Origin of the sequence: Streptomyces sp. NPDC008313 (genome assembly GCF_042956125.1) — a bacterium.
In the GTDB taxonomy this organism is placed as follows: domain Bacteria; phylum Actinomycetota; class Actinomycetes; order Streptomycetales; family Streptomycetaceae; genus Streptomyces.
In genome coordinates this window covers 56,505-114,175 of record NZ_JBIBFR010000007.1, presented here as the reverse complement: position 1 = coordinate 114,175, position 57,671 = coordinate 56,505, and the positions used below count along the sequence as shown (strand labels likewise).

Annotated in this window: 39 protein-coding genes, 1 tRNA gene and 1 pseudogene (2 of these 41 cut by a window edge); 24 read left to right on the top strand and 17 right to left on the bottom strand. The window is 70.4% G+C overall.

Annotated features, from left to right (window positions below; all coding sequences use genetic code 11):
* Nucleotides 1-185, bottom strand: the beginning of a protein-coding gene (locus ACFY93_RS11710) for a DUF4276 family protein (protein ID WP_391356455.1). The gene continues 481 nt to the left of window position 1, outside the view; only the first 185 of its 666 coding nucleotides appear in the window; the start codon lies at nucleotides 183-185; its stop codon lies beyond the left edge, outside the window.
* Nucleotides 182-1,306 carry an AAA family ATPase gene (locus tag ACFY93_RS11705; protein WP_391356453.1) on the bottom strand — a complete coding sequence of 375 codons (1,125 nt, stop codon included), beginning with the start codon at nucleotides 1,304-1,306 and terminating at the stop codon, nucleotides 182-184. The genes ACFY93_RS11710 and ACFY93_RS11705 overlap by 4 nt, the downstream gene beginning before the upstream one ends.
* Nucleotides 1,307-1,506: 200 nt before the next feature.
* Here ACFY93_RS11705 and pglW point away from each other — a divergent pair, with 200 nt between their 5' ends.
* Nucleotides 1,507-6,129, top strand: a complete 4,623-nt coding sequence (gene pglW / locus ACFY93_RS11700; protein ID WP_391356449.1) for a BREX system serine/threonine kinase PglW — start codon at nucleotides 1,507-1,509, stop codon at nucleotides 6,127-6,129.
* A 50-nt stretch (nucleotides 6,130-6,179) separates the two neighbouring features.
* On the opposite strand, the gene ACFY93_RS11695 is transcribed toward pglW, so the two are convergent.
* Both ACFY93_RS11695 and ACFY93_RS11690 read right to left on the bottom strand, forming a co-directional pair.
* A complete protein-coding gene (locus ACFY93_RS11695; protein WP_391356446.1) occupies nucleotides 6,180-6,467 on the bottom strand; it encodes a hypothetical protein in 288 nt (95 codons plus the stop codon).
* A complete protein-coding gene (locus tag ACFY93_RS11690) occupies nucleotides 6,464-6,811 on the bottom strand; it encodes a hypothetical protein (protein ID WP_391356443.1) in 348 nt (115 codons plus the stop codon). The genes ACFY93_RS11695 and ACFY93_RS11690 overlap by 4 nt, the downstream gene beginning before the upstream one ends.
* Before the next feature lie 134 nt (nucleotides 6,812-6,945).
* Between ACFY93_RS11690 and ACFY93_RS11685 the strand changes: the two genes are divergently transcribed.
* The 7 genes from ACFY93_RS11685 to ACFY93_RS11655 all read left to right on the top strand — a co-directional run bounded on the left by ACFY93_RS11685 (nucleotide 6,946) and on the right by ACFY93_RS11655 (nucleotide 22,430).
* Nucleotides 6,946-7,788, top strand: coding sequence for a Scr1 family TA system antitoxin-like transcriptional regulator (locus ACFY93_RS11685; protein WP_391356440.1), 843 nt, complete (start codon nucleotides 6,946-6,948; stop codon nucleotides 7,786-7,788).
* A complete protein-coding gene (locus tag ACFY93_RS11680; protein WP_391356437.1) occupies nucleotides 7,785-8,000 on the top strand; it encodes a DUF397 domain-containing protein in 216 nt (71 codons plus the stop codon). Before ACFY93_RS11685 ends, ACFY93_RS11680 begins: the two co-directional genes overlap by 4 nt.
* Nucleotides 8,001-8,119: 119 nt before the next feature.
* Nucleotides 8,120-11,791, top strand: coding sequence for a BREX-2 system adenine-specific DNA-methyltransferase PglX (pglX, locus tag ACFY93_RS11675; protein WP_391356435.1), 3,672 nt, complete (start codon nucleotides 8,120-8,122; stop codon nucleotides 11,789-11,791).
* Nucleotides 11,792-12,090: 299 nt separating this feature from the next.
* A complete protein-coding gene (locus ACFY93_RS11670; RefSeq protein WP_391356433.1) occupies nucleotides 12,091-16,002 on the top strand; it encodes a DUF6079 family protein in 3,912 nt (1,303 codons plus the stop codon).
* Nucleotides 15,999-18,968, top strand: coding sequence for a BREX-2 system phosphatase PglZ (gene pglZ / locus ACFY93_RS11665; RefSeq protein WP_391356431.1), 2,970 nt, complete (start codon nucleotides 15,999-16,001; stop codon nucleotides 18,966-18,968). Before ACFY93_RS11670 ends, pglZ begins: the two co-directional genes overlap by 4 nt.
* The gene (brxD, locus tag ACFY93_RS11660) at nucleotides 18,965-20,284 is read left to right on the top strand and encodes a BREX system ATP-binding protein BrxD (RefSeq protein WP_391356429.1); all 1,320 of its coding nucleotides are present in this window, start codon (nucleotides 18,965-18,967) and stop codon (nucleotides 20,282-20,284) included. Before pglZ ends, brxD begins: the two co-directional genes overlap by 4 nt.
* Before the next feature lie 7 nt (nucleotides 20,285-20,291).
* The gene (locus ACFY93_RS11655; RefSeq protein ID WP_391356427.1) at nucleotides 20,292-22,430 is read left to right on the top strand and encodes a DEAD/DEAH box helicase; all 2,139 of its coding nucleotides are present in this window, start codon (nucleotides 20,292-20,294) and stop codon (nucleotides 22,428-22,430) included.
* 27 nt (nucleotides 22,431-22,457) lie between these two features.
* Here the strand turns inward: ACFY93_RS11655 and pth are convergent, their stop codons facing one another.
* The 6 genes from pth to ACFY93_RS11625 form a co-directional block, all read right to left on the bottom strand.
* Nucleotides 22,458-23,060, bottom strand: coding sequence for an aminoacyl-tRNA hydrolase (gene pth / locus ACFY93_RS11650; RefSeq protein WP_391356817.1), 603 nt, complete (start codon nucleotides 23,058-23,060; stop codon nucleotides 22,458-22,460).
* A gap of 107 nt (nucleotides 23,061-23,167) precedes the next feature.
* Nucleotides 23,168-23,758 carry a 50S ribosomal protein L25/general stress protein Ctc gene (locus ACFY93_RS11645; protein WP_391356425.1) on the bottom strand — a complete coding sequence of 197 codons (591 nt, stop codon included), beginning with the start codon at nucleotides 23,756-23,758 and terminating at the stop codon, nucleotides 23,168-23,170.
* Between the two features lie 199 nt (nucleotides 23,759-23,957).
* Nucleotides 23,958-24,932, bottom strand: coding sequence for a ribose-phosphate diphosphokinase (locus tag ACFY93_RS11640; RefSeq protein WP_391356423.1), 975 nt, complete (start codon nucleotides 24,930-24,932; stop codon nucleotides 23,958-23,960).
* Nucleotides 24,933-25,042: 110 nt separating this feature from the next.
* Nucleotides 25,043-26,491 carry a bifunctional UDP-N-acetylglucosamine diphosphorylase/glucosamine-1-phosphate N-acetyltransferase GlmU gene (gene glmU / locus ACFY93_RS11635; RefSeq protein WP_391356421.1) on the bottom strand — a complete coding sequence of 483 codons (1,449 nt, stop codon included), beginning with the start codon at nucleotides 26,489-26,491 and terminating at the stop codon, nucleotides 25,043-25,045.
* A gap of 111 nt (nucleotides 26,492-26,602) precedes the next feature.
* Nucleotides 26,603-26,674: transfer RNA gene (locus ACFY93_RS11630), tRNA-Gln, on the bottom strand.
* 8 nt (nucleotides 26,675-26,682) lie between these two features.
* A complete protein-coding gene (locus tag ACFY93_RS11625) occupies nucleotides 26,683-27,564 on the bottom strand; it encodes a hypothetical protein (protein ID WP_391356418.1) in 882 nt (293 codons plus the stop codon).
* Between the two features lie 166 nt (nucleotides 27,565-27,730).
* Between ACFY93_RS11625 and ACFY93_RS11620 the strand changes: the two genes are divergently transcribed.
* Nucleotides 27,731-29,038 carry a histidine kinase gene (locus ACFY93_RS11620; RefSeq protein ID WP_391356416.1) on the top strand — a complete coding sequence of 436 codons (1,308 nt, stop codon included), beginning with the start codon at nucleotides 27,731-27,733 and terminating at the stop codon, nucleotides 29,036-29,038.
* A 40-nt stretch (nucleotides 29,039-29,078) separates the two neighbouring features.
* On the opposite strand, the gene ACFY93_RS11615 is transcribed toward ACFY93_RS11620, so the two are convergent.
* Both ACFY93_RS11615 and ACFY93_RS11610 read right to left on the bottom strand, forming a co-directional pair.
* Nucleotides 29,079-29,570 carry an SUKH-3 domain-containing protein gene (locus ACFY93_RS11615; protein ID WP_391356414.1) on the bottom strand — a complete coding sequence of 164 codons (492 nt, stop codon included), beginning with the start codon at nucleotides 29,568-29,570 and terminating at the stop codon, nucleotides 29,079-29,081.
* A 104-nt stretch (nucleotides 29,571-29,674) separates the two neighbouring features.
* Nucleotides 29,675-30,181 carry a YwqJ-related putative deaminase gene (locus ACFY93_RS11610; RefSeq protein ID WP_391356411.1) on the bottom strand — a complete coding sequence of 169 codons (507 nt, stop codon included), beginning with the start codon at nucleotides 30,179-30,181 and terminating at the stop codon, nucleotides 29,675-29,677.
* Between the two features lie 258 nt (nucleotides 30,182-30,439).
* Here ACFY93_RS11610 and ACFY93_RS11605 point away from each other — a divergent pair, with 258 nt between their 5' ends.
* The 9 genes from ACFY93_RS11605 (at nucleotide 30,440) to ACFY93_RS11565 (ending at nucleotide 45,485) form a co-directional block, all read left to right on the top strand.
* The gene (locus tag ACFY93_RS11605; RefSeq protein ID WP_391356409.1) at nucleotides 30,440-31,426 is read left to right on the top strand and encodes an HNH endonuclease; all 987 of its coding nucleotides are present in this window, start codon (nucleotides 30,440-30,442) and stop codon (nucleotides 31,424-31,426) included.
* Nucleotides 31,427-31,433: 7 nt separating this feature from the next.
* The gene (locus ACFY93_RS11600; RefSeq protein ID WP_391356406.1) at nucleotides 31,434-34,103 is read left to right on the top strand and encodes an SUKH-4 family immunity protein; all 2,670 of its coding nucleotides are present in this window, start codon (nucleotides 31,434-31,436) and stop codon (nucleotides 34,101-34,103) included.
* 249 nt (nucleotides 34,104-34,352) lie between these two features.
* Complete coding sequence (locus tag ACFY93_RS11595) at nucleotides 34,353-35,237, top strand: cellulose-binding protein (RefSeq protein WP_391356403.1); 885 nt, start codon at nucleotides 34,353-34,355, stop codon at nucleotides 35,235-35,237.
* Between the two features lie 499 nt (nucleotides 35,238-35,736).
* Nucleotides 35,737-36,525 carry an ATP-binding cassette domain-containing protein gene (locus ACFY93_RS11590; RefSeq protein ID WP_391356400.1) on the top strand — a complete coding sequence of 263 codons (789 nt, stop codon included), beginning with the start codon at nucleotides 35,737-35,739 and terminating at the stop codon, nucleotides 36,523-36,525.
* A complete protein-coding gene (locus ACFY93_RS11585; protein ID WP_391356397.1) occupies nucleotides 36,522-39,089 on the top strand; it encodes an FtsX-like permease family protein in 2,568 nt (855 codons plus the stop codon). Before ACFY93_RS11590 ends, ACFY93_RS11585 begins: the two co-directional genes overlap by 4 nt.
* A gap of 430 nt (nucleotides 39,090-39,519) precedes the next feature.
* Nucleotides 39,520-43,053, top strand: a complete 3,534-nt coding sequence (gene mfd, locus ACFY93_RS11580; protein ID WP_391356395.1) for a transcription-repair coupling factor — start codon at nucleotides 39,520-39,522, stop codon at nucleotides 43,051-43,053.
* 130 nt (nucleotides 43,054-43,183) lie between these two features.
* Nucleotides 43,184-43,507, top strand: a complete 324-nt coding sequence (locus ACFY93_RS11575) for a hypothetical protein (protein WP_391356393.1) — start codon at nucleotides 43,184-43,186, stop codon at nucleotides 43,505-43,507.
* Between the two features lie 10 nt (nucleotides 43,508-43,517).
* Nucleotides 43,518-44,288 carry a DUF1524 domain-containing protein gene (locus tag ACFY93_RS11570; RefSeq protein WP_391356390.1) on the top strand — a complete coding sequence of 257 codons (771 nt, stop codon included), beginning with the start codon at nucleotides 43,518-43,520 and terminating at the stop codon, nucleotides 44,286-44,288.
* Nucleotides 44,289-44,354: 66 nt separating this feature from the next.
* A complete protein-coding gene (locus tag ACFY93_RS11565) occupies nucleotides 44,355-45,485 on the top strand; it encodes a DUF6183 family protein (RefSeq protein WP_391356388.1) in 1,131 nt (376 codons plus the stop codon).
* A gap of 114 nt (nucleotides 45,486-45,599) precedes the next feature.
* Here ACFY93_RS11565 and ACFY93_RS11560 read toward each other — a convergent pair whose 3' ends face one another.
* The 3 genes from ACFY93_RS11560 to ACFY93_RS11550 all read right to left on the bottom strand — a co-directional run bounded on the left by ACFY93_RS11560 (nucleotide 45,600) and on the right by ACFY93_RS11550 (nucleotide 49,287).
* Nucleotides 45,600-46,199, bottom strand: a complete 600-nt coding sequence (locus tag ACFY93_RS11560) for a DUF6262 family protein (RefSeq protein WP_391356385.1) — start codon at nucleotides 46,197-46,199, stop codon at nucleotides 45,600-45,602.
* On the bottom strand, nucleotides 46,196-47,839 hold the full coding sequence (locus ACFY93_RS11555) for a hypothetical protein (protein ID WP_391356383.1): 1,644 nt from the start codon (nucleotides 47,837-47,839) through the stop codon (nucleotides 46,196-46,198). The genes ACFY93_RS11560 and ACFY93_RS11555 overlap by 4 nt, the downstream gene beginning before the upstream one ends.
* Nucleotides 47,840-48,165: 326 nt before the next feature.
* Nucleotides 48,166-49,287: a tyrosine-type recombinase/integrase gene (locus ACFY93_RS11550; RefSeq protein WP_391356381.1), complete on the bottom strand. Its 1,122-nt coding sequence runs from the start codon at nucleotides 49,285-49,287 to the stop codon at nucleotides 48,166-48,168.
* Between the two features lie 123 nt (nucleotides 49,288-49,410).
* Between ACFY93_RS11550 and ACFY93_RS11545 the strand changes: the two are divergent.
* A pseudogene (locus ACFY93_RS11545) lies at nucleotides 49,411-49,896 on the top strand (HNH endonuclease family protein); the annotation flags it as partial.
* Nucleotides 49,897-49,942: 46 nt separating this feature from the next.
* Here the strand turns inward: ACFY93_RS11545 and ACFY93_RS11540 are convergent.
* Both ACFY93_RS11540 and ACFY93_RS11535 read right to left on the bottom strand, forming a co-directional pair.
* A complete protein-coding gene (locus tag ACFY93_RS11540; protein WP_391356378.1) occupies nucleotides 49,943-50,725 on the bottom strand; it encodes a hypothetical protein in 783 nt (260 codons plus the stop codon).
* A 199-nt stretch (nucleotides 50,726-50,924) separates the two neighbouring features.
* The gene (locus ACFY93_RS11535; RefSeq protein WP_391356376.1) at nucleotides 50,925-51,407 is read right to left on the bottom strand and encodes a hypothetical protein; all 483 of its coding nucleotides are present in this window, start codon (nucleotides 51,405-51,407) and stop codon (nucleotides 50,925-50,927) included.
* 209 nt (nucleotides 51,408-51,616) lie between these two features.
* On the opposite strand from ACFY93_RS11535, the gene ACFY93_RS11530 reads away from it, so the two are divergent.
* From ACFY93_RS11530 to ACFY93_RS11510, 5 genes are all read left to right on the top strand, one after another.
* Nucleotides 51,617-53,647 (top strand): N-6 DNA methylase, encoded by a 2,031-nt coding sequence (locus ACFY93_RS11530; RefSeq protein ID WP_391356375.1) that lies wholly within the window; start codon nucleotides 51,617-51,619, stop codon nucleotides 53,645-53,647.
* A gap of 244 nt (nucleotides 53,648-53,891) precedes the next feature.
* The gene (locus ACFY93_RS11525) at nucleotides 53,892-54,533 is read left to right on the top strand and encodes a hypothetical protein (RefSeq protein WP_391356373.1); all 642 of its coding nucleotides are present in this window, start codon (nucleotides 53,892-53,894) and stop codon (nucleotides 54,531-54,533) included.
* A 38-nt stretch (nucleotides 54,534-54,571) separates the two neighbouring features.
* Nucleotides 54,572-56,056 (top strand): protein kinase, encoded by a 1,485-nt coding sequence (locus tag ACFY93_RS11520; RefSeq protein ID WP_391356813.1) that lies wholly within the window; start codon nucleotides 54,572-54,574, stop codon nucleotides 56,054-56,056.
* Nucleotides 56,057-56,216: 160 nt separating this feature from the next.
* On the top strand, nucleotides 56,217-57,056 hold the full coding sequence (locus ACFY93_RS11515; protein WP_391356371.1) for a glycoside hydrolase domain-containing protein: 840 nt from the start codon (nucleotides 56,217-56,219) through the stop codon (nucleotides 57,054-57,056).
* A gap of 199 nt (nucleotides 57,057-57,255) precedes the next feature.
* Nucleotides 57,256-57,671: the 5' portion of a SurA N-terminal domain-containing protein gene (locus tag ACFY93_RS11510; protein ID WP_391356369.1), read on the top strand. Its footprint extends 247 nt past the window's final position; the window shows 416 of its 663 coding nt (coding positions 1-416); the start codon lies at nucleotides 57,256-57,258; its stop codon lies off the right edge, out of view.

Sequence of the window (57,671 nt, the reverse complement as noted above, 5' to 3'; positions counted from 1 at the left end):
AGGTCCCTCTCGATCTTCGCCCACTTGCTGACGCCTCCCTTCCCCGCGGGGCCACCCGCCGGCATCCGGGTCATCAGAATGGTCGGCACCAGGCAGATGCCGTACTCCGCCAGTTCGGGTGCGAGGAAGTCGTTGACCATGTTCTCCTCGGTCTGCCCCTCGCACAGCACCCCCACCATGATCATTCCGGGCGGCTCCGCAACGGCAGTTCCGGCGAGGGCCTGCCACCCAGCACGTTCTTCTCCCACAGCTCCCCGAGGGAGTAGTCCTCCAGCCACCCCTGCAGCTCCTCGGGAGCCGGACGTCTCAGTTCCGTCGACCCCTCCTCGCGCTCCACCACCACGATGTCGTCGAGCGAGAACTGGTTCAGCAGCGTCACGGACTGCGAGGCGATCACGATCTGGCTGCTCACGGCGGCCGACCGCAGCATGTCCGACAACTGGACGATCGCGTAGGGGTGCAGCCCGAGTTCCGGCTCGTCGAGGGTGAAAAGGGCAGGCGGGTCGGGCTGGAGGAGCAGGACGCAGAGGCAGATGTACCGCAAGGTGCCGTCCGAGAGCGCCTCTGCGGGGAACACCGCATCCACTCCCTCCTGCATCCAGCGCAGGCGGATCCTCCCGCCCGGTTCCTCCTTGAGCAGGAAGTCGCGGAAGAACGGCGCCACGGACTTGATCGCCCGCACGATGCGCCGGTAGGACTTCGGCTCGCCCTCGCGCAGCCGCAGCAGGAACGCCGCGAGGTTCGCCGCATCAGGCCGCAGCGCCTCGTTGTCCGCCGCATACCCGAACTGCTTGACCGGCGCCTCACGGCTGGTGTCCTGGAAATGGAAGACCCGGCAGCCCGCCAGAATGTGCCGCACCGGACCCGCAAGGCGGGAGAGCTGCTCCTCCTCCTTCTGCCGCAGCAGTGACTCGCGGTGTCCGCGACCGAAGCTCTCCTCCATCGGCAGGCCGGGACCCGGCTCGTGGAAGTGCCCCTTCTCCTCGGCGAAGACGAAGCCGTCGTTCGCCGCAGGAACGAGGTGCGCCTCATACCGGTACGGGGGAGCACAGACCTTGAGGCGGATGCCTTTCTCGGTGCCGCGCCCAGCGAACTGCAGCGCTTGGGCGCCCCCATGGATGCCCACCTGTAGTGCCAGGTCGCCGTCCGCCATCCACCCCAGCAGTTCGAGCGCGCCGACCACGTTGCTCTTGCCCGCCCCGTTGGCACCCACCAGCACGGTCACGCCGTCGCCCAGCGTCAGGGTGCCGGCCCGGATGGAGGCATACCCCTCGACGGTCACCTCTGAGAGCTTGTACGACAGCATGGCCTCAACCCTAGGTCAGGTCCCCGAGCCCGTCAGGGCCGGAGCGCCAACAGATGATCTGTTGCGACCGTCTGTCCACAGGATGCCGGTGCACGCTTCTGGCCCGTGGTCCGGGGTCGATAGGCTGGACCACCTGCTGTGATCCAGCCACCGGCAGGAAACAGGCGGGACGACGAGATACGGAAAGGGGCGTCGCGGTCATGCGAGACGGCAGGTGGACCACTGTCACCGAGTCGCAGTTCCAGCACGAACGCAGCGGACTGCTGTATCTCAAGGAGCGGCTCCCGGACATCGAGCCCTACCGCGCCTGGTCGAACTTCACCTTCACCGCGCACAGCGGCCACGTCCGCGAGGTGGACCTGCTGGTCGCCGCTCCGGCCGGCCTCTTCCTGGTGGAACTGAAGAACTGGCAGGGCACGGTCACCTCCTCGGGAGCGAGCTGGGTGCAGACCCTCCCCGGCGACCGCACCCGCGTCCACCGCAACCCCCGCCACCTCGCCAACCAGAAGGCGAAGGAACTCAAGGGCCTGCTCAAGGACGCCCTGCGGAAGACCGATCCCCGACGCCACGTCCCGTACATCCAGGAACTGATCTTCTTCACCGACCCCGGCCTGCGCGTCCGCCTCGCACCCAACGACCTGGCGGGCGTCTTCGGCAAGGCCGGGCACAGCGGGCTCGACGACATCCTCGACGAGCTCCAGCGCCCCGCGCGCGACGTCACCTCGGGCGTCGACCGCGGGTTCTCCCGCGGGCTGGGCAAGCTCCTGGCCGAGGTCGGCACCGGCCGTTCCGACGCCGAGTTCCACGTCGGCACCTACCGCCTGGACCGCACCCCCTTCGACACCGGGCCGAACTGGGCCGACTACCTCGGCCGCCACGACTCCCTGAGCAAGACCCGCCGCGTACGCATCTACCTGCGCGAACGTGGAGCGGACCGGCAGGCCCGCGAGTCCATCAGCCACACCGCCGAGCGCGAGGCACGCGCGCTGGAGGGCCTCCGGCACCCGGGCCTGGTCGACCTGGAGAACTTCGACGAGAACGGCCACAGCGCCGGCCCCGCCCTGCTGTACACCTACGACCCGCGCACGCTCCGCCTGGACGACTACCTCCTCCAGTACGGTGCGAAGCTGGACGCCCAGGCACGGGCCGCCCTGCTGCGCCGCCTGGCCGAAACAGTCCACTACGCACACCGGCACCTCCTCTTCCACCGCGCCCTGCATGCCCGCGCCGTCCACGTGCTGCCCGGCCCGCGCACCGGAACCGGCAGCGACGAGGACCGCTGGCTCAACCCGGTCCTCCAGATCGCCGAATGGCAGACCGCCGTCCGTCACCCCCGCCCCCAGGCTGTCGCGGGAGGCTCCGGCGCCTCCCTGAGCAGCGGACACGAGATCATCCCGTCGAACAACCTCGCCGCGTACGTCTCCGAGGCCGCCGACCCCTATCTGGCCCCCGAGGTGACCGCGAAGTCCCCGGATCCCACCGCCCTCGACGTCTTCGGGCTCGGCGTACTCGGCTACCTGATCTTCACCGGCAGGCATCCCGCGAGCAGTCAGGCGGAATTGGGCGCCAGGCTCGAACAGGGGCGTGGGCTCGTGCCCTCCGCCGTGGCCGACGGCCTGACCAAGGACGTCGACCAGATCATCCTGGACGCCACGGCCTTCGACCCGCACCGCCGCATCCGCACCGCCGCGGAGTTCCTGGAGTGGCTCGACGTCGTCGAACAAGGACTCAGGCCCGCGAGGCCCGAGCCACAACCGACCCCTGAAACCCCGGGCGAGGAGGGTGACCCGCTGGAGGCCGCCCCGGGCGACGTCGTCGGCCGCCGCTTCCGCGTCAAACGCAGCCTGGGCCAGGGCTCCACCTCCCGCGCCCTGCTCGCCGAGGACCTCGAACGCGACAAGGCACCGGTCGTCCTCAAGATCGCCCGCAAGGACAAGTACGCCGAGGCGCTGCGCCGCGAGGCCGACGTCCTGTCCAAGCTGCGCAACGACTCCAAGGTCATCCACCCTGCCCTGCCCGAGCCGATCCGCATCGGTCCGCGCACCGTCCTCGTCCTCGACCACGCCGGCGACCGCACCGTCGCCCGCCAGCTCCGCGAGCGGGGCCCGCTCCTCACCGACCAGCTGGAGACCTACTCCACCTACCTCTTCGCCGCCGTCGACTTCCTCGACGGCGAAGGCGTGTGGCACCGCGACCTCAAGCCCGACAACATCGCCATCCGGGTCCGCCCCAACGGCACCCGGCAACTGGTCCTCTTCGACTTCTCCCTCGCCGGCCTCGACGTGGACGCCGTCCGGGCCGGCACCGAGGGCTACCTCGACCCGTTCGTCGAGAACATCACCCGGGGCCGCTACGACGCCCACGCCGAGTGGTACGCCCTGGCCGTCACCCTCCACGAGATGGCCTCCGGAGAGCTGCCCCAGTGGGGCGACGGCTCCGTCCTCGCGCGCCAGACCGATCCCAAGAAGTGGCCCCACCCCAGGATCGCCTCCGAGGCGTTCGACTCGGCCCTCCGGGACGGTCTCACCGAGTTCTTCGAGCGTGCCCTGCACCGCGACCACCGCAAGCGGTTCCCCGACCTGAAGGAGATGCAGCGCGCCTGGCAGCGCGTCTTCGCCCTCGCCGACCTGCCCGTCCAGGGCCGCTCCGGCGGCCACCCCGAGGACACCGCCCCGTCGGCCGCCGCCCTGCCCGTCGGCGAGCTCCCGCCCCTCGACCCCGCGGGGGACGAGGACGCCCGGGAGGAGGCCGCGGCCAAGGCCGGCCGAGAGACCGCCCTCCTCGTCGCGGGGCTGTCCCTCAGAGCGGTCTCCTTCCTCAACGGCCTGGACGTCCACACCGTCGGCGACCTCCTCGACTACTCGACCCGCCGACTGGTCAACCGCCCCGGCCTCGGCGCCCGCACCCGCGCCGAGATCAACCGCCGCATCAAGCAGTGGCGTCTCGCCCTCGACGTCCGCCAGCCCTCCCCGCTCTCCCCGGCCGAACGCGGCGACTCCGCGGAGGAGATCGCCGAGGCACGCTCCGAGCAGCGCGAAGAGGGCAGCGACCTGCCCCTGCGCCGCCTCTCCCTCGACGCCCTGGTCACCCTCCTGGTGCCCAAACCGGCACCCCGTGGGCGCAACGCCACCGAGGTCGAGACGGTACGACTGCTGCTGCGCCTCCCCGACGAGCAGGGACGGTTCCCCGAGGAGCTGCCCAGCTGGCCCCTGAACAAGTCCGTCGCCCCGCTCACCACCGACCAGGTCACCGAGGGCCGCATCGCCCAGATCGTCGGCGCCCGGCGCAAGAGCTGGTCCCGGGACCCGGCACTCGTCGCCCTGCGCGACGAGGTCGTCGAGATACTCGCCACCCTGGGCCGGGTCGCTTCGGCGACCGAGCTCGCCGAAGCTCTGATCGGCCGCCGCGGCACATCCCAGTCCGACCCCGCGGTGCGGCGCGCTCTCGGCATGGCCGCCGTACGGGCCGCGTGCGAGGTCGACTGGGGGACGACCCCGAGCCGCATGCGCAGCCGCCGCCACGGCGAGACCGGCGACAACCGGCTGCTGCTGGCCCTGGAGGTCGACGAGGACACCGACGCCCCGGACACCCCCTCGGCCCCCTCCCTCCTGGACTACGCCGACCGGCTCGGCAAGGCGGCCGACGCCCTGGCCGCACGCGACACCCTTGCCGGCCCCGGCACCGTGCTGGAACAGATCGTCGCCGCGGACACCGCCTTCCGGGCCCGCTGGCCCGAGGCGCAGATCAGCATGGACGAGGCCCGCATGGTCACCCTGGCTGCCGCGGCCTCCCAGGACGCGGCGGCCAATGCCCGCCTGGAGATCTACGCGCGGTCACTGGAGCCGGTACGCGCCCTCCGGCTCGCCCAGGCAGGCCTGTTGCTGCCGCTCGCGGGCAAGCCGGACGACGAGCAGGACGGCCTGACCGTCGAGCAGATCCACGACCGGGTCCGTGCCCGCTTCCCCGACCTGTCCAGCCGCCTCCCGGACGACCGGGTCCTCCTCGGCCGCCTGCTGCGGCAGGCCGGTTTCGAGCTGGAGTGGCGGACGAACCGGAAGCGCCCGCGCGGCTGGTTCGTCCCCAGACGGGAGATCACCGGCGCTGGTGACGTCACCTCGGTCGTCACACAGCGCCGCCCCAGCCGGCTCAGCCGCACCGACCACTGGACGGCACGGGACCCGGAGCAGCGCGCCCGGCTGAAGGCCAGGGCCCAGCTGCAGGAATCCAGCGGCCGGCCCGGTTTCCGACTCCTCACCGTCCGCTTCGACGACCAGCGCCTCGCCCTGCGCACCCTCACCGAGCAGGGACGCGAGTGGCAGGCCGAGCCCGTCGACGTCAGCGCGCTCTTCCTGGCCTCCCTGCGCCGCCTGGTCGAAGCCCGGCCCCGGCCCACCTGGGAGACCATCCTGGAGGCGGACAACGCGGAAGCGGGTTCGCGGGACGCGATGAAGTTCGGCGAGTACACGGCCGCCGCGTGGCGCGACGTGGAGAAGGACATCCTGGCCGTTCTGGAGGCCCCGGCCGGCCCCGGCACGACGAGGACGGGAGAGGGCGGTGCGGCGGAGGGCCGCCGCCCGCTGCTCCTGCACGACGCCTACGTCATGGCCCGCTACGGCGGCATGGGCGTCCTCCAACGGCTCGCCGACCTCGCGCGCAGGGGCGGACCGGACGGACGGGGGCTCTGGCTGCTCAGTCCGCTCAAGGACCAGACCGTCGGGCCCAGGCTGGACGACGTGACCGTGTCGATCGAGGACCGCGAGGAGTGGATCACTCTCAACCACGCGTGGGTCGTCAACGATCCGGGGGAGGATCAGGCGGCCTGACGCGTGGCCGGCCGCCTGCTCGTCCTCTGCCCGCTTTCCCGCTTTTCCGCTCAGATCCGCCCCGCCGGGTCCGGCGGGAGGGCCCGGCTCCGGGCATTGGCGGCGGCCACGGAGGCGCGCAGCCGCTCGGCAGAGGAGGTGGCGCGAACCCGCGCCGGGTCCGCGTCCCACTCCCGGCCGCCGCCGACCGGCCGTAGCTGGAGGTAGGGGCCGACGTGGTCCATGACGACCCCGGTCCGGCCCGTGCGCTCGTCGACGACGACCGTCCCGGCGGGCGGTGGGGGCGGCGGCGCGGGCGTGTGCGGGTCCGGGAGGGGGCCGGGCGGCGGCGCGGTCACCGGTCCGTGCCGCTGTCGGTTCCGTTGCCGTCGCCGGTGTACGGGCGGGCCGTCGCCTTGCGCGCGTCCGCCGCGTCGGTGAGCACGGCGGTGAGGCGGTGGGCCGTGGACAGGTTCACCCGGCCCAGCTCCAGGAGCGGACGGTTCACCGTGGATGTCGTGCAGGACGCCAGCTCTGGTCCGAGGGACGGCAGGGTGATGCCGTGCAGGGCGAGGGCGGCACTCAGCTCGTCGGAGACGGCGAGTGCGGAGGCGAGGGGGTTGTCCGGGAACGGATAGGCGAACGGGACGGTCGGGTGCGTGCGTTCGGTTCGGGTGGGGGAGGGGTGATTGCTGCTGTTCATGCTCACAGCGTGCTCGTGTCGGGCTACGCTCGGTAGAGGTCGCGTGCCAGCAACGGGGTTGCGGGCAGTGAGCGGCACTTGGCCCCGCGGAACCGGCGGGTGCGCACAGAGAACATCGCAAGGGGGCACCGCCTATGGCAGGCCGACAGCACCGCAACCAGGACACGGACCCGTACGCTTCGCCGCGAACCTTCTTCGGCAGCGAACTCCGGCGGGTCCGGGAGGCCGCCGGCCTCTCGCAGGACCAGCTCGGTGAGCGGGTGTTCTGCTCGGGCACGTACATCGGCCAGTTCGAGTCCGCGACGAGGCGTCCGCAGCCGGACCTGTCCCGGCTCCTGGACGACGTCCTGGGCACCGGCGAGCACTTCCAGCGGCTGTGCGAGCTGGCCCGCAAGTCCAAGCACGCCGACTACTTCGCGGACGCTGCGGAGCTGGAGACACGGGCCAAGACGATCAGCGAGTACGCGCCGATGCTGGTGCCGGGGTTGTTGCAGACGGAGGGGTATGCGCGGGCGTTGACGCGGGCCACGCTGCCTTACGCATCATCGGATGAGGTGGAGGGGTACGTTCGCGCCCGAGTCGAGCGTCAACGGATTCTGGACGATTCCGCAGGACCTCTGCTGTGGGAGATCGTTCACGAGGCAGCCCTGCGTGTGCCAGTTGGAGGAACGGACGTCATGGCTGAGCAGTTGGCCTGGCTTGCGAAGCTCGCTGGTACCCGTGGCGTGTTGATCCAGGTCCATCCATACGAGGCGGGGCCTCACACCTTCATGATGGGGGTGGTGTCTCTCATGACCTTCGGGGACGCACCACCCGTTGCCTACGTAGAGGGGCCACACAGTGGCCAACTTATTGACGACCCGGCACTGGTTGAGCGATACCAAACGTCATACGATCTGGCCAGGGCCGCCGCATTGCCGCCGGAGGCGTCTCTCACTTTGATCGAATCGGTGGCGGAGGACTTGTCGAAACCATGACCACCCCGCTCGACCTGAGTAACGCGGTATGGCGCAAGTCGTCATACACCAACGGTGAAGGGGGCAACTGCGTCGAGATCGCAGAAGGCTTCCCTGGCTTGATGCCTGTCCGTGACAGCAAGCGCCCTCACGGACCAGCCATCCTCTTCGATGTCGAGGGCTGGACGTCCTTTGTGTCAGCTGTCAAGAAGGGGATGGTCGGCCCTCACTGACTCGTGCCTCACAGTCCGCGCCAGCCCCGTCACCCACCTTAGAGACGGGGCTGGGTCGTGGTCCAATAGATGCTCGTGCGCCACAGGGCGCCTTCCGTGACCAAACACATCAACTGTTGGTGGGTTCAGTGATTGACAGCGCACGTTTGCTCAAGGACCTGCAGAAGCAGGTAACCGAAGTTGAGCAGGACCTTCACTCTCAGCTTGAGGCGCTCCCCGAGGTCGAACAACGGCTCCTCACAGAGCATGACAAGGCATTCAGGGCGCGTAGAACCTCGGCCGCGTCCTCTCAGTGGGTCAGCGAGCGCGTGACGCAGGCGGCCGTTGCGTGGACGCTTGGCACGGTCTTCGTTCGTTTCTGTGAGGACAATTACCTCCTTCTGCACCCATTCCTGGCAGGGTCGACACTTGACCGTCAGACACACGCTCAGGAACGTCACGACCAATTTATGACCCTTGACCCTTCCCGAACTCATCGAGACTGGATTCTGTCAGCGTTTGATGAGATTGCTTCGTCGCCAGCTGGCCAGATGCTCTTCGATAGAACTCACAACCCGCTCTATCAGATCCCTATCTCTAATGACGGAGCAAAGAGGCTGGTCGATTTTTGGCGCCTCCATGAGGAGGCTCCCGAGTTCGGAACCCGAATTGTGTATGACTTTAATGATTCGAATTTTGATACACGATTCCTTGGCGACCTATACCAAGACCTTTCGCAGGAGGCCAAGGATAAATATGCACTACTTCAGACGCCTGAGTTTGTAGAAGAGTTCATCCTCGAACGCACGCTCGATAAAGCTATCAAGCGGGTCGGGTATGATGTTGTTGAGATGATTGACCCAACTTGCGGTTCGGGCCACTTCCTCCTGGGGGCATTCCGTCGAATCCTCGCGGAGTGGGATAGGAGGGCCCCTAGTGATGATATTCATGTCCGTGTTGCGGGGGCCCTTAATGCGGTGCATGGTGTTGACATCAACCCATTCGCGGTAGCGATTGCTCGTTTCCGTCTGCTCATCGCCGCTTTCAAGGCTGCGGGCGTATCGAGCTTGAAGGAAGCGGCTGCCTACGATTGGCCGCTGCACATTGCGACAGGTGACGCGCTCCTCAAGTCTGAACAAGGCAAGCTATTCGAGGCGGATGGCTTTTCCCGCGTGGAGGGCGATCGCGATTTCTGGTTTGAGACGGAGGATCTGTCTGAGCATCTAGACATTCTCAAGCCGGGACGTTATCACGCGGTAGTTGGGAACCCGCCATATATCGCCGTAAAGGACTCCAAGCTCAGGGATACTTATCGACGACTTTACAGGAATGTATGTCACGGCAAGTACGTTTTGTCCGTCCCGTTTATGCAGCGATTTTTTGAGCTTGCCGTCCGTGACGAAAATGGAGGTGCCGAGTCTGGCTATGTCGGGCAAATCACTTCTAATTCTTTCATGAAGCGTGAGTTTGGCGAGAAGATGGTGCAGGGGTACCTCAAGAGTTCTGTTGACTTGCTTGAGGTAATTGACTCTTCTGGCGCTTACATCCCTGGTCACGGCACTCCAACCGTAATACTTATTGGGAGGAATCGCCCTGCCGCCCTGGGGGCCAATACGGTGCGGGCCGTCCGTGGAATTCAAGGAGAGCCTGAAACTCCGAAAGATCCGCGGCTCGGCCGTGTGTGGCGGGATATTGTGGAAAGGATTAATGCACCCGGTAGGAGTGCAGGGTCCTGGGTATCGGCAGATAATCTTGATCGGGGTGCCTACTTCGGCAAGCATCCATGGGTGCTTGCCGATGGTGCGGTAGAGATCCTGGCCGAAATTGAACGGTCGAAGGGTGGACGTCTTGAAGATGTCGTCAAATCTGTCGGCATCACAAGTTTCACACTAGAAGATGATCTCTACGTGCTGCCGCGAAAAAGCGCGGTGCGACAAGGCTTGCAGTCCACCAGTCGCTGCCTTGTACTTGGGGATGAGGTGCGCGATTGGAATACTACACCCATTAATGTGGCGGTCTTTCCCTATCAAGGCAACCTGGAGCCAGTCAAGGTAGTGGAAGGGGCGCTGCTCCACTACATGTGGACTGCTAAGACGAACCTCTCAAGAGGTGTCTTGTTTGGGCAGAAGACGAAGACTGAGGGAGGTTTGAAGTGGTATGAGTTCGGTCGGCTCACTCGGTCAAAGTTGAGAACTCCGCTGTGTATTACCTTTGCTGAAGTGGCCACGCATAATCACTTTACTTTTAGTCGAGAAGGTAACCTTTTTAAGCAGACTGCGCCGATCGTTAAGCTTCACGATGGCGCTACGGAAGAGGACCACCAAAGACTTATTGGCGTATTGAATTCCTCCACTGCATGCTTCTGGCTCAAGCAGGTGTGCCACAAGAAGGGTGGCAACGTGGGAGCTGGAGGCGGGGATTCGGATCAGCCGTGGTCCTGGAGCTACCAGTTCAATGGAACTAATGTCCAGGAACTCCCCCTTCCCGAGACCTATCCACTTACCCGCGCAATCGAGCTAGATACCCTCGCCCAAAAACTCGCTACTGTAACTCCCTCCGCCACCGCAGCCGACCCGGACAATCCGCCCACGGCCGAAGTTTTGGCGCAGGCTAAGTCGGAATGGCACCGCCTCCGTGCCCGGATGATCGCCGTTCAGGAAGAACTGGACTGGGAGGTCTACGGCATCTACGGCCTGCACGATGACCTCACCGCACCTGAGAACGCTCTCCCCGCCGATGGCCTCGCCCTCGGCCAGCGCGCCTTCGAGATCGACCTCGGCAAGCGGGTCAAGGAGCAGGGCGTCAAGACGGAATGGTTCCGGCGTCACAAGTCGAAGATGATCAGCGAAATCCCGGCTGAATGGCCCGAGGCCTACAAGGAGACGGTCCGGCGCCGCCTCGACGCCATGAAGAACTCCTCCGTGATCGGGCTCATCGAGCGCCCCGAGTACAAGCGGCGCTGGCTTACCGACAGTTGGGAGGACCAGCAGCAGGCCGCGCTCAAGGAGTGGCTGCTTGCGCGTATGGAGCGCCGGGAGCTCTGGTACGAGACGGATTACGACGGGACGGAACGCCCCCGTACCCGCTCCCTCCCCGTGCTGGTCGACGACCTCACCCGTGATCACGACTTCGTGGCCGTCGCCGCGCTCTACGCGCCCGGCGAGGAGCTGTCGGTGATCGTCCCCAAGCTGGTCGAGGACCAGCACGTGCCGTTCCTGGCCGCCCTGCGCTACACGGAGTCGGCGCACAAGAAGAAGCGCGAGGTGTGGGAGCAGGTCTGGGAGCGGCAGCGGGAGGAGGACGCGGCCACCGCCGCCGGGGACCACCGGAAGGCGCTGGAGATCAGGGACGGTACTCCCGTGCCGCCGAAGTACACGACGGCCGACTTCCGCAAGGCCTCCTACGCCGCCCAGCGCGGCGGTCTCGACGTGCCCAAGGAGCGGTTCATCTCCTACAGCCGCACCCTCAACCCGGCGATCGAGGTCCTGGGCTGGGGCGGCTGGGACCACCTGGAACAGGCCACGGCCCTCACCGAGACCATCAACGCCCGTGCGGACTCCGGAAACTGGGAGCGGGAGGACTTCATCCCGTACCTCGCCGGTCTGCTGGAGCTGCTGCCGTGGCTGAGGCAGTGGCACCCCGAGGACGCCGGCATGTTCGAGGAGGCGCTGCTGGACTGGCAGCGGGAGGAGGAGTTCGCGGTCACCGACGAGGAGCTGCGCGCCTGGCGCCCCGCCCGTAAGACGGCGAAGAAGGCTGTGGTCAAGCCCGCCGGCGGGAAGAGCACGAAGAAGGGGACGGCGAAGGAGTAGCCGCCCCTTCTCGCAGGGCCCCGTCCCCACCACCCCGCCCGGACCCTGCTCACCCCCGCAAACCCGGCAGATCTGTGCTCCCCGCACGTTACGCTGAGGCGTTCGGGTGATGCGGGCCGGGCGGGTCCGGGGTCCGGCATGCCGTGCGCGGGTCGTGCGGCAGTCGACGGGCGCCGGTCCAGCGGGCAGGAGCGCGCGGAACCCGGGGACAGGGGCGGACGGCCCGGCGCGCGGCGGCAGCCGTCCGGGCCGGCCCGGACGGCCGAGCGGGCCACAACGGGACACATGAGGAGTACGCGATGGCACACCCCACCCAGCCACTGCTGCGTGAGGTCATCGACATCCCGACCACCATCAGCCACGAGAGTTTCGTGCTGAAGCTCACCGAGGCGCTGGGCAGCGACGAAGAGCTCTCGAAGGCGCTGGACGCGTACGTCCTCACCGACAACCTCGTGGAACGGTTCGGGGAAGCCCTGTCCCTCATCGAGTCCGCGCTGACCAGCGGCAGCTCGAAGGCCGCCTACCTCCACGGTTCCTTCGGTTCCGGCAAGTCGCACTTCATGGCGGTGCTGGCCGCGCTGCTCGGCATCCAGGACCAGGCGGCGCTCAGGGTGCGCGGCCACGAGAAGTTCGCCGGAGCCATGCGCGAGCACGCCTGGCTGCACCACAGGAAATTCCTGCTGCTGCCCTTCCACATGCTCGACGGCAAGTCCCTGGAGCAGAAGGTGCTCGGCGGGTACGTGCAGCAGATCCGCGAGCTGCACGAGGACGCTCCGATCCCGCAGGTCTACCGCACGGACGCGCTGTTCGAGAACATCCGCAGCCACCGGGAGCGGATGGGCGACGAGGCGTTCATCGACGGGCTGCCGGGCGGGGACGCCCAGGACAAGTGGGGCGACTCGGTCTTCTGGACCACCGAGAAGCTGGACACCGCGCTCTCCGCCGAGCAGGTGGACGAGGACACCCTCAACGAGGCGGACCCGCAGTGGCACCGTGAGCCCGTCACCGCCGGCGGGCTGCGCGCCAAGCTGGTCTCCGACGCGCTCTCCACCTGGTTCAAGGGGCTCTTCCAGGATGCCGCCGAGGACCGGCAGGCGTTCGTCTCCCTCGACCGGGGCCTCGGCATCATCGCCGCGCACGCGAAGGCCCTCGGGTACGACGCGCTGGTCCTCTTCCTCGACGAGCTGATCCTGTGGCTCGCCAACCACATCCGGGACGAGAAGTTCGTCTCCGAGCAGGCCGCGAAGATCACCAACTTCGTGGAGGGCAGCGACGCCCACCGCGCCATCCCGGTGGTCTCCTTCATCGCCCGCCAGCGCGACCTGCGGGACCTGGTCGGGGACGAAGCCGTGCTCGGCTCCGCCGAGGTGTCCATCCAGGACACCCTCTCCCTGGCCGACGACCGGTTCCGCACGATCCCGCTGCCCGACAGCGACCTGCCGGCGATCGCGCACGCGCGGCTGCTGAAGCCCCGCGAGGAGGTGCCGGACGCGCAGGCCCGCATCGACCGGGCCTTCGCCAACATCAAGCGCGTCAAGCCCGACGTGTGGGACGCGCTGCTGGGCGACAGCAAGGCCATCACGACCGCGGACGAGGAGGCCTTCCGCCGGGCCTTCCCGTTCTCGCCGGCCTTCATGGACACCCTGGTACGGGTGGCTGAGGCGCTGTCCCGCTCCCGTACCGGCCTGAAGCTCATGGGCCAGATGCTGTTCGACCAGCGCGACACCCTCCGCCTGGGCCAGCTCGTCCCCCTCGGCGACCTCTACGAGGTGCTGTACCGGGGCGGCAGCGACCCCTTCACCCAGACCCTGCGCGAGCAGTTCCGGTCCGCGCAGGAGCTGTACAAGAACAAGCTCCAGCCCTACCTGCTGGACCGGTACGAACTCACCCTGGACGACACCGAGGCGTACCGACGCGACCCGGACGGACTCGACCCCGCCGTACGCGGCCGGATGGAGTCGTTCATCGTCGACAACCGGCTCATCGGCACCCTGCTGCTGTCCGCCCTCGTGCCGTCCGTCCCCGCCTTCCAGAACCTCACCGTCAAGCGGCTCACCGCCCTCAACCACGGCATCGTCACCTCCCGGGTGCGGGGTTTCGAGGCCAAGGAGGTCGCGAAGAAGGCCAAGGAGTGGGCCGACGAGTTCGGCGAGATCAAGTACACCGAGGGACCCGACGCCGGGATCTCGCTGGAACTCGTCGGGGTCGACTACGAGTCGATCGTCACCCGTGCCCAGACCAACAACAACCCGTCCAACCGCCGCGGCCTCCTCAAGCGCATGCTGTGGGAGGAGCTGGGGGTGAGCGAGGGCCAGCTCGACGACCAGCTCAACCTGTCCTGGCGCGGCTCCAGGCGGTCCGCCGAGGTCCTCTTCGGCAACCTCGCCGACGCCAACACCCTGGACGACGACAAGGTCAGGCCGCGCCAGCCGGGCAACTGGCGGCTCATCGTGGACATGCCCTTCGACGACGTCTACGGCGAGGCCGAGGACCGCGACCGCATCATGCGGCTCAAGAACCTCCCCGACCACGACGAGATCCGCACCATCGGCTGGATCCCCGCACACTTCACGCACGCCATGTACCTGAAGTTCCAGCGGCTGGTCATCATCGACTACGTCCTCAACGGCCAGCGCTTCGACTCCTACGCCGGGCACCTCAGCCCCAACGACCGCGAACGCGCCAAGGACGCCCTGCGCAACCAGCACCGCCGCCTGTCCAGCACCGTACGGAACGCCCTCAAGCAGGCCTACGGCCTGCTGCCGAAGGACCCGGCGGTCGTCGGCGGCTACGACGAGCACATCCTGCCCGTCCCCGACATGCAGTCCGTCGTACTGGAGTACAACCAGTCGCTGTACGACGCGGCGCGGCGCATCGTCTCCCACGCCCTCGCCCACCAGTACCCGGCCCACCCCGACTTCGACCCGCAGGGCGAGCAGCTGTCGGTGCGCACGGCCGACGTCAAGACCGTCTTCGGCTACCTGCGCACCGCTTCCGACGAAGGCACCGACGTCGTCGAGATCCGCCCGAAGGACCGCCCGCTGATGGCCCGCATCGCCGGCCAGAAGGGCCTGAAGCTGGGCACCATGTTCGAGGCCCGCTTCCAGCTCGGCCGGCACTGGGAGGAGCACTTCGGGCAGAAGGCCGGCACCGCCTACGACGATCAGGACATCCCCGTCCGCACCCTCCTCGAGTGGATCGACGAACCTCTCCCGTACGGCCTCGACCCGGTCCTGGCCCACCTGGTGCTGTGCGCCTACGCCGAGCGCACCGACCGGGTGTGGACCTACCACGAGGGGCCCGTCGAGGTCGCCGACCCCACCGCCCTCAAGACCGTCTACAGCCTGAGGGCCCAGGAACGCCCCACCGAGGAGGCGTGGAACGAGGCCGTCGAACGCGCGGCACTCGTCTTCGGCGAAGCCCCGCTGTCGCCGATGCGCCGGGCCCGCATCATCGCCGAGTTCAGCGACCGCGTCCGGGCACGCGCCGCACAGCTGCGCACCGCGGCCCGGAAACTCGTCGACGAGCTGGAGACGCACGCCGGCTACCTCGGCATGGACACCGACGACGACGAGGGGCGCCTCGGCACCGCGCGCCGCGCGGCCGTGCTCGTGGACGACCTCGCCGAGGCCGACCGGCACGACCCGCTCTCCGTCGTCAGCCTCCTCGCCGGTGCCGACACCGGCGACCGGGCCGGACAGGAGCGGATCGGCACGTCCCTGGCCAGCGCGCCCGCCGTCATCAGCGCGCTGGCCGGAGTCCCCTGGTCCAGCGTCTACGACATGGCCCGCGACGTGCGCGAACCGTACGCCACCGAGACCCGCGCCGTACTCGACTCCCTGCACGGCACCGCGCGCGCGGACGAGAACACGGCCGTCCTCGGCACCGCGCTGGAGAAGGCGACCAAGGAGCTCACCGCGATCCTGCGTCGCGCCAACGCCGCACAGACTCCGCCGCCCGTGCTCCCCGTCACCCCGCAACCCGGTCCCGCGCCGGTGCCCGCCCCCAACCGGTTCCCCCTGGACGACCACGGCACCCCGGGCCGCAACGGCAACGGTGCGTCCACCAGCATCCCCGAGCAGCCGTACGGACAGTACGAAGCGGAGGCCGCGGACGCCGTCGACCGGCTGCAGGCGGAACTCGCCGACGTGGCCCAGGCCCACCCGCACGCCCGTATCCAGGTCACATGGCAGGTGATCGACCAACCGTGAGCACGAACAGCACCACCGCACCGCCGCCCGGTCCCGGCCCCGGGCGGTCCCGGCCCAGGCCCGCCCACCCCGCCGCGGTCGTCCAGGTCCTGGAAGCCCGTTCCTTCACCGAGGGCGAGCCCCGCATCGTCCTCATCCGTGCCGAACCACACTGGAACGGGCCCCGGCGACTGCCGCTCGGCGGCGGCCGGACCGCGCACATCGCCACCGCCGTCTCACCGCTCGCCGTGCTGGACACGCTCGCCGCATGGGAGCGGACCGACATCGGTGACCGGGACGTACTCGCCGTCCTCACCGACGTGGAGGAAGCCGACCTCGGCCCCGGCCTCCTCGCCAGGGCCTACCGCAACCGCGTCTACCCCATAGAGTCCTGGGCCGTCGTCCGCCGCCTCTTCGGGGCCGTGGACCTCGACCCTCGCCTGACCGCCGAGAACTGGGCCGCCGAAGCCCTCATCGACGCCGCGGGGCAGGAGAGCTGGCCCAAGACCCCGGGCACCGTCCTCTCCCGCGACACCGCCCTGTCCCGGCTCGCCGCCGGACGGCTGTCCACAGCCGCCCATCGCCTCGACCCCGACCGGCTCGACCTGCACGCCCTGATGGCCTGGTCCCTCGCCCCCGGCGCGGTCGAACGCGTCGCCTCACTGCGCGACCAGGAACGACACGGACTCGCATCCTGGCTCGCCGACCCCGACCGGGTGGGCCTTCGGTCGCACCAGGCGCTCACCGCCCTGTTCGCGCTCTTCGAGGCAGGCAACGGTGCCGACGCGGTGCCCATGGGACTGGTGTGTGCCGCTCTCTGGGGCGAGAAGGCGCCGGCAGGCGTGGACCGTGCCCGCGGCCGTGCGGAACTGAAGTTCGGCGGCCGGCGACTCGACGACGACAGTTTCGCCGCTTTCGGCGCCGAGACCGAGGACTACGTCCGGGTCCTGCTGACCGCCCGTTCGGCTGACGTGGCCGAGGACGAATCGGTGCTTCCGGGACCCGACCCCCGCGCCCTCATGGCCCGCGCCGACGCCCTCATCCGCGACATGGGAGCAGAAGACGCGGCCGCCGCCAGCGACCTGCTCGAAACCGGGCAACGGGCGCGCTACGGAGCCGTCGCCCGCGCCCTCACCGTCTGCGTCCCCTCCAGTCCGGGCAAGACACCGGCCGAGCGGCGCATCCGCGACCTGAAACACGCTGTCGAGCACCTGACCGCCCACGAGCTGTCCCGGCTCGCGAGCCACCGCGCGACGATGACCCGGATCCGCATGGCGCAGCGGCTCGTGCACTGGCTCGGCCGGTCCCCGGTCACCGCATTCACCACCGCTGCCGAGGCGGTACAGCAGCACATCACCACCTACGGATGGGTCGACCTCGCCCACGGCTGGATCACCGACGGCGACCACACCCACCCGGAACTGCCCGGCGCGCTCGCCGCACTGAGCACCGCCGTACGGGCCCGGCGGCACGTCCTCGACGAGGCGTTCGCCGCCCGCCTCGCCGAGGAGACCCGCAGCGGTGCCGCACCGCGCGACGCCCTCGTGGTGGAGGACTTCGCCCGACGCGTCCTCGCCCCGGTCGTCAAACCCGCCCGTCCGTCGAGCGCCGGAAGCCCGCCGCTCCTCCTCGTCGTACTCGACGGAGCCAGCGCCGCCGTGGCCTCGGCCCTCGCCGAGCAATTGCGTACCCGGTCCTGGGCGGAATACGACCCCGTGGCCGACACCGCGGGAGACCGGCGACGGCGTGGCATGCTCGCCGCCCTTCCCACGATCACCCGCACCTCCCGCGGCTCCCTCTTCGCCGGCGAACTCACGGAGATCGACCAGCAGGAGGAACGCAGGCGCTTCGCGGCACACCGCTTCTGGGGCGGAGCCGACGTCCGGCTCTTCCACAAGGCCGACCTGCGAGGAGACGCGGGACACGCCCTCGGCAGCGAACTCGCCGAGGCACTCGCCGATCCCGGCACCCACGTCGCCGTCGTCGTCAACACCATCGACGACCGCCTCGGCGAGGACCGTGCCGTCTCCCACTGGCAGCTGAACGAACTCCTCGGCATGGAACAACTGCTGGCCCAGGCCCGCACCACCGGCCGCGCCCTGGTCGTCACCGCCGACCACGGACACGTCATCGACCACGGCACCGACAAGGAGAACGTCCCCGACGCCCTCTCCGCACGGCACCGCCGGGGCACCACACCCGCCGGCCGCGGCGAAACCGTCCTCGCCGGACGGCGCGTCGTCGCCGAAGGACAGCGCATCACCGCCCTGTGGGACACCGGACTGCGCTACGGAAACCGGCAGGCCGGATACCACGGCGGTGTCGCCCTCGCCGAAGCCGCCATCCCCGTACTGGCCTTCGTCCCCTACGGTGCGCCCGTGCCCAAGGGGTGGCGGGAACTCGGCCCTCAAAGGCCTTCCTGGTGGTCCCTGAAAGACGACGCCGCGCCCGGCACGCCTGCCCTGTCCCCGCAGGCACCGGGCATCACGCCACCGGCCAGACGCGCCCCCTCGGCCGCCGATCTGCGGACGAAGGCGGCAGAGCAGAAGACCGCCGAGCAGGAGACCGGCCAGGGAGCGCTGATGTCGTTCGACGAGATCAGCACGGCCGAGCCGGCCGAGGCTGCCGCACTTCCACAACCCGCCCCCGCCTCAGCAGCCGAACAGCTCGTCGAGGCGCTGCGCGCATCCGACATCATGAGCGCCCAGCTCGGCGCACTGCCGCGCCCCGAGGAGTTCGACACCGTCGCACTGGCCGTCCAGGCCCTCGTCGACGCGCACGGGATCCTGCCGATCACCGTGGTCGCGGAACGGGCCGGGAAACGCGCCACACGCGCCGCGGGCTTCGCCGCCACACTGCGACGCGTACTCAACTACGACCAGGCGGAGGTCCTCACCCTCACCGACAACGGGCGCTCCCTCCGGCTCGACGTACCGCTGCTGCGACGGCAGTTCCGCCTCGACGCGACAGGCGGAGCACGGACGTGACACCCCAGCGCATCAGTCCCGAACGGCGCCTGCGACTGATCGACGCACTGCGCCGAGGCGCCGTACCCGAGACCGGGCTCGGCGTCCTCGCGGTCGGCCTCAGCAGGTTCGAAACCGCCGTCGACGCGGAACTCGACGCAGTCGCCACTGGATCGGCCGTTTTCAAAGCCGTACGGGGCGAATACGGCTCGGGCAAAACCTTCTTCACCCGCTGGCTCGCCGAACGCGCCAAGCAGCGCAACTTCGCCGTCGCCGAAGTACAGGTCTCCGAGAACGAAACCCCCCTGCACAAACTGGAGACGGTCTACCGACGGCTCACCGAACGCCTCGCCACCAACACCTTCCCGCCCAGCGCCTTCCGGCCGGTCGTCGACGCCTGGTTCTACGCACTGGAGGAGGACGCACTGGCAGCCGGCACCGCCGAAGACGAACTGCCGCAGGCTGTGGACGGCCTCCTCACCGCACGCCTCGCAGAGGTCTCCCGTGTCGCACCGGCGTTCGCCACGGCCCTGCGCGGCTACCGGCGAGCACAGGACGCGGGCGACGACGCCACCGCCGACTCCGTCCTCGCCTGGCTCGGCGGGCAGCCCCACGTCGCCGCGGCCGCTCGCAGAAGCGCCGGTGTCCGTGGCGACCTGGACCACTTCGGTGCCCTCGGTTTCCTCCAAGGGCTGTTGACCGTCCTCAAGGACTCCGGCCACCCCGGGATGCTCCTCGTCCTCGACGAGGTCGAGACCCTGCAACGAGTCCGATCGGACGCCCGGGACAAGGCACTCAACGCACTGCGCCAGCTCATCGACGAGGTGCACTCCGGACGGTTCCCCGGCCTCTATCTCCTCATCACCGGCACACCCGCCTTCTTCGAAGGGCCACAGGGCGTCCAGCGGCTGGCTCCGCTCGCACAGCGCCTCGCCACCGACTTCACCACCGACGCCCGGTTCGACAACCCGCGCGCCGTGCAGCTCAGGCTTCCCGGCTTCACCGTGGAATCCCTGACCGAACTCGGCGGCAGGGTCCGGGACATCTACGCCTCGGGCATCGAGCGAGAAGCCGCGGAACGGGTACGCGGCGGCGTCGACGACTCGTACGTGACCGACCTCGCGCGCGCCGTGGCGGGAAGCCTCGGGGGCAGAGTCGGTATCGCACCGCGGATCTTCCTGAAGAAGCTCGTGGGCGACGTCCTCGACCGTGTCGAACAGTTCGAGGACTTCGATCCACGCACGCACTACGCGCTCACGGTCACGGGATCCGAACTCACCGGCGTCGAAAGGAACGCCGCGGCAGGCTCGGCCGACGACATCGAACTCCCGCTGTGAGGCGTCCGTGACCACCGACAACACCCCGGACGCGGTCGACCGGCTCCACCCCGTCGTCCTGCATCACATCGCCAACACCCTCGGCTGGCCCGAGCTGCGACCCCTCCAGAAGGCCGCCGTCCACCCGCTCATGGACGGCACGGACGCGTTGCTCCTCGCCCCCACGGCCGGCGGAAAGACCGAAGCCGCAACCTTCCCGCTGCTGTCGAAAATGGCCCAGGCACGGTGGACGGGAACCTCGATCCTCTACGTGTGTCCCCTCAAGGCACTGCTCAACAACCTGCTGCCTCGCCTGGAGAGCTACACCTCGTGGCTCGGACGCTCCGCGGCCCTCTGGCACGGCGACATCTCACAGACCTGGCGCAAGCGCATCCTGTGGGAACGTCCGGACATCCTGCTGACCACACCGGAATCACTGGAAGCGATGCTGGTCAGCGCCAACGTCGACCACCGCACCTTCTTCTCGGGACTGCGGGCGGTCGTCGTGGACGAGGTCCACGCCTTCGCGGGCGACGACCGAGGCTGGCACCTCCTCGCCGTGCTGGAGCGCCTGGAACGGGTCGCCGGCCGTCCAGTGCAGCGGATCGGGCTCTCCGCGACCGTGGGCAATCCACCGCAGCTCCTTGCCTGGCTGCAGGGCGCCAGCGCCGGGAAACGAACCGCGCACGTGGTCGCCGTCAACGGCCCCGCACCGACGGCCGACTGTCCGCCGCCCGGAGACATCCAGCTCGACTACGTGGGCTCCCTGGAGAACGCCGCCACCGTCATCGCCTCACTTCACCGGGGCGAGAAACGCCTGGTCTTCTGCGAGACCCGGCGGCACGTCGAGAAGCTCGGCGAATGCCTGCGTGCCAAGGGCGTGACCACGTTCCTCTCACACGCCTCACTCGCGGCCGACGAGCGACGGCGCGCCGAGGAGGCGTTCAGCGAGGCGCGTGACTGCGTCATCGTCTCCACCAGCACCCTCGAACTCGGAATCGACGTCGGTGACCTCGACCGCGTCATCCAGATCGACGCACCGCCCACCGTGGCGTCCTTCCTCCAGCGCCTGGGCCGAACCGGCAGACGGCCCGGGTCCTTGCGCAACTGTCTCTTCCTCACCCTCGACGAGGACGGCCTACTGGCCGCCGCGGCCCTGCTCCTGCAATGGTCACGGGGTTGGGTCGAACCAGTGGAGGCCCCGCCCGAGCCTCGGCACATCGTCGCCCAGCAGGTGCTCGCCCTCTGCCTGCAGGAGAACACCGTCGGGGAACACCTCTGGCAGGAATGGTGGGGTGGGCTGGGCCCCTTCGGACCCCCGGCCGAACCGATCGTGAAACACCTGATCGGCGAGGGCTACCTCGAACGGGACGGCGGCATGCTGTTCATCGGCCCCGAAGCGGAGCAGCGCTTCGGCTACCGGCACTTCATGGACCTGACGGCGGTCTTCACCGCGGCACCGGAATTCACCGTCCTCTTCGGCCGCAAGGAGATCGGGTCCGCCGACCCGGCCCTGCTCACCGAGAAAGTGGCCGGGCCACGACGGCTCCTGCTGGCAGGCCGCAGCTGGCAGGTCACCTACATCGACTGGTCCAGGCGCCGGTGCTTCGTCGAACCCGTGGACACCGGAGGCAAGGCACGGTGGGCCGGAGCGGGCTTCGCCAGGGGAGCCTCGTACGAACTCACACGCGCTGTACGCGAAGTCCTGCTCGGCACCGACCCACCCGTGAGACTGACACGCCGCGCGCACGACGCTCTGACCGCGGCACGTGGAAGCGCCGTGGAGCGGGTGCACCCAGGCGGAACCGTCGTCGTCCGGGAGGGGCCCGGCACCGGCGTGCGCTGGTGGACCTGGGCCGGGCAGCGAGCGAACGCCACACTCGCAGCCACCCTCAGCGAGATCGCCGACCCTCTCCAGTACCCCACGGACGCCTGTATTCGTCTTCGGGATGACCTGACGGCTGCCGAATGGAAGCAGGCCAAGACCCGGGCGGCTCAGCAGCTCAGCCTGCCCTCCGTGGACCCGCGCGCGTTGCGGGGACTGAAGTTCAGCGCCGCCCTGCCGGAACGCCTCGCCACCGCCACGTTGGCAGTTCGCCTGGCAGACCCGGACCACGCTGCCTCGGTTCTCAGGGAACCGGCGCGGTTCTCAGCCCTTCCGCCGTGATCCGCCGACCCGCGGGGAGGCCGGACGTCACGAGTTGTACGTCCCCTGCGCCCGCTCCAGACCGTCCAGCACCAGGCACTCCACCGCGTCCGCCGCCCGGTCCACGAACCAGTCCAGCTCCTTGCGCTCCGACGACGAGAAGTCCTTCAGCACGAAGTCCGCGACCTGCATCCGCCCCGGCGGACGCCCGATCCCGAACCGCACCCGGTGATAGTCCGCGCCCATCGCCTTCGTCATCGACTTCAGACCGTTGTGCCCGTTGTCGCCGCCGCCCAGCTTCAGCCGCAGCACCCCGTAGTCGATGTCCAGCTCGTCATGGACCGCCACGACGTTCGCCGTCGGCACCTTGTAGAAGTCCCGCAGCGCCGTCACCGGACCACCCGACAGGTTCATGTACGACATCGGCTTGGCCAGGATCACCCGCCGGTTCGCGGGACCCGGCGGACCCATGCGCCCCTCGATCACCTGCGCCTGCGCCTTGCCGGCCCGCTTGAACTTCCCGCCGATCCGCCCCGCGAGCAGGTCGGCCACCATGAAACCGACGTTGTGCCGGTTCATCGCGTACTCCGGGCCCGGATTGCCGAGCCCCACGATCAGCCACGGGGCACCGGAACCGGTCGTCACGTCCACGCCTCCCATACGTCCCCACACCTTTTTGATACGCGCCAGCCGCCGCCCCCGGACGGGAGCGGCGGCTGGCAGCGGCGAACCTTCGAGTCAGAGCCCGAGGACCAGGATCAGGCCTCGGAGCCGGCCTCGCCGGCCTCACCCTCGGCCGGGGCCTCCTCGGCCTGCGCGGCCAGCACCTGGAGGACGACCGCGTCCTCGTCGATGGCCAGCACGGTGCCGGAGGGCAGCGTGATGTCCTTCGCCAGGATGGAGGCACCGGCCTCCAGGCCCTCGATGGAGACCGTGACCGACTCGGGGATGTGCGTCGCCTCGGCCTCGACCGGAAGCGCGTTCAGGACGTGCTCCAGCAGGTACGCGCCCGGCGCCAGGTCACCCTCGGTCTGGACGAAGACCTCGACGTTGACCTTCTCGCCGCTGCGGACCAGAAGCAGGTCCACGTGCTCCAGGAAGCCCTTGATCGCGTCACGCTGGACGGCCTTCGGGATCGCCAGCTGCTTCTTGCCCTCGATCTCCAGGGCGAGCAGGACGTTCGGCGTACGCAGCGCCAGCAGCAGCTCGTGACCCGGCAGCGTGACGTGGACGGGGTCGGCACCGTGGCCGTAGATCACACCGGGAACCTGGCCCGCGCGGCGGATGCGACGGGAGGCACCCTTGCCGAACTCGGTACGGGTCTCGGCGGCGAGCTTCACCTCGGACATGAACACTCCTCGTAGTAAGGGGGAAAGAAGTCACCCGGCCACACATCGGCCTGCCACGAAGAGCGCGTCGATAACGGACAACCGCGAAACGCCTGGTCACAGACGCGTGCGGCCTCCCTCGCCGAGCAACTTGAGCAGTCTACTCGGCAAGGGAGGCCACACCCAAAACGATCTCCGCGAAGCCCCGGAGGACCCGGTCCTACTGCTCCTCGAAGAGGCTCGTCACCGAACCGTCCTCGAAGACCTCACGCACCGCGCTCGCGATCGTCGGCGCGATCGACAGCACCGTGATCTTGTCCAGCTCCAGCTCACCCGGAGTCGGCAGCGTGTCCGTGAAGACGAACTCGCTCACCTTCGAGTTCTTCAGACGATCGGCCGCAGGACCCGACAGCACACCGTGCGTCGCGGTCACGATGACATCCTCCGCGCCGTGCGCGAACAGAGCGTCCGCCGCGGCGCAGATCGTGCCGCCCGTGTCGATCATGTCATCGACCAGCACGCAGACGCGGCCCTTCACATCACCCACGACCTCGTGCACGGTCACCTGGTTGGCGACGTCCTTGTCACGCCGCTTGTGGACGATCGCCAGCGGCGCACCCAGCCGGTCGCACCAGCGGTCGGCCACCCGCACACGGCCGGCGTCCGGAGAAACCACCGTGAGCTTCGACTTGTCGACCTTCGTGCCCACGTAGTCGGCGAGCACCGGCAGGGCGAACAGATGATCCACCGGGCCGTCGAAGAAGCCCTGGATCTGGTCCGTGTGCAGGTCCACCGTGAGAATCCGGTCGGCACCCGCCGTCTTCATCAGGTCCGCGATCAGACGCGCCGAGATCGGCTCACGCCCACGGTGCTTCTTGTCCTGCCGGGCGTAACCGTAGAACGGCACGATGACGGTGATGGAGCGGGCCGACGCGCGCTTCAGCGCGTCGATCATGATCAGCTGCTCCATGATCCACTTGTTGATGGGAGCCGTGTGGCTCTGCATCAGGAAACAGTCCGCACCGCGGGCCGACTCCTGGTAACGGACGTAGATCTCACCGTTCGCGAAGTCGAAGGCCTTCGTCGGGACGACCCCGACACCCAGCTTGTGGGCGACCTCCTCGGCAAGCTCGGGGTGGGCGCGGCCGGAGAAGAACATCATCTTCTTCTCGCCGGTCGTCTTGATCCCGGTCACAGCACTGTCTCCTCAGAGGTGTCTCAGCTGGGTGTCGAGAGGTGCTCTCAGCTGGGGTGAGCGAATGTGCAACTCTCACGGTACGCCGTGTCCGGCGCCCCGGTTTCCCGTCAGCCCGCGCTCTCCGGCTTCCCCGAAGCGGTCTCCGCCGCCTTCGCCGCCGCGCTTCCGGGACGCTTGCGGGCCACCCAGCCCTCGATATTCCGCTGCTGGCCACGGGCCACGGCCAGCGAACCGGGCGGCACGTCCTTCGTGATCACCGACCCGGCGGCGGTGTAGGCACCGTCCCCGACCGTGACAGGCGCCACAAACATGTTGTCCGAACCCGTCTTGCAGTGCGACCCGACCGTCGTGTGGTGCTTGCTCTCGCCGTCGTAGTTCACGAAGACGCTGGCAGCGCCGATGTTCGAGTACTCACCGATCGTGGCGTCACCCACGTACGACAGATGCGGCACCTTGGTGCCCTCGCCGATCGACGCGTTCTTCGTCTCCACGTACGTACCCACCTTGGCCTTGAGACCGAGGCGCGTTCCCGGACGCAGATACGCGAACGGGCCGACACTCGCCTGCGGGCCCACCTCGGCGCCGTTCGCCACCGTGTTGTCCACCCGCGCCCCGGCACCGACCCGGGTGTCCAGCAGCCGCGTGTTCGGGCCGACCTCGGCGCCCTCGGCCAGGTGCGTGGCGCCCTGGAGCTGCGTGCCCGGGTGCACGATCGCGTCCTGCTCGAAGGTGACGGTCACGTCGACCCACGTCGAAGCCGGGTCCACGACGGTGACCCCGGCCAGCATCGCCCGCTCCAGCAGCCGGTCGTTCAGGATCCGGCGGGCCTCGGAGAGCTGGACGCGGTTGTTGATCCCGGCGATCTCCCGGTGGTCACCGGCGACCGACGCGCCCACCCGGTGCCCGGCCTCGCGCAGGATGCCGAGAACGTCCGTCAGGTACTCCTCGCCCTGGCTGTTGTCCGTACGCACCTTGCCCAGCGCGTCCGCCAGCAGCCGGCCGTCGAACGCGAACACCCCGGAGTTGATCTCCCGGATCGCCCGCTGCGACTCGGTGGCGTCCTTGTGCTCGACGATCGCCGTCACCGCGCCGCCGGCGCCGTCCCGCACGATGCGGCCGTACCCGGTGGCGTCCGGGACCTCGGCGGTCAGCACCGTCACCGCGTTCCCGTCGGCGGTGTGCGCGTCGGCGAGGGCGCGCAGGGTCCCCCCGGTGAGCAGCGGGGTGTCACCGCACACGACCACGACGGTGCCGTCGACGGGTCCGTCGAGCTCCTGGAGGCCCATCCGTACGGCGTGCCCGGTGCCGTTCTGCTCGGCCTGCACCGCAGTCCGTACGGCGGGGTCGGCCTCGGTGAGGTGCGCGGTGACCTGCTCGCGGGCGTGGCCCACGACGACGACCAGGTTCTCCGGCTCCAACTCCCGCGCCGCGGCGAGCACATGGCCCACCAGGGAACGGCCGCAGAGTTCGTGCAGGACCTTCGGGGTGGCCGACTTCATACGGGTGCCCTCACCCGCTGCGAGGACGACGACGGCTGCCGGGCGGTTGGCGCTCACGGAGATGCCCTTCGGCTTCGGACGGGTGGGGACATCCGCAGAATACCGGGACGTTCCAGGAGCGACATGAACACGGGCCCCGACGGAGATGTCGGGGCCCGTGCTTGACAGCTCCGCCGGCTGGATTCGAACCAGCGTCTCAAGGCTCCAAAGGCCTGCGGGATGCCACTACCCCACGGCGGATCGCTGCCTCAAACCTTACCGGAGGAGGAGGGGGGCATGATCCTGTCCACGGAGTGCACCATCCCTGACCACCAGCCCTCGATGCGACGATAGAGCTCGGCTCCTTGGGAGACGCGAATCACGAGGCAGCCGCGATAACCCTCCCCCACGTTCTTCCGGATCGTCTTGGGGTTGTGCTTCTTGATCGTCGTCTTTTGGAATGTGCTGGCGTCGACTCCGATCACGTCAGCCCAGTAGCGCTTCGCGTCCTCTATGTCGGCGGTCATATGGATCATGACCCTGTACTGCAGACGCTCGGGGCTTACGCCGAGCAGGTTCAGCCACGCCAGGTACATCCGAATGACGCCAGTGTCACTGTTGACGAACATGACGTTCTCGCGACGGGCGTAGGTTTTGTCTTTCGCGCCTTCTGCCCAGTACAGGGCAACCCCTGCCATGAACAGATCTCGCTCGGTCATGACGCCGATCTCATGTGAGGCGGCTGCCTTCGTTCGCTGCCGTTCCTCGTCGCGCACCGCCAGTTCGTGTTCCCAGCGCATCCGGCTCGCGAGCTTCGCCTGCTCCGATGGAGCCCTGCGTTCCGGCTTCGGCAGATCCCGTACCCACAGGGAGATCGAGCTCTTCGAACAGCCCAGTTCGAGCTGGATCCGGTCGTAGGTCCAGCCCTGGAGGCGCAGCTCGCGTGCTCGCTCGCGGAGGTCGTCCTTCGCGGTAGGGCGTTTCGTCCAGTCCGGGGGCGGTTCGCCTTCCAGGAGGCGGTTGAGGATGTCGTTGTTGTAGACGTGCAGCCGGTCGCGGATCTGGCGGCGGCTGAGTCCGGCCCGTCGTAGGGCGATCGCCTGCTCGCGCAGGCCCTCGAAATCGGCGTACTTGCCGTGTGCGTGTGTCACAGGCATAGCGTCGTCCGGAATGCGGACGTCCGGTGTCGAACAGTGTGCGGTTCAGCAGTTCGAGGGATACCGGTGGGTTTCGCTTCTGTTCGATTGCGGGGCGTGATGAGTCTCTGGAGCCGAAACTCACCGGAAACGGGGCGGGGGGCGACCTTAGGCTGGTTGCATGACCACGACGGGGGAAGAGTGCACCGCGGCCATGACCGGGCCGTGGTGGTGGGCGAGGTGGCGCAGTGCGGCGCTCGACGCGGCGCTCGCGGTGGTGTCCGCGCTGGAGTGCGCGGCGGAGGGGTGGCCGTTCGCGCGGGACGCGGGGCTGCCGGTCTCCGCGGGGGTGGCGTTCGGGCTGGTGTCCGGGGCGGTGCTGGTGCTGCGGCGGAAGTGGCCGATCGCCGTGGTGCTGGTGTCGATCGCGATCACGCCGGCGCAGATGGGCTTCCTGATGGGGGTCGTCGGCCTCTACACGCTGGCGGCGTCCGAGTTGCCCCGGCGGATCACCGGCGCGCTGGCCGGGATGTCGTTCGTCGGGATGCTGATCGTGACGTTCGTGCGCGCGCGTCAGGACGTGATGCAGGGCGATGTGTCGCTGGGTGACTGGTTCGTCCCGTTCCTCTCCCTCACGACCGCTCTCGGGATGACGGCTCCGCCGGTGCTGCTGGGCTTGTACGTGGGCGCGCGGCGGCGGTTGATGGAGAGTCTGCGGGAGCGGGCGGACTCGCTGGAGCGGGAGTTGCAGCTGCTCGCGGAGCGCGCCGAGGAGCGGGCGGAGTGGGCGCGCAACGAGGAGCGGACGCGGATCGCGCGGGAGATGCACGACGTGGTGGCGCATCGGGTGAGCCTGATGGTGGTGCACGCGGCGGCGCTCCAGGCGGTGGCGCGCAAGGACCCGGAGAAGGTGGTGCGCAACGCGGCGCTGGTCGGGGACATGGGACGGCAGGCGCTGACCGAGCTGCGGGAGATGCTCGGAGTGCTGCGGTCGGGGGAGGGGCTGGACGCGCGGGCCGGGGCGTCGGTGCCGCTGGCCGCGGTGGGCGTGGCGCGGGCCGCGGCGGCGTCCCGGTTGGTGGAGGACGTGGAGGGGCCGTCCCTCGCGGAGCTGGAGGAGCTGGTGGGGCAGTCGGCGGCGGCCGGGATGGTCGTCGCCCTGTCGGTCGAGGGTGAGGCGCGGCCGTACGCGCCGGAGGTGGAGCAGACGGCGTACCGGGTGGTGCAGGAGGCGTTGACGAACGTCCACAAGCACGCGGCGGGTGCGAAGACGTATGTGCGGCTCGCGCACCGGCTGGCGGAGATCGCGATGCAGGTGGAGAACGAGGCGCCGCCGGAGCCGGGGACGGCGGGGTCGGTGCGGCTGCCCAGCGGGGGGAACGGGCTGGTGGGGATGAAGGAGCGGGTGAGCGGGCTCGGAGGTGTCTTCGTGTCGGGGCCCACGGACTCCGGGGGGTTCCGGGTGTCGGCGGTGATCCCGGCGTCGTAGCCGTGGCGGGCGTGCCGTGGGTCGGCACGCCCGCCGTGCCCTAGACGGTGAGGCGGGCCGGTTCCGTGCCCGTGATCAGGGTGTTCAGGGCGTGGTCGAGGGTCGCGCCCAGGTACCAGTCGCCGGTGTGGTCGAGGGCGTAGACGCGGCCCTCGGTGTCGATGGCGAGCAGGGCGTTGCTGTCGCTCTCCTCGCCGAGCGGGCAGACCTCGGTGGCCAGGGCGCGGCCGAGGTCGCCGAGGGTGCGGGCCAGGTGGAGACCGTGCATCGGGTCGAGGTCGAGCGTCGCGGGGGCGAGTTGTCTGCCGGGCCCGGAGGGGGTGATGTGCAGGCCGCCGAACTCCGCCCACGCCTCGACCGCGGCCGGGAAGACGGCGTGCCGGTGCCCCGCGGGGGACACGTGGTCGCGCAGCGCGTCGGCCCAGTACTCGGCCTGCTTTATGTCCCAGCGTCCCGGCTGCCATCCCGCGGTGCGCAGGGCGGCGTCCACGGGGACGGGGAAGCGGGTGGTGGAGGTGCGGTCGGCGTGCATCTGCCCTTCGTTCGTCGAGGATCGGGACATCGGCGTCGTGGGGCGCCGTCGTGCGGGTTATGCGGATCGTGCGGGTCGTGGGGGGAGGGGGCGCGGGGCGGGCGTCAGTCGGCGGCTGTCGCCGGGTTGACGACGCGTACGCCGAAGTGGGCGCTGAGGGCGATGCAGGAGCGGCAGGGCGGGGCGAAGCCGCCGTGCAGCGGGTCGCCGTCCTCGCGGATGCGGCGGGCGGTGAGTTTGGCGTGCTTGAGGGACTTGCGGGCCTCGCCGTTGGTCATCGGTTTGCGGGCGGCGCGCTTGCTGCGGGTGGCGTCGACGGCGGCGATGTGCCGGGAGATGAGGATCGTCTCGGCGCAGCGGCCGGTGAAGCGGTCGCGCTGCCCGCTGGTGAGGGTGTCGAGGAAGTCCTGGACGAGCGGGTGCAGGGCGGGGGCCTGGTCGCCGCGTGCGGCGGTGCCGGTGAGGGTGGCGCTGCCGCGCACGGAGAGGGCGGCGGCGACGGTGGGGAGTATTCCGTCGCGGCGGTGCAGGAGGGCGGGGGCGTGGAGCGTCTCGGTGCTGCTCCAGCCGACCCGTGGGTCTCCGGACGTGCCTGTTTGCGCGGCGTTCATGATCGTTCTTCCCTCCCAGTGCATCCCCCGGTGCGGAGACAGACTGCCAAATCCGGTGCCCGGTGCGGTAGCTGGGGCCGTGCGACACGCCCGGTCTTCGTCGGACCGTCACGGGCGGGTGACGCCAGGTCACGGAAGTGGCGGTGAGGGGTGAGGTGTGTCTCGCGCGAGGAAACGGAGGGCCGGTGACCGGTGTCCTCGTACCGCATAGGCTGTCGGCGTCCGCGATCCATCAGAACGCCGCAGGGGGCAACCGCCATGACGACAGGTCGGCTCGGGCAGCAAGCCGCGCCGCCGAACGCGGCCTATGCCGGGCAAGTCGTGAGTTTCCCGGACCCGGTCCGGGCCGCCCGGCATCCGAGAGGTGTGCGGGTCGACGAGCGCGGCCATCCGGACTTCTCGGCGTACGCGCGCGCGGCGGCGGAGATCGCCGAGCCCCCGGAGGGTTTCGGTGTCGACGAGCTGCGGCTGACGGACTACGTCTCCGCGAACGCGGCGATGGCGGCGTCGGGGCACGACCTGTGGGACACCATCCCCCCGGTGGCCACTCCGCACGGCTGGACCTGGCACCACGTGCCGGGCGGCCGGCGGCTCGAACTGGTGCCGGTCGAGGTGAAGGCGCTGCTGCGGCACCACGGCGGGCTGGCGACGGCCGCGGTGGACCAGGACAAGCGGGGCACGCGTCCGCTGCAGGAGACCCGGCCGGCGCACTTCGGTCTGCCGAAGTCGTCGGTGGCGGTGACCGAGCAGCAGGTGCTGGGTGTGGAGGAGGACCTGGGCTACCGGCTGCCGGGCGCCTACCGTTCCTTCCTGAAGGCGGCCGGCGGCTGCGCCCCGGTGGGCGCCGCGCTCGACGCGGAACTGGGGCTGCTGGTCGACCAGCCGTTCTTCACGGTGCGGGACGAGGCGGCGGTCAACGACCTCGTCTACGTCAACAAGTGCCTGCGCGACCACCTCACCAAGGACTACCTGGGCGTCGGTTTCGTGCAGGGCGGTCTGCTGGCCGTGAAGGTGAAGGGCGAGCGGGTCGGTTCCGTCTGGTTCTGTGCCTACGACGACGCCCGTGACCAGGACGCCTGGCCGCCCCCGGAGCGGGTGCAGCGGCTGCTGCTGCCCTGCGGTGACGACTTCGACCAGTTCCTGTCCCGGCTCGCGGGCAATCCGCCGGAGCTGGAGACCGTGGCGAACCTGATGGTGGACGGCGGCTTCGCGCGCGCCGTTCCCGTCTCTTCCGTGGGGGAGTGAGCGTCCGATGGTGACCTTCGCGCAGGCGCAGGAGCGCGCGGAAGAGTGGATCAACGGCGAGGTGGCCTCGTACCAGCACCGTGAGGTGCGGGTGCGGGAGTTCGACCTCGGGTTCGTCGTGTGGGCGGAGGACCGCGCCGACGGTCCGCGCTCGGACGGGGGCGCGCAGCGGCTCGTCATCGCCCGCGACAGCGGGGAGGCGACGCTGTGGCCGGGGCTGCCGGTGGGTGAGGTCATCCGCCGGTACGAGGAGGAGTACGGGGTGCGGGACGCGGTGCCGGAGCCGGTGGCGCCCCCGGCCCGGGTGGACCTGAACCAGACGTCGTTCCTGCTGAGTCCTCCGGAGTGGCTTCAGGAGGCGGCGGACAAGCTGGGCATCCCGGACCGGCGTCAGAGGTCGACGGACGGACGTGGTGGGCGTCCGGCGTCGGAGGTGACGGGCGCGGAGTCTTCAGCGGCTTCCTCGGCTCCGGCTCCGGCCCCCTCGGCCCCGGTTCCGGCGCAGGCCGCGCCCGCGGCTCCGGGTGCGCCCGGTGGTGCCGCGGCGTGGCCCCCCGCCGGTGGTGACGCCGCCGACGGGGAGCCGCAGGCGGTCCCGCAGGACACGGGAGGCGCGGGCGTGCCCGCGTCGGCGACCCCGTGGGCGGGGACCGACACCAACGGGGACGCGGGCGAGGACCGTTCCGTACCGCTGCCCGCGACCGTCTTCGCGCCGCCGCTGGCGGGCCTCGACGACGCGGCGACCCCGCCTCCGGGTGCGACCGCCGACGCGAAGACCGCCCTGATGTCCGGCGGCAGCGGGCTTCCGCGGACGACGGTCGCTCCGGCGGTCGACGGTCCCGGACAGGCGCCGCAGGCCGGGCCGTCCGCGCCCGCGCCGGGTGCACCCCCGGCCGCGCAGGGCACTCCGCCGCCGGGCGCGCCGGACGCGTACGGGTATCCGCAGGGCCCCGGCGCCCCCGCCACGCCGACGCGGCCCCTGCCGCCGAACGCCGGTGACATCGCGGACGCCGCGACGAGCAAGGCGGCGCCTCCGCGCGCCCGGGCCGGGGCGGGTGCTCCGCCTCCGCCGAGCGCGCCGGGCACGCCCGGTGTCCGGCCGGGCAGCACACCTCCGCCGTCCGGTCCCGGCACGCCGGGGACACCGGCGGGCGGCTACGTACCGACGCAGCTCGTCTCGCAGCTCGGCCCCGAGGGCGCCGCGGGCACCCCGGGCCCGCCCCCCGCGGCCCCGCAGCCGCCGACGGGCACGCCCCCCGGTGGTGTGCATCACGCCGAGACGATGCTGGCGGGCCCGTCGCTCGGCGGTCCGGGCGCTCCGCAGCCTCCGGGCGTGCCCGGTGCTCCGGGTCAGCCGGGTGCTCCGGGTGCCCCGCAGCCTCCGACCGGTACACCGCCGGGCGGTGTGCATCACGCGGCGACGATGCTGGCGGGCCCGTCGGTCGGCGGCCCCGGCGCGCCCCAGGCCCCGGGGACTCCGGGCGGCCCCGGCGCCCCGGCCCCCGGCGGTGTGCACCACGCCGAGACCATGCTGGCCGGGCCCCCGGTCGGCGGCCCCGGTGTGCCCCCGCCGCCGCAGGGCCCCGGTGTCCCCCTGGGCGCGCCGATGCCGCCCGTGCCCGGTCAGCCGATGCCGGGTCAACCTGTGCCCGGTCAGCCGATGCCTGGACAGCAGCCCGCGTACGGCTACCCGCCGAGCGCCGCGCCGACCGTCGGCCCCGGTTACCAGGCCGTGCTGCGCTACCGCGCGCAGGACGGTTCCGAGCAGCAGCTGATCCGGCGTTCGGCGCCGGGTACGCCGCACCCGGAGTGGCAGATCCTGCACGAGCTGCGGGCGATGAACGTGCCCCCGCAGCAAGTGCTGGAACTGCACACGGAGTTGGAGTCCTGCGAGCTGCCGGGGGCCTACTGCGCGCGGATGATCCGGGAGACGTGGCCGCAGGCGCGGATCACCAGCATCGCCCCGTACGGCACGGATCACGCGAGCCGTCAGCAGGGGATGCGTCAACTCCTCGCGCATCAGGGCGAATTGCACCAGGTGGCGGACGGTCCCGCGCGGCTCGCGCCGGTCCGGGCGCCGATTCCCCCGGTTCAGCCGGTGCCGCCCCTCCCGCCGGAGGGCGTCGCGCAGGAGCTGGCGGGCGCGTTCGGTCCGGGCGTGTTCCGGTTCGAGCAGGCGGCGGTGTCCCGGCAGGGTGTGCCGCCGGTGGTGGCGCACACCCTGGTCGTGGCCGGCCTCCCGGTGGACGTGGGCCCGTTCTTCTGGGCGCAGGCCCAGCCGGGCCGCCCCGTGCCGACGCTCGCCGAGCTGGCCCAGGAGCGGGGTGTGCAGCCGGCCGCGGACGCCGGCTCGTACCTGGTGATGGGCAGTGACTTCGGCAAGGCGATCTGCGTCCAGTACGGCACGGCGAACATCGTCGCGGTGCCGGTGGAGGCCGGTCCCGGCGGCGGGGCCGTACCGCCGCAGTTCGTGAACACGGGCCTGCTCGAGTTCGTGCGCTGCCTGGCCCTGCTGGGTCGGATGTGGCGGCTGCGGTTCGGGCTGAACCAGGAGCAGGCGGGCCGGTGGACCGTCGACTTCCAGGCGCAGCTGGCCTCTTTGGATCCGGCGGCGCTCGGTTCGCCGGAGAGCTGGTGGTCGGTCCTGCTGGAGGAGATGTGGGACGGCCTGCTCTGACGCCGTGCCAGGTCCGGCCGCGCGGCGGCGGATGAGCGCGCGCCGGCGGACGCGGTGAGGACGTGAGGGGCCGGGGCCCGGTCGGAAGACCGGGCCCCGGCCCCTTTTCCGTTTTCTCTCCCTCCCTTCGCCCGAGTGCCGGTTTCTGACCGGACCAGTGGAGGGAGTGTCGCGTTATGAACACTTACGTGTGATCCATCAAGATATGCGCGTCATGTTCCTTTCGTGTTCGGCGGAGAGGGTCCCGCGATGAGCAGCGCATCGGTGTCGCCGCACGGCTTCGTGCCCGTACGGCGTGGCTACTGTCCCGAGCAGGTCGACGCGTACGCCGAGGCGCTCTCGCAGGAGCGCGACGACGCCTGGGAACGGGCCGCCCGGCTGACCGTGCTGGCCAAGGAGATGGAGGCGGACACCGAGCGGCTGCGGGAGAGCGTGAGCGGGCTGGTCCCGCAGACGTACGAGGTGCTCGGGGAGGGGGCCCGGCGGCTCTTCGCGCTCTGCGAGGAGGAGGCCGCGGCGGTCCGCGACCGGGCGCGCGAGGAGGCCGCCCGGACGGTCGGGGACGCCGAGGAGGCGGGCCGGCTGCTGTGCGAGGCGGCGCGGGCGTACGCCGACGGGGTCCGCGGCGAGGCGGAGGAGTACGCCCGGCGGCGGCTGCTCGCGGCCCGGACCGAGGCCGACGAACTGCGGATCTCCGCGCGCAGGATGGTCAAGGAGACCCGCGGTGAGGTGCTGGCCGCGCTGCGCGAGGCCCGGAGCGGCGCCGGGACGCTCGCCGCCGAGCTGGAGAAGGAGTACGCGGAGCGGGTGGCCGGGGTCGAGCGCGCCGTGGCCGAGCGGGAGGCCGAGCTGGAGGCGGTCCGTGCCGAGCCGCTGGCCCGCGCCGAGGCGGAACTGGCCGAGGCGGAGCGGGCGCTGGGGCGGGCGGAGGAGCGGGCCCGGCACGGACTGGAGGACGCGGAGGCGCGCGCCGCCGAACTGCTCGCCGAGGCCCGCGTGCAGGAGGAGCGGATCGCCCGGGAGACGGAGCGGGTGCTGCGCGGGCACGCCGAGGAGGGGGCCGAGGCCCGCGCCCACATGGATCACGTGCGCAACAGCCTCACGACCCTGACGGGCCGCGCCCCCGCCGAGTAGCGAGGGTGGTGTCCGGCGCCATCGTCAACCGGCGGCCGGAGTCCTCGGGTTGAGGCCCGCGGACTCCGGCCGTCGTGCGTGCCGCCGCGCCCACGTGGGGCTTTCGCCGGACCGCGTGGTCGGTATGCGAGCAGGCGTGGGCCCCCGGGTGGACCCGGCCCCGAGAAGCGGTCCACCGAGAGGTGGAGAACCCCTAGGGGAAGGTCACCACAAAGGCCCGGGGAGGGTTCGTCCCGGCGGAGGACGAGGAAGACCCCCTCCGTTCCTTAACCTGGCTTTACGCCGCGGGGGAGCGGCCGGGGCCCGGGAGGGCTCCTGCGGGCCGTACCTCGGGGGGTGGGGTTTTCCCCAGCAGAAGACTGCGCTGAGCACCAGCGCGCCGACACCCCCGCGCCGACCAGACTGACCGACGTAGACGCACCGCACGCACGAAGCACCGCACGAGCACCGCACGGGTGACCGGGCGCGTTCATCCGCTGACCGACATAGGAGACGTACCGTGACATCGGCTGTGACCATTCCCAGGCACGGGGGCACTGGAGGGCGTACGGCCGTTGCCGCGCGGGCGCGGCAGGTCGTGAAGGCGTACGGGTCGGGGGAGACCCGCGTCGTCGCGCTCGACCACGTCGACGTGGACATCGCCCGCGGCCAGTTCACCGCGATCATGGGCCCGTCCGGGTCCGGCAAGTCCACCCTGATGCACTGCCTCGCCGGCCTCGACACCGTCAGCTCCGGGCAGATATTCCTGGACGACACCGAGATCACCGGCCTCAAGGACAAGAAGCTCACCCAGCTGCGCCGGGACCGGATCGGCTTCATCTTCCAGGCGTTCAACCTGCTGCCCACCCTGAACGCCCTGGAGAACATCACGCTCCCCATGGACATCGCCGGCCGCAAGCCCGACAAGGAGTGGCTGCAGCGGGTGGTGGAGACGGTCGGTCTGGCCGAGCGCCTCAAGCACCGGCCGAACCAGCTCTCCGGCGGCCAGCAGCAGCGCGTCGCCGTGGCCCGCGCCCTCGCCGCCCAGCCGGAGATCATCTTCGGTGACGAGCCCACCGGAAACCTCGACTCCCGCGCCGGCGCCGAGGTGCTGGGCTTCCTGCGCCGCTCGGTCGACGAACTCGGCCAGACCATCGTCATGGTCACCCACGACCCCGTGGCCGCCTCGTACGCGGACCGGGTGCTGTACCTCGCCGACGGCCGGATCGTCGACGAGATGCTGCGCCCGACCGCCGAGGCCGTCCTGGACCGCATGAAGGACTTCGACGCCCGGGGGCGCACGTCATGACCGTGCTCAAGACGTCGATGCGCAACTTCTTCGCGCACAAGGGACGCATGGCCCTCTCGGCCGTGGCGGTCCTGCTGTCGGTGGCGTTCGTGTGCGGCACGCTGGTGTTCACGGACACGATGAACACGACGTTCGACAAGCTCTTCGCGGCGACGGCCGCCGACGTGACGGTCTCCCCGAAGGACGCCGACACCGGCGACACCCCGCAGAACGGCAAGCCCGAGTCGATGCCCGCCTCCTTGGTGGAGAAGGCCGCGCGGGCCGAGGGCGCCAAGTCGGCCGAGGGCGTCGTCGTCTCGATGAACGTCACGGTCGTCAACAGCGACAACAAGAACATGGGCTCCAGCAACGGCGCTCCCACGATCGCGGGCAACTGGACGAAGAACGACCTGCGTTCGATGGAGATCACCGAGGGGCACGCCCCCCGCGGTCCCACCGAGACGATGGTCGACTCCGACACCGCCGACAAGCACCACCTGAAGATCGGCGACGAACTGCGCACCATCGCCGTCACCGGTGACTTCAAGGCGAAGATCGTCGGTATCGCCGCCTTCAAGGTGACCAACCCCGGTGCCTCCGTCGTCTACTTCGACACCGCCACCGCGCAGCGCGAACTGCTCGGCGCGACCGGCCGGTTCACCCACGTCAACGTGGTCGCGGACACGGGCGTCAGCGACGCGCTGCTCAAGCGGAACGTGACCTCCGCGCTGGACGGCGGCACCTACAAGGTGCAGACGCAGAAGGAGAACGCGGACGAGAACCGCTCCGACGTCGGCGCGTTCATGGACGTCATCAAGTACGCCATGCTCGGCTTCGCGGGGATCGCCTTCCTGGTCGGCATCTTCCTCATCATCAACACGTTCTCGATGCTCGTCGCCCAGCGGACCCGCGAGATCGGGCTGATGCGGGCCATCGGCTCCTCCCGCAAGCAGGTCAACCGCTCCGTCCTCGTCGAGGCGACCCTCCTCGGGATCTTCGGATCGGTCCTCGGCGTCGGCGCCGGTGTCGGCCTCGCGGTCGGCCTGATGAAGCTCATGTCGTCGATGGGCATGGAACTGTCCACGGACGACCTGACCGTCAAGACCTCGACCCCCGTGGTCGGCCTCGTCCTCGGCGTGGTCGTCACCGTCCTGGCCGCCTACCTCCCGGCCCGCCGGGCCGGCAAGGTCTCCCCGATGGCCGCCCTGCGCGACGCGGGCACCCCGGCCGACGGCAGGGCGGGCCTCGTCCGCGGCGTCATCGGCCTGGTCCTCACGGCCGCCGGTGCCTTCGCCCTGTACGCCGCGGCCACCGCGGACACCGCGAAGAAGGGCTCCCTGCCGCTGGGCGCCGGTGTCGTCCTGACCCTCATCGGGCTCGTCGTCATCGGCCCGCTGCTGGCCGGCGGCGTGGTCCGCGTCATCAGCGCCGTCCTGCTGCGCGCCTTCGGGCCGGTCGGCCGGCTCGCCGAACGCAACGCGCTGCGCAACCCGCGCCGCACCGGCGCCACCGGCGCCGCGCTCATGATCGGCCTCGCCCTGGTCGCCTGCCTGTCGGTGGTCGGCTCCTCGATGGTCGCCTCGGCGAGCGACGAACTCGACAAGACCGTCGGCGCGGACTTCATCGTCCAGGGCAACCAGCGGATCGTGCCGCAGGCCGAGAAGGCCATGCAGTCCACCCCGGGCCTGGAGCACGTCACCCGCTACAAGACGCTCGACGCCACCCTGACCTCGCCCGACGGCAAGAAGGACACCGACGGAGTGACGGCGGCCGACCCCACCTACGCGGAGGACCTGCACCGCGAGACCACGGCCGGCGACCTGTCCGCCGCGTACGGCGAGAACGCGATGTCGGTCGGCAGCGACTACGCGGCCGACCACCACGTCAAGGTCGGCGACACCCTCACCGTCGCCTTCAAGGGTGGTGAGAGCGCGAAGCTCGAGGTCACCGCGATCACCGACGACGACACGTCCATCGACAAGGGCGCCCGGTACATCAGCCTGGCGACCATGGAGAAGTACCTGCCCGCCAAGAACGTCCCGCCGAACGAGATCATGTTCGCCACGGCCAAGGACGGTCAGGAGACGCAGGCGTACGCGGCCCTGAAGAAGGCCATGGAGCCCTACCCGCAGTACCAGGTCCGCGACCAGACCGACTTCAAGCAGGAGCTGAAGGACCAGATCGGCCAGCTCCTGAACATGGTCTACGGCCTCCTGGCCCTCGCGATCATCGTCGCCGTCCTCGGTGTCGTGAACACGCTCGCCCTGTCGGTCGTGGAGCGCACCCGGGAGATCGGCCTGATGCGGGCGATCGGCCTCTCCCGCCGCCAGCTGCGCCGCATGATCCGCATGGAGTCCGTCGTCATCGCCCTCTTCGGCGCCCTGCTGGGCCTCGGCCTCGGCATGGCCTGGGGTGCCACCGCCCAGAAGCTTCTCGCCCTGGAGGGCCTGAAGGTGCTGGACATCCCCTGGCCGACGATCATCGGCGTCTTCGTCGGATCGGCCTTCGTGGGCCTGTTCGCCGCCCTGGTCCCGGCGTTCCGGGCGGGCCGGATGAACGTGCTCAACGCGATCGCGACCGAGTAGCGGCCGAGAAGCCACCGCCCGCGGGGGAGGGCGGAACGGGGGGAGGGCCGGGCCCGGTGGAGACATCCACCGGGCCCGGCCCTCGTGCATACCCCCCCGCGACCGTCCGGCGCGGCGCGGTCGTCCCTTGCGCCCGCCGTCGAGCAGCCTCCGCCCCGTCGCCTCCGTGCCCATCGTCGCGCACGCCTCCGCCCCGTCGCCTCCGTGCCCGGCCGTCGAGCACGCCTCCGCCGTCGCCTCCGCGCCCGCCTGGCGCGCCGCCGCCGAGCACGCCGCGCGTGGTGTCGGTGAGGCGTCGTACGCTGGAGGACCCCGGCCCGTGCGACGTGTCGGGCGGTTCGCGTTGCCCGCGCCCGCGTGCGGCGCGCCCCGTGTGCCACACCCCGTTCCACACGCCCGTTCCTCACAGCCCCCGGGATGGATGCCCTTCATGAGCCTGCACGGTCTGCTGGACGCCGTTGTACGAGACCCCGCGCTCGCCGAAGCGGTGACGGCGGCGGGTGACGGCAACCGGATGCACGTCGACCTGGTCGGCCCGCCCGCCGCCCGCCCTTTCGCCGTGGCCGCCCTGGCCCGCGAGAGCCGCCGCACCGTCCTCGCCGTCACCGCCACCGGCCGCGAGGCCGAGGACCTGGCCGCCGCCCTGCGCTCCCTGCTGCCCCCCGACCGCGTCGTGGAGTACCCGTCCTGGGAGACCCTCCCGCACGAGCGGCTCTCCCCGCGCAGCGACACCGTCGGCCGCCGCCTCGCCGTCCTGCGCCGGCTCGCCCACCCCCGCCCGGACGACCCCGAGACCGGCCCCGTCTCCGTCGTCGTCGCCCCCGTGCGCTCCGTGCTGCAGCCCCAGGTCAAGGGCCTGGGCGACCTGGAGCCCGTGGCGCTGCGCAGCGGCGGGAGCGCCGACCTCGGCGAGGTGGTGGAGGCTCTCGCGGCCGCCGCGTACGCGCGCGTGGAGCTCGTCGAGAAGCGCGGCGAGTTCGCCGTCCGCGGCGGCATCCTCGACGTGTTCCCGCCCACCGAGGAACACCCGCTGCGCGTGGAGTTCTGGGGCGACGACGTCGAGGAGATCCGCTACTTCAAGGTGGCCGACCAGCGGTCCCTCGAGGTCGCCGAGCACGGGCTGTGGGCGCCGCCCTGCCGGGAGCTGCTGCTCACCGACGACGTACGGCAGCGGGCCGCCGCGCTCGCCGAGCGCCACCCGGAGCTGGGCGAACTCCTCGGAAAGATCGCCGAGGGCATCGCCGTCGAGGGCATGGAGTCCCTGGCCCCCGTCCTCGTCGACGACATGGAGCTGCTGCTCGACGTGCTGCCCCAGGGCAGCATGGCCATGGTGTGCGACCCGGAGCGGGTGCGGACGCGGGCCGCCGACCTGGTGGCGACCTCGCAGGAGTTCCTGCAGGCCTCCTGGGCCGCCACGGCCGGCGGCGGCGAGGCCCCCATCGACGTCGGCGCGGCCTCCCTGCGCTCCATCGCGGACGTCCGGGAGCGGGCCCGTGAGCTGGGCATGATGTGGTGGTCGGTGTCGCCGTTCGCGGCGGACGAGGCCGACGAGGACGGCGACACGCTCAAGCTGGGCATGCACGCCCCAGAGACCTACCGCGGCGACACCGCCCGCGCGCTCGCCGACACCAAGGGCTGGCTCGCCGACGGCTGGCGCGCGGTCTACGTGACCGAGGGGCACGGACCGGCCTCCCGCACCGTCGAGGTGCTCGGCGGCGAGGGCATCGCGGCCCGCCTCGACCAGGACCTGACCGAACTGACCCCGTCGGTCGTCCAGGTGACCTGCGGCTCGATCGAGCACGGCTTCGTCGACGCCCGGCTGCGGCTGGCCGTCCTCACCGAGACCGACCTCTCGGGCCAGCGCTCGGTGTCCAAGGACGGCGCGCGGATGCCGGCCCGCCGGCGCAAGACGATCGACCCGCTGACCCTCGAGGCCGGCGACTACATCGTCCACGAGCAGCACGGCGTCGGCCGCTACATCGAGATGGTGCAGCGCACCGTCCAGGGCGCGACCCGCGAGTACCTCGTCGTCGAGTACGCGCCCGCCAAGCGCGGCCAGCCCGGCGACCGCCTCTACATCCCCACCGACCAGCTGGAGCAGATCACCAAGTACGTCGGCGGCGAGGCGCCCACGCTGCACCGGCTCGGCGGCGCCGACTGGACCAAGACCAAGGCCCGCGCGAAGAAGGCGGTCAAGGAGATCGCCGCCGACCTCATCAAGCTCTACAGCGCGCGGATGGCGGCCCCCGGGCACGCCTTCGGCGCGGACACGCCGTGGCAGCGCGAGCTGGAGGACGCCTTCCCGTACGCGGAGACGCCCGACCAGCTCACCACCATCGCCGAGGTCAAGGAGGACATGGAGAAGACCGTCCCGATGGACCGCCTGATCTGCGGCGACGTCGGCTACGGCAAGACGGAGATCGCGGTGCGCGCCGCCTTCAAGGCGGTCCAGGACGGCAAGCAGGTCGCCGTCCTCGTCCCCACCACCCTGCTCGTGCAGCAGCACTTCGGCACGTTCGGCGAGCGCTACTCGCAGTTCCCCGTCAACGTCCGGGCGCTGTCCCGCTTCCAGAGCGAGACCGAGTCGAAGGCCGTGCTGGAGGGCCTGAGGGACGGCTCGGTGGACGTCGTCATCGGCACCCACCGGCTGTTCGCGTCCGAGACGAAATTCAAGGACCTCGGCCTCGTCATCGTCGACGAGGAGCAGCGCTTCGGCGTCGAGCACAAGGAGCAGCTGAAGAAGCTCCGCGCCAACGTGGACGTCCTCACCATGTCGGCGACCCCGATCCCCCGGACCCTGGAGATGGCGGTCACCGGCATCCGCGAGATGTCCACGATCACCACCCCGCCGGAGGAGCGCCACCCCGTCCTGACGTTCGTCGGCCCGTACGAGGAGAAGCAGATCGGTGCCGCCGTGCGCCGCGAACTGCTGCGCGAGGGCCAGGTCTTCTACATCCACAACCGCGTCGAGTCCATCGACCGGGCCGCCGCCCGGCTGCGCGAGATCGTCCCCGAGGCGCGCATCGCGACCGCCCACGGCCAGATGTCCGAGCAGGCCCTGGAGCAGGTCGTCGTCGACTTCTGGGAGAAGAGGTTCGACGTCCTCGTCTCCACGACGATCGTCGAGTCCGGCATCGACATCTCCAACGCCAACACCCTGATCGTGGAGCGCGGCGACAACTTCGGCCTCTCCCAGCTCCACCAGCTCCGCGGCCGGGTGGGCCGCGGCCGGGAGCGCGGCTACGCCTACTTCCTCTATCCGCCGGAGAAGCCGCTGACGGAGACCGCGCACGAGCGCCTCGCGACCATCGCCCAGCACACCGAGATGGGCGCGGGCATGTACGTGGCGATGAAGGACCTGGAGATCCGCGGCGCCGGAAACCTGCTGGGCGGCGAGCAGTCGGGCCACATCGCGGGCGTCGGCTTCGACCTGTACGTGCGCATGGTCGGCGAGGCCGTCGCCGACTACCGGGCCTCGCTGGAGGGCGGCGCCGAGGAGGAGCCGCCGCTGGAGGTCAAGATCGAGCTGCCGGTCGACGCGCACGTCCCGCACGACTACGCGCCCGGCGAGCGGCTGCGCCTGCAGGCCTACCGGGCGATCGCCTCCGCGAACACGGAGGAGGACGTGAAGGCCGTACGCGAGGAACTCACCGACCGCTACGGCAAGCTGCCCGAGCCGGTGGAGAACCTGCTGCTGGTGGCCGGGCTGCGGATGCTGGCGCGGGCGTGCGGCGTCGGCGAGATCGTCCTCCAGGGCAACAACATCCGCTTCGCGCCGGTCGAGCTGCGCGAGTCCCAGGAGCTGCGCCTGACCCGTCTCTACCCGGGCACGGTCGTCAAGGCGACCGCGCGCCAGCTGCTCGTACCCCGTCCGAAGACGGCGAAGGTCGGCGGGAAGCCGCTGGTCGGGCGCGAACTGCTGGGCTGGACGGGGGAGTTCCTGGCTTCGGTGCTGGGCTCCTGAGTGACGCGCCGGGCGTGCGCCGGAGTCCCCCTTCGGGGGCCGTACGTCCGTGAGCCGCGGGCCGTTACCGTGGTGACCGGCGGCAACCCGTCCGCGCAGGGCGGGCGGGGGCCGAAGGGGAGGGGCGCTCGTGGTGCGTGCGAGGAGTGGGGTCGCGGCCGTCGCCGTGGTGCTGATGGCCGTCGCCGGATGTTCGCCGACGGACTCGGACACCGGCGGGGCGAAGGGTTCCGGGGGCCGTGAGGAGCCGGCGGCGGGCGGTGCGGCGCTCGCCGCGGTGGACGCCCTGACCGTCAAGGGCCGGGCGCCGAAGACGGGTTACGACCGGGACAGGTTCGGCACCGCCTGGGCCGACACCGACTCGAACTCCTGCGACACCCGCGTTATCTTCATGGTCCGCGCTGTGGTGGGCCTCTTCTCGCAGCGTATGCAGGGCGTGGTCGGCTGTGCGTAGCGAGAGGCACATGAGTCACAAGCTTCGGCGGACTCAAGGGAAGACAGCGGTACTCGCGGTTGTCATTGCCGCCGTGTGTGTCGCAGGTTGCGATGACCTGGAGCCAGGCGGAACCTCTGCGGGAGCCGGGCCGGACAAAGCTCCTGGCCGAGCGGCGAGCCCGCTGGTCAATCCCGACGGAACGAAGCCGGGGCTCGCCGCGCTCACATCGGAGGCTGACGAGACCAAGGCGCGCACGACCATCGAAGAGCTCACCACCAAGGGGCGCGGGCCAAAGACGGGCTACGAACGGAACAGGTTCGGCTATGCGTGGATGGACACGGCGGACGGGGTGCCGCTGGCGAGGAACGGTTGTGACACGCGGAACGACTTGCTGAAACTCCATGGGCAGGACGTCGAGTTCCGTAGGGGTTCCGACTGCGTGGTCGTGTCGATGAACCTGTACGACCCGTACACCGGCAAGGACATCGCCTGGAAGAAGGCCAAGGCCACCGAGGTGCAGATAGACCACGTAGTGCCGTTGTCGTATGCCTGGCAGATGGGTGCCTCGCGTTGGAGCAAGGAGAAGAGGCAGCAGCTGGCCAACGACGTGCTGAATCTTCTGCCGGTCTCGGGCGCCACGAACTCCGCCAAACGCGATTCGGGTCCGGCGTCCTGGTTGCCGCCGAACAAGTCGATCCGGTGCTCGTACGCGGTCCGCTTCGCACAGGTTGCGGAAAAGTACGAGCTCCCGGTGACGGCCCCGGACAAGGGAATGATGCTTAAGCAGTGCGGGGGCTGAGAGGGCTGTGGTGACCTGGGGAAATGCGGTCGCTTTGACGCTACGCGACACATAGGCTCCATTGCCGTGGCTGACCGCATACAGAAGATCGTGACGAAGCTGCCGGGCCTGAAGAGCGTCACCGACGTGTGGAAGACGGCTGACCGCAGTCTCGGGCGGGGAGACGCTGCTTTCGTCGCGGATCTCGCTATCGCGCTCGCCGGGGCTTACGCCTCTGACGCGGGGCGGATATGGCAGTACAGGAGCGTCTTCGACTACCTGCTCCGGCTGCTGGCCACCACGCCCGGCCCCGGCAACGTCGCCCAAGCACTGCGGCTGGTTTCTTCCACGGAGGCCGCTGACAGGAAGCTGGACCGCTATACCGCCTCCTTGCTGGCCTCCAGCCAACCGACCGAGGAGCTCGCGGTGGCGTTCACTGGACACGCCACTGAGGAACTTCGAGCGTGCCTGGTCCATGAGCTGGTGCTCAGAGGCGTCGACGTCACGGAGTCACAGGGGATCGCCGGGTGGGCGACGTCGCGGCACTGGAGGCATCATCCTCTGGGTTGGCTGCCGTTGACGCTGTTGGAGCTGGAAGGCCGACCGGACCTGCCGAGCTACAGCGCGCGCGGTGGCAGCCACTCGATGCCGTACAGCCCGCCGGCGAACCGTGAGGTGCCGCGTGATGACCGGGCGCCCGTGCCGCCGGTCGAGGAGACGACGACCGAAACCATTGCCAAGGCCACCGGTGTTGCTGTGGCGAACTGGGCAGAGGAGTCGAACGGCCAGATCGAAGCACGAGTCTTCGATCTGGCAGCTCCTCTGGAAGCCGAGTCGGTTCCGAGGACGCTGTTGGCACTCGGGCTGAAGTGCCTGAAAGGCGCGGGGACGAAGAAGGCCGCCCTATCGGTCGCGGCCTGCCCGCCGGAGCACCCATGGCGGGTTCTCTTCGCCGCCGCGTCCACGGGCGGTGCATACAACTCCGGCGCCCGCGGTGCCTACGGTCGACTGGCCGCCTGGCAGTCCGTAGCCTGTCTCTCCGGTACGGCGCAGGGCTGCCTTGCGGAAGGGGTCGAGGCGAGTGCACGGGCATGCGCTTGGTATGCCTTCGGCGCTGACACCAAGTGGTTCGAGCGTGTGGCCTGGGACATCGGCCTGGTCGCGGTCTCTCCAGAACGCCGACGGCTGGCGATGCTGGCCGCGACGGACACCGACTGAGCGCGGTCCTGACCGGTGCGTGAGTCAATTCCTGACCACTTCGCCGACATCCTCGCGGCTGTCCGGAAGACGGTATGAAAGCGGGACAGCCGCGAGTGGGCGGCATCGCGAGGGCTACGGAGACGGAACAGCCCGCATGGCACGGCGGAGACTGGCTCGTGCGGCGGTGAGGTCGTCCTCCGCCTCACGCAGTTGACCCTCCAGGGCAGCGATCTGATCCCTGGCCTCTGACAACGCATGCTCCAGCGCGGTATTCCGCTGCTCGATCTGCTGTACCCGCTCGACCAGCTCGTGCTGGTTCACGCCCTCCAATTCGGCGCCCAGAGACAGCCTGACCCGGTTACGGAGCCGATCGCGCTCCTGCTTGAGGTCCTTGATCTCTTCGCGGGCCAGTGCGAGATCCGTCCGCAACCCGGCCGGAGACACCTGGGACGCTTCCGGAGTGTGGGAGTTCTGGCGCCCTCGTACTCGCTGGGCGGTAATGCCGTCCTGAACGGCCTGGTGCACCTGAGGCTGGTTGTAGACGAACCACGTGGACACCGTGGCTTCCCGTGCCACTTGGGTGACGGTGATCCGTCGTCCCGAACGGAGAAGGCCGTCCAGAGCGTCGAGTGCACGCCTGGTCTTGTCTTCGCTGTCCTTGGCACGGCTGACGCGCAGGCGCTCGACCCGGGCGTTCCGGTCGTTGCCGCCGGACACAGCAGGGGTTTTCATTCGGAGCTCCGTGTCGTCAGCGCCTGCAGAGGGACGAAGGCCGCTGCCGAACGTGCCTTGCGCAGCTCGCGTGATGCGGATTCGACGGCGGCCCGCTCCTCGGCGGGCAGGGCGTCGAGCTTCCGCCGCATCTCGTCGGCCGACTTCGAGTAGGCGCGGATCTGGTCGTCGAGATTGCGCACGACCCAGTCGGCTGCCTCCATCGCGAGGGCGGCTTCCTTGTCGGCGCGCAGGTCCGCGACCTGCTGTTCCAGAGCGGGGAGGTAGGAGGGATCGGGGCGGTAGAAGTCGCATCCGGCGCACTGGAAGCGGATGCGACAGTGCCCGCCGCCGGCCTTGACGTTGCTCGGTTCGGTGCAGCCGCCGTAGGGAACCCCGACGCTCTCCACCTCGTAGGCGAGCGGGGCGCCGTCCTCGTCCAGCCGGTCGTCCACAAGGTCTGGGATCAGTTCGTCGACCCAGTTCCGGAAAATCCGGTTGCAGAAGTGTGAAGTGTTCAGATGCCCGCGGCGCGGACGGTTGCGCTGTCCCGGCGAGGGAAACAGCCACTGGGCGCAGGCGGGTACGGCCGGTAGCGCATCGAGCTCCTCCTGCCAGTTTTCGATCAGCTGGGCGCTGCTCTCCGAGATCGGCAGCCGACGGCCGTGGCGTCGCCGTTTGTGGTTGTCGTAGATCAGCGTCGGTTTGCTGTCGACCCGCTCCAGGCAGTCGCGGCGCAGGCTGGTGACCTCGCCCGGACGCCTGCCGGTGTCCCGGAGGACCGCGTAGACCACCTGGTACATCCGCGCGAAGTCGGCGGCCGCCCAGCCGCCGCTCGCGTACCCCGTCGAGGTGCCCAGCAGATCGAGGTGCGCGTCGAGCTGGGCGATGACGTGCTCGGGGAACGCACGGCCGAGATCGTCCTCGGTCACTTCCACGGCGGCGATGCTGTGGAAGCGGGGGTTGAGCGCGAACCCGCCGGGCACGTGATCCATCATTCCGGCCTGACGGGCGTAGTAGTCCAGGAACGTGCGCCAGTGGCGGAGCAGGGCTCTGCGGTGGCTGGTGGAGTAGTCGTGACCGTCCTCGGGACGTTTGGTGATCCGGAACAGGTCCACTACGGCATTCATGTCGGCCATGGCGAGGAGCCCCGGCACATCCCCGTGAGGGCGGCCTGCCAGCGCGGAGGACGCGATGGTCGCCGCGTAGACGGTCTGCCGTAGGTCCATGACGTTGGGGCGTGCCGTGCGGCCGTACTCCTTGACCAGCTCCCGCAGCCAACGCTGCCGTACCGGACGGAAGTCGATGTCGCCGTGGACAGCGGTGTACTTGCGACCGCGCCCTGCCGTCAGCCCGATCAGAACGCACTCCCATACGTCGCCCGAGGTCGGATCGGTGCCCTCGAACTCGACGCGTGCGCGTCGGACGTGCTGGAGAACACCGTTCAGGACGCCGGAGGCCGCAGCTGGAAGCCTGGAGGAGAAGGAAGCGTCCAGGTCGAGGAGCGAGCCGAGTCCGGCGGGGAGGCCGGCCACGATGCGGCGTACCCGCTGGGGGACGAGGCTGATTCCGGCGTCGTCGCGCTGCTGTAGCCCGTACAAGAGCTCCTGGCGGACCGCGGGGCTCACACCCGCGAGCGAGAACTGGGAGACGCCGGGCATCGCCCCGTTCGCGGAGGCGTTGGGCCTGCGGCGAGACGAATCCGGGGTGTGCGTGGTGTCGAAGTCCGCAGGGTTTCCCAGGAGGTATCGGGCTTTCCGGCAGGCGTCGCAGCGGGAGCCGTTGCTTGCCACATGGGTGGTGCAGGATGCCACGGAGCAGACGAACACGTTGGTCGTCGGGTTACCAGGATCGGCAGTGAACAGTGCCTGAACGGGGTCCCACTCATCTGCCCGCCAGCCCGACGGGAGGCGCGCCGCGAGCCATGACGGCCACTCCGGTTCGACGGAGAGGGAGGAAACGACAGCCGAGCGGAGAGGTGCAATGGTCATCGCAGCAGCTCCGAAGCGAGGCTGTCGACGGCCGCGCGGAGATCCTCGTCCTGGGCGTGCACGTACACGGCTGTGCTCGCCGACGAGGCATGGCCCAGGAGTGTCTGCACGACGTCCGGAGCGACCCCGTTGCGGATCCAGCGGGTGGCGGCAGTGTGCCGCATCATGTGCGGCCGGGCGGTCAGACCGCAGCGCCTCCCGATCCGTTCGACCACTTGCTTGGCGTTGGAGTACGACAGGGGGCGTCCCACGTGGATGCCGACGAGGTTGACGAAGACGTAGTCACAGTCGGCGGAGCCGGCCGCCTGTTCACGCTCGGCGAGGTGATCGCGATACCGATGCACCACCTCTGGCGTCAGCGGAACCATGCGAGGGCGCCCGGCTTTGGCCCGTGCCCCGTTGACGTTGTCCTGTCGTGGCCTGACGTGCAGGTGTGCGCCACCGGTCCGGCAGCCGAGGTGAGTGGAGTCGGGGAGCAGATGCATGTCTTCGCGCCGCAGTCCCAGGGCTTCGCCGATGCGGAGGCCGGCTTCCAGGAGGACGGTCAGCAGCAGCCGGTCACGCGCGGTGCGAGCGGCGTTGAGGATCTGATCCGTCTGGGCTCGGGTGAGCGTCTGCGGTGCCCTCTCGATCTCCGGCGCCTTCAGGACGCGGGCTTTGACCATCAGGTGTTGGCCGCCCTCGCCGGGGTCGAAGCCGGCCGGGGCGTGGGCGAGGAAGCGGGGCTCGCTGAGACGCGCGGCGACTTCGTGAGTCACGTGTCCCTGGACGGCGCAGAAGCGGAGGAACTCGCAGACCGCAGTGAGCGTGGCGTTGACCGTCTTGCCGGTCGGAGGCCGCCCGCACCGGGTCGACGTCCGCTCGACGTGGAACTTGAACAGGCTCATGTCCCCGAGTCGGACGGTCTTCCAGTCGGTGCCCCGCTCCGTGCACCAGTTGAGGAAGCGACCGATTCTGGGGATGTACGCGCGCTGTGTCTGCGGTGACCGCCCGGCTCCGCGTAGGTGCAGGGAGAACTCGCGAGCCTCGGGGTGAGGCGCGTAAGTCTCCTCGTCGACCAGGAGCCAGGTGGTCTCGCCGGTGGTAGGCGACACGGCCTTCTCTGCACGTAACGTCACGGGATCCGCTTCCTGTCTTCGATGTCACTCATGTGCCTCATGGCATGACTGATAACCGCGAGGGACAAGAAGGATTTACGGCTGTGCCTCATGTGCATCGATGTCAGGAGAGAGATAGAGATATCCCGCGACGACATCCTCAAACGGGACCTGGAGGGTGTGAGGTTCAGCGACGGGAAGTGCAAGGTGGCCTCCGGGACGCTGGACCCGGACCCGTACACCGGCAAGGACGTGGCGTTCACGCGCGGTCGCAGCCAGGTGGACATCGACCATCTCGTCGCGCTCTCGGACGCCTGGCAGAAGGGTGCCCAGCAGTGGGAGCCGGGCAAACGCATAGCGCTGGCCAACGACCCGCTGAACCTGCTCGCGGTGGACGCGGGCACCAACCGCGGCAAGGGCGACGGGGACACGGCGACATGGCTGCCGCCGAACAAGTCGTACCGCTGTGCGTACGTCGCGGCGCAGGTGGCCGTGAAGAAGAAGTACGGCCTGTGGGTGACCGGGGCCGAGAAGTCGGCGATGAGGAAGGTGCTGTCAGGGTGCCCGGGCCAGAAGCTGCCGTCCGGCGGCAGTCCGACCCGGGCACCCGAGCGCTTCCACGCACGCTGACCGGTGGGCGGGCCCGTTCCCCCCCCGGGCGGGCCCGCCCACCGGATCAGCCGCCCAGGGCGTCCAGGTCGAGGATCTTGCCCTGGGGAGCCTTGGCGTCCACCGGCTTGTCGTAGTCGCTGAAGGTGAGCGCGGCCGGGTCCTTCGAGGACGTGCTGTCGACCTTCAGGAGGTACGGCTCGCCCTCGCTGGCGACGTACAGGGTGTAGCGGTCCTTGCCGTCCTTCTCGTGCAGGACGATCGCCGGGGTGCCGTCGACCGTGGAGGGCTTGCCGCGCGTCGCGTCGGAGTTCACGTCCCCGGCGCCGGCGAGCACGGAGTCCAGGTCGCAGAAGCCCGCGATGTCCTTCGCGTCGGAGCCCTTCGCGGACATCTTGGTCCACTTGCCGGCCAGCATGGACACCACGCCGTCGGTCTCGGCCTTCGACTGCCCGTCGCTCTGGGCGCGCAGGAACGCCTCGTCGTACTTCATGTAGATGGTGCCGCCGGTCTTGATGAGGTCGGCCTTGCCGTCGCCGCCCATGCTCATCGTCCCCGCGCAGTCGCCCTTCTTGTCGAGGGCCATGTCGAGGGTGATCGTGCCGCCGGCCTCGTCGTCGGAGACGTCGCCCTTCATGCGGAGCGAGGAGGCGCCGGTGGTGGCCTTGACCGCGCGGTCGGCGATCTCGCCGCCGCTCAGCCCGGCGAACGCCTCCTTCGGCTTGCTGTCGGACTTGCTGCCGGCCTTGGTGTCCGCCTTGTCCGAGCCGGACTGGCAGCCGGTGACGGTCGCGGTGGCCGCAGCGGCGAGGCAGAGAGCGACGAGTGTGGTGCGGCGCGTGCGGCGCATGGGGAGGTCTCCGGAGTTCTAGTGAGCGATGTGAGGGTGCGAGCGGTGGTGCCGGACCGCGGTGCGGACCGCGGTGCGGACCGCGGTGCGGGCCGTGGTGCCGGGCGGGGGTGCCGGGCCGCGGTGCGGGCGGCGCGGACGCTACGCGCGGGGCGCGTGGTGTGTGGGGCCGGCGGATGCGGCGGTGGGGCGGCGCCGGTCAGAAGTTGCCGTTGCCGAGGAGTTCGCCCTTGGAGTCGTAGACGGTGACGAGACCGTTGTCGCTGTGCTTCCAGTCGGCGAACGCGGAGGCGATGAGCTTGGCGGGGCCCGTGCCCTTGCCCATGATGCCACCGGTGAAGTCGGTGTAGACGTCGGCGGCGTCGAGGATGTCGTTCTGCTCGTCGGCGCCCTGGACCTTGGTGACGTGGGAGACGGCGTTCTTCTCCGCGTCCGACCCGTTCTTCTTGACGAACGCCTTGAACTGGTCGGCCTGGGACGCCTTCTCGGTGCCCTTGTCCTCGGCGGGCTTCGCGTCGGACTTGCCGTCCGGCTTCGCGCCGCCGGCCTTCTCGCCCGAGCTGGCGGAGGTCCCGGTGTCGCTCTTGCCGTCGCTGCCCCCGTCGCCGGAGTTCGCCGCCGCGACGCCGATGACGACGAAGCCCACCACGGCGCCCAGCGCGATCTTGGTCTTCATACCCATGAGTCGGTCCTCTCCCCTGAAACAGACGAACCTTTCCGTGAACCGCCCCCCCTCGGGCCGGTCCGTTCGCTGGGTCAATAAGACCAGAGCTTGTGAACCGAGTCAACACGGTTCACTGAGTACGTTCGATACACGGTGTGAACCAAGTGGGGCGCGAGGGCGTGGCTATGATCGGCCCACACACGCCAGAACGAGGGGGGTCGGGAACGGTGCAGGACAACGGGACAGAGGTGACCGCCGCCGGTATCGCGCGGCTCGCCGGCGTCGGCCGGGCCGCCGTCAGCAACTGGCGCCGCCGGCACGGCGACTTCCCCAAACCGGTCGGCGGCACCGAGACCAGCCCGTCCTTCGCCCTCGCCGAGGTCGAGGAGTGGCTGCGCGCCCAGGGCAAACTCGCCGAGGTCCCCCTGCGCGAACGCGTCTGGCAGCAGCTCGCCGGCCATCCCGAGGGACCGGTCACCGGCCTCGTGCACGCCGGCTGCCTCCTCCTGCTCATCCACGACCGCCCCACCGCCTGGCTGGAGTTGAGCGCCGGCTCCGACGAACGCCTCGCCGCCCTGCTGCCCGCGGCGCTCGACCAGGTCCTCGCCCCCCGCTTCGGCACCGGCCGCGTCCGCACCGTCGCCACCCCGGCCGCCCCCCGGCTGCTGCCGTCCGTGCCGCTCCTGCGCGGCGTCGCCGACCTCGCCGCCGGACCGGGCGCGCGCCAGACGTACGAGTTCCTGCTCGGCCGCCACCTCGACGCCAACCCGCGGCAGTACACCCTCACCCCGGGTCCCCTGGCCGTGCTCATGGCCGAACTCGCCGGACCCGCCCGCACGGTGCTCGACCCGGCCTGCGGCACCGGGGCCCTGCTGCGCGCCGTCGCCGCCCGGCCCGACCAGGAGCTCTACGGGCAGGACAGCGCCCCCGAACTGGCCGCGCTCACCGGGCTGCGGCTCGCCCTGAGCACCCGGGCCACCGTGCGGATCGCCGCCGGGGACAGCCTGCGCGCGGACAGCCACGAGAGCCTGCACGCCGACGCCGTGCTGTGCCACCCGCCGTTCAACGAGCGCAACTGGGGCCACGACGAACTCGCCTACGACTCCCGCTGGGAGTACGGCTTCCCGGCCCGCACCGAGTCCGAACTGGCCTGGGTGCAGCACGCCCTGGCCCGCGCCAGGGACGGCGGCACCGTCGTCGTCCTCATGCCTCCCGCCGCCGCCTCCCGCCGTTCCGGCCGCCGGATCCGCGCCGACCTGCTGCGCCGCGGAGCCCTGCGCGCGGTCATCGCCCTGCCCGTCGGCGCGGCGCCCCCGTACAGCATCCCGCTGCACCTGTGGGTGCTGCGGCGGCCCGAGAAGCCCCCGACGCAGCCCGAGGTGCTGCTCGCGGACGCCGGCGACACGGCCGGCGACGGCCGGGGGAACATCGACTGGCAGGCGGTACGGGACGTGGTCCTCGACGCCTGGCGGCCGTTCGAACGGCACGGGACGGCCGAGGAGCGGCCGGGCGCCAGCCGTTCGGTGCCGGTCATCGAACTCCTCGACGACGACGTGGACCTCGCCCCCGCCCGCCATCTGCCCCCGGCCGCCGCGAGCGGCGGCGCCGAACAGCTCGCGCGCCTGCGCGAACGCCTCGGCGAGACCCTGCGCCTGACCACCGACCTGACCCCGCCGGCGGCCGAACAGGGCCGCCCCGCCCGCTGGCCGCTCACCTCCGTCGGCGAACTCGCCCGCGGCGGCGCCCTGCGCCTGCGCACCGGCACGAACAACGCCCCCGCGCGCGTGCCCGTCCTCACCGACCACGACGTCCTCGCCGGGGCCGCCCCCTCGGGCACGCTCCCGGAGGGCGACGAGGAACCCGTGCTCGTCGAGGCCGGTGACGTCGTCGTCCCCGTGCTCGGCGGCGGCTCCGCGACGCGCGTGATCGACGACGCGACCGCCGGGGCCGCCCTCGGCCGCAACCTCACCCTGCTGCGCCCGGACCCGGCCGCGCTCGACCCCTGGTTCCTCGCCGGGTTCCTGCGCGGCACCGCCAACAACCGCCAGGCCAGCAGCTACGCGTCCACCGCCACCCGGCTCGACGTGCGCCGCCTCCAGCTGCCCAGGCTGCCGCTCGACGAACAGCGCCCGTACGGGGAGCGGTTCCGGGCGCTCGCCGAGTTCGAGGACGCCCTCAGGCTCGCGGGCCGCCTCGGCGAACGCCTCGTACGCGGCATGTACGACGGACTGACCGACGGGACGGTCACCCCCGACTGACGGGACCCGACTGACGGGACCCGACTGACGGGACCCGGCCGACGGCAACCGGCCGGGTTCCGTCGGCAGTGGGGCGTGAGGGACGCGGAGGGCCCGCAGTGCGCGCGTGGGTCGTGCGCCCGCGCGCGCGAAGTGATCGGTACGGCAACGGTTCCGCACAACCCGGGCCGGTTGTCCGGATCGGGCTATACGCTCACACCGCGAAACTCGCACGTCCGTCCCCACCTTGGTCCCAGGAGAAGTCATGTACGGCCACGCTGCGCCGCCCCCTCGCGGTTCGGGCTCGGTCATCCCCCTGCGCGTGCTCTACTGCGCCGTGGGCTTCCTCACCTGCGGACTGCTCGCCTGCGTGCCGCTGTTCCGGGTCGCGGTGCTGCGCGGCCGGTGGCCGGACTGGGTGCTCGCCTGGGGCAGCATCCCGCTGGCCGTCGCCGGGTTCGCCGTGGTCGGCTCGCTCCCCGAGTCCGACCACAGGACCGACGCGGCCCTGGCCGGCATCATCCTGCTCGGCGCGATCAGCAGCGCGTACTTCGTCATGTTCGACATACGCCACCAGCGTGAACTCGCGAGCCGGATGCCGATGGCCACGACCGCCTACCCGCCCGCCCAGCCGGGCTACGGCTACCCGCAGCAGCCGTCCCCGTACGCGGTCACCCAGCCCGCGGCACCGCACCTCCCCGCGCCGCCCGTCCCGGGCCCGCACACACCCGTCCCGCACCACACACCGGTCCCGCGACAGACGCCCGCGCCGCAGCCCCCGGCACACCAGACACCGGTGCCGCAGGCCCCCGCCCCGCAGCGGCCCGCGCCCGCCCGGATCGACCAGGTCCGCGCCGAACTCGACGAGCTGAGCGACTACCTGCGCAAGCAGGAGGGCGACAGGTGACCGTGACGCAGGCCCGCGTCATCGCCGAGCGGTACGAGCTGTCCACGCTCATCGGCCAGGGCGGCATGGGCCAGGTCTGGACGGCCTACGACCAGCGTCTGGACCGGCGCGTCGCCGTGAAGCTGCTGCGCCCCGACAAGGTCGCGGGCCAGGAGGCCGACGAGCTGCGCCGCCGCTTCGTGCGCGAGTGCCGGGTCACCGCGCAGGTCGACCACCCCGGACTGGTCACGGTCCACGACGCGGGCAGCGAGGGCGAGGAGCTGTTCCTCGTCATGCAGTACGTCGACGGCGCCGACCTCTCCGACCACCTCGCCGAGCACGACCCCTACCCCTGGCAGTGGACCGTCGCCGTGGCCGCCCAGCTGTGCGCGGTGCTCTCCGCGGTGCACGCCGTCCCGATCGTCCACCGCGACCTCAAACCGGGGAACGTGATGGTCAAGCAGGACGGCACGGTCACCGTCCTCGACCTCGGCGTCGCCTCCGTCATGGACAGCGACACCACCCGCCTGACCCACACCGGCTCCCCCATCGGCTCGCCCGCCTACATGGCCCCCGAGCAGGCGATGGGCGGCGCGGTCGGCCCGTACACCGACCTGTACGCGCTCGGTGTGCTGATGCACGAACTGCTCAGCGGCGACGTGCCGTTCTCCGGCTCCACCGCGCTCGGCGTCCTGCACCGCCACCTCTACGAGCCGCCGCTGCCGGTCCGCCGGCTGCGCCCCGAGGTCCCCGACGCCCTGGAGGCGCTGGTCCTGCGGCTGCTGGCCAAGGACCCGCAGCACCGGCCCGCCTCCGCCCAGGAGACGTACGAGCAGCTGCTCCCGCTGCTGCCCGCGCGCGCCACACCCACCGGCGCCCCGCTGGATCCCACGCGCCCCTTCCTGCGCCCGCACGCGCCCTGGCCGGACCGCGCCCGCACCCCGGCGCCCCAGCCGTCCGCCTCCGCACCCGCCGCCGCCCGGCCCGACGTCGCGGGCGCGGTCGACGACGTGAAGCGGCTGCTCGGCGAGGGCCGCATCACCCAGGCCGTCGACATCCTCGGCTCGATACTCCCGGCCGCCGCCGCCGAGCACGGGGAGCACTCGCCCGTCGTCCGCACCCTGCGCAAGCAGTACGCGGCCACGCTCATGGACGACGGCCAGTACCGGCGCGCGCTGCCCGAGCTGCGCCTCCTCGCCGACCAGCGCGCCGCGGAGGCCGGCCAGGCCGACACGCAGTCGCTGCGCTTCCGCTACGAGGCCGCGCAGTGCCTGGAGCAGCTCGGCGAGCCCGCCGCCGCGCTCGCCGAGTACCGGGCGCTGCTGCCGTACTACGAGAACCAGTACGTCTGCGGGGACCCCGAGCTCTCCCTCGACGTCCGCCGCCGCATCGGTCATCTGCTGCTCGCCCTCGGCGACCGCGCCGCCGCCCACGAGACGCTGGCCCGGCTGCTGCACGACGTCGAACGGCAGAGCGGACCGGGCCACCCGATGGCGGCGGAGATCCGGCGCACCCTCGGATGGCTGGGGCAGGTCCGCGGCTAGCGTCCCCGGTCCGGGCCGGGGACGGAGATTTTGCGCCGGGTTGGCCGAGACTTGTGGTGATCACGGTCCGGAGTTTTCCGAACAGGGAAGCGACGTCGGCTACCTTGCGAACCGGTTCCGTAGGTACGAAGGGCACGCGTGTGCCAGGGGTGGGGCGTTCATGACCGGTCAGCAGCGTCATCGGCAGTCGAAGAGACGCAGACACGTGGCGTGGGCCGCGGCCGGCGCCGCCGTCCTGGCCGGGGCCGGGATCGCGGCACAGAACTCCCAGGCCACCACCACCTCGTGGCCCAAGGCCAGGACCTACACCGGCCGCGCGTTCGACGCCTGCACGGCGCCGTCCCTCTCCGCGATGAAGGCCTGGCACACCGGTTTCTACGGCGCCGCCGCCGTCTACGTGGGCGGCAAGAACCGGGGCTGCGCCCAGCCGAACCTCACGGCCTCCTGGGTGAAGTCCGTCAGCGCCGTCGGCTGGAAACTCGTCCCGATCTACGTCGGCGCCCAGCCGCCCTGCCAGAGCGGCACCAGCCCCGAGACGCTGCAGGCCTCCACCGCGGCCTCCCAGGGCACCGCCGACGGCAAGGACGCCGTGGCCAGGGCGTCCGCCCTCGGCATGCGGACGGGCAGCGCGCTCTACCTCGACATGGAGCCGTACGACATCACGGACACGGGCTGCAACGACGCCGTCCTGACCTATGTGCGCGCCTGGCAGAAGGCCGTCCACGCGAAGTACTACCGCACCGGGTACTACGGGTTCAGCAGTTCCAGCGCCAAGGCCGTCGCCACCACGACGAACCACACCAACCTGCCGGGCAACCTCTGGTACGCGAAGTGGGACAAGGTGAACACCACGACCAGCGACTGGCCGTGGGACCCCGAGCGCTGGACCGGCCACCACCGCGCCCACCAGTACATGGTCAACAGCAAGGAGTCCCGCGGCGGCTACACGATCACCGTGGACCGGGACGCCTGGGACGCGCCGGTGGCGATCACCGGCTGATCCGGCTGACCCTGCTGACCCTGCTGACCCTGCTGACCCGGACGGGCGGTCGGGGCGGACGGGGCGGATGTGGCGGGCGGGAGTGCCCGAAGTCCTTGTGAATCGTTGGTCGAATGGGTGGCCGAGAGCTGGGTCTCTGCCTACCATCGATCACCGCAAGACTTTGTGCTCCGCCGCACAATCTCCTCAGGAGGTCTCCTTGCACCGCCGCCGTCGCACCGCGCTCGTCCTCTCCGCAGCGATCGTCGCCGCGGCTCCCCTGCTGACCGCCTGCGGGTCGGACGCCCACCCGGGCGCCGCCGCCGTCGTCGGCGGACAGCGGATCAGCGTCGCCCAGCTGGAGAACAGGGTGGACGAGGTGCGCACGGCCCAGCGGACCGCGCTGAAGAACGACGCCCAGTACGAGCAGGCCATCGCCAAAACCGGCAGCCTCACCCGCGACACCCTGCACGGCATGGTCCTCGACCGCGTCCTCGACCGCGCCGCGAAGAACGCGGGCGTGACGGTCACCCGCAAGGACACCCAGCGGATGCGCGCGGCCCTGGAGCAGCAGGCGGGCGGCCCGAAGGAGCTGGAGACGGCGTGGCTGCAGCAGTACGGGGTGGCGCCCGGGCG

Coding starts and splice junctions, on each gene's coding strand:
- ACFY93_RS11705 (WP_391356453.1), bottom strand. CDS start 1,306: ATGCTGTCGTACAAGCTCTCAGAGGTGACCGTCGAGGGGTATGCCTCC.
- pglW (WP_391356449.1), top strand. CDS start 1,507: ATGCGAGACGGCAGGTGGACCACTGTCACCGAGTCGCAGTTCCAGCAC.
- ACFY93_RS11690 (WP_391356443.1), bottom strand. CDS start 6,811: ATGAACAGCAGCAATCACCCCTCCCCCACCCGAACCGAACGCACGCAC.
- ACFY93_RS11685 (WP_391356440.1), top strand. CDS start 6,946: ATGGCAGGCCGACAGCACCGCAACCAGGACACGGACCCGTACGCTTCG.
- ACFY93_RS11680 (WP_391356437.1), top strand. CDS start 7,785: ATGACCACCCCGCTCGACCTGAGTAACGCGGTATGGCGCAAGTCGTCA.
- ACFY93_RS11670 (WP_391356433.1), top strand. CDS start 12,091: ATGGCACACCCCACCCAGCCACTGCTGCGTGAGGTCATCGACATCCCG.
- ACFY93_RS11645 (WP_391356425.1), bottom strand. CDS start 23,758: ATGTCCGAGGTGAAGCTCGCCGCCGAGACCCGTACCGAGTTCGGCAAG.
- ACFY93_RS11620 (WP_391356416.1), top strand. CDS start 27,731: ATGACCACGACGGGGGAAGAGTGCACCGCGGCCATGACCGGGCCGTGG.
- ACFY93_RS11615 (WP_391356414.1), bottom strand. CDS start 29,570: ATGCACGCCGACCGCACCTCCACCACCCGCTTCCCCGTCCCCGTGGAC.
- ACFY93_RS11610 (WP_391356411.1), bottom strand. CDS start 30,181: ATGAACGCCGCGCAAACAGGCACGTCCGGAGACCCACGGGTCGGCTGG.
- ACFY93_RS11605 (WP_391356409.1), top strand. CDS start 30,440: ATGACGACAGGTCGGCTCGGGCAGCAAGCCGCGCCGCCGAACGCGGCC.
- ACFY93_RS11600 (WP_391356406.1), top strand. CDS start 31,434: ATGGTGACCTTCGCGCAGGCGCAGGAGCGCGCGGAAGAGTGGATCAAC.
- ACFY93_RS11595 (WP_391356403.1), top strand. CDS start 34,353: ATGAGCAGCGCATCGGTGTCGCCGCACGGCTTCGTGCCCGTACGGCGT.
- ACFY93_RS11585 (WP_391356397.1), top strand. CDS start 36,522: ATGACCGTGCTCAAGACGTCGATGCGCAACTTCTTCGCGCACAAGGGA.
- mfd (WP_391356395.1), top strand. CDS start 39,520: ATGAGCCTGCACGGTCTGCTGGACGCCGTTGTACGAGACCCCGCGCTC.
- ACFY93_RS11570 (WP_391356390.1), top strand. CDS start 43,518: ATGAGTCACAAGCTTCGGCGGACTCAAGGGAAGACAGCGGTACTCGCG.
- ACFY93_RS11560 (WP_391356385.1), bottom strand. CDS start 46,199: ATGAAAACCCCTGCTGTGTCCGGCGGCAACGACCGGAACGCCCGGGTC.
- ACFY93_RS11555 (WP_391356383.1), bottom strand. CDS start 47,839: ATGCCCGGCGTCTCCCAGTTCTCGCTCGCGGGTGTGAGCCCCGCGGTC.
- ACFY93_RS11540 (WP_391356378.1), bottom strand. CDS start 50,725: ATGCGCCGCACGCGCCGCACCACACTCGTCGCTCTCTGCCTCGCCGCT.
- ACFY93_RS11535 (WP_391356376.1), bottom strand. CDS start 51,407: ATGGGTATGAAGACCAAGATCGCGCTGGGCGCCGTGGTGGGCTTCGTC.
- ACFY93_RS11525 (WP_391356373.1), top strand. CDS start 53,892: ATGTACGGCCACGCTGCGCCGCCCCCTCGCGGTTCGGGCTCGGTCATC.
- ACFY93_RS11515 (WP_391356371.1), top strand. CDS start 56,217: ATGACCGGTCAGCAGCGTCATCGGCAGTCGAAGAGACGCAGACACGTG.